Source organism: Amycolatopsis sp. NPDC004169, from assembly GCF_040610315.1.
GTDB lineage: Bacteria > Actinomycetota > Actinomycetes > Mycobacteriales > Pseudonocardiaceae > Amycolatopsis.
This window is the reverse complement of the sequence record NZ_JBEXMD010000037.1, coordinates 1-55477: the sequence shown is the minus strand read 5'-3', so window position 1 is coordinate 55477 and position 55477 is coordinate 1. Positions and strand designations below refer to the sequence as shown.

Genomic DNA, 55477 nt, shown 5'->3' with positions numbered 1-55477 from the left:
CGGCGGACCCCCTGCGGTCCTACGAGCTCGGCCGGCTGCTGCACTGGGAGAAGAGCCGCCTGTCCCAGCACTTGACGCGCATGGAGAAACGCGGCCTGGTGCGCCGGGAGCGCTGCGACACCGACCAGCGCGGCTCGGTGATCGCCATCACCGCCGCGGGCACGAAGCTGATCGAAGCGGCGGCCCCCCAGCACGTCTCGGACATCCGCGAGATCGTCATCGACCACCTCACCCCGGAGGAACTCGACGCGCTCACCACGATCAGCGCCAAGGTCAACGCCCGGCTGGCGGCGCAGGACGAGGACTGAGCGCGGCTACGCCAGCTCTTCGACGTGCCCGCCCGGCGAGTACTCCGCCCAACCGGGCTTACCCGACCCGGCGAACGCGACCCACGAGCGGTGCATCCGGGTGGCGAGCGCGGCGGGTGGTTCACCGGTGCCCAGCAGCTTCCGCGGCCCGCGCAACGAGGGCAGCGCGAGGTTGTCGAACACGAACGGCAGCTCCATCACGTGACTGGCCCCCAGCTGCCCGTCGACCGCGTCCGACCGCCAGCCGAACTCGTAGCGGTAGGTCGGGCCGGCGGTGTGGGCCGTGGCCAGCGCGTGCGTGCCGGTGCGGAACAGGCCGTCACTGAGCACCCTGGTGCGCAACTCGGCCCGGCCGGCGTGCGGGTACCGGCTCCGGTAGCCGCGCACGGCGTCGGCGGGGTCGCGGTGGAAGAGCGCGGCCGTCTCGCGGACGTCGAGGTCGGTGCTGCCCGCCAGCTTGCCCACGGGCGCGAGGTAAAGGCTGCCCTCGTCGAGGTTGTCGCCGATCAGCAGGTCGACGGCACTGCCACCGGCGGCCGCGACCGGCTGGCGTTCGCTCACCAGGCTGAACGACGTGATGCCGCCCAGCGGGTGGTGGTGCGTGAGCGTGCGCAGGGCCAGCCCCGCCAAGTCGGCCAGGACCGCGACGAGCCGGTCCTCCGGGACGCCGGCCAGCGCCGCGGCGGAGGGCTCGACACCGAAGTGCCGGCCCACCCGCTCGGTGACCATGGCGGCCTGCTCGGGTGTGAAGGCCCCGGTGCCGCTGCCGCTCTGGACGATCGCCCGGCGGAAGAGACCGGCCGCGGCCGGCTCGGCGAGCACGCCACCGACGATGATCGCCCCGGCCGACTGCCCGGCGAGCGTGACGTTGCCCGGGTCGCCGCCGAACGACGCGACGTTGTCCCGCACCCACCGCAAAGCGGCGACGACGTCGAGCAGGCCCCGGTTGTCCGGCGCGTCCGGGAGGTGGAGGAACCCGGGGATGCCCAGCCGGTAGTTGACGGTCACCAGCACGACGCCGTCCCGCGCGAAGGCCGTGCCGTCGTACAGCGGTGCTCGGTTGGAGCCCGCGACGAACCCGCCGCCGTGGACGAACACCAGTGTCGGGCGCGGTGAACCGTCCGCCGGCGGGGCCCAGACGTTCACCGTCAGGTAGTCGTCGCCGCGCTGCCAGCCCGGGCCGAAGTACGGGGACATGTCGAGGACGCCGAAGGAGTCGCGGGCCGGCTGCGGCGCGGTGGGGCCCGGCCGCGTCCCGTCGCGCACTCCGGACCACCCCGGGTGGGGATCCGGCGGGGCGAACCGCCGGATCCCCAGGGGTGCCTTGGCGTAGGGCACGTCGAAGTGGACGGTGCCGTGGTCGTGCCGGCGACCGCGGACCGGTCCCCCGCTGGTGGTGACCGTGCTGAATTCGGCCGGAGTCATCCTGCGTCTCCTGTCTGGCTCAGTACCGGGGAAACGGGGCCCAGTTCTTGATCCCGAACCCGCTGCCGCGGTGTTCGACCTCGAGCGCGCTGTGGCCGCTGAAGTGGGCGGGCAGGACCAGCGCGGCGGAGTCCGCGGCCCAGCCCAGCAACCGGCGGCGCGTCGCGCGGGCCTGCGCCGGGTCCTCGCAGAAGCAGCTGTTGTGCTCGGCGTGGGTGACCTGGAGCGGGGTGTGCATGAGGTCGCCCGCGAACAGCGCCCGGTCGCCGCCGGACTCCAGCTTCACCACGCTCGATCCGGGGGTGTGGCCGGGCGCGGCCTCCAGGCGCAGGTTGCCGTCGATGACGTGGCCGGCTTCCCACAACCGCACCTGGCCGGCGGCGTGCACCGGGGCCACGCTGTCCTCGAAGACGTTCTCGTTGACCCCGCCCGCGATCCCGGAGTTGTTCGCCGGGTTCCAGAACTCGAAGTCCGCCTCGGGCATCAGGTAGGTGGCGTTGGGGAAGGTGGGCACCCAGTTTTCGCCGTCCCAGCGGGTGTCCCAGCCGACGTGGTCGACGTGCAGGTGCGTGTTGACCACCAGGTCCACGTCCTCCGGCCGGACGCCGGCGCGGGCGAGGGCACCCAGGTAGTCCAGGTCGAGGTGGTCCCACGCCGCCACCGCGGGCCGGGCCTTGCCGTTGCCGACGCCGGTGTCCACGACGATGGTCCGGCCGCCGCTGCGCAGCACCCACGACTGCATGGCGACGTGCACCATCGTGTCGTCCGCGCCGAGGTGGTCGGGCACCAGCCACTCGCGGTGCTCCTGCCAGGCCTCCTCGGGCACGTCGGGGAAGAACTGATCGGTGGGCATGATGGGGCCGTGCGTCTCCTCGACGCGGGTGACGGTGACCTCGCCCAGTGCGATCTGGTCCATGACGGTTCTCCTTGCGGTGAGGGGGTTCGGTCAGCAGCCGAGGTCGGCGACGACGAGGTTCGGGTCCCGCCCGGTGACGTAGGCGGCGCTGAACACGTAGGCCGTGCGGCCGCGCACGGCCACCGACGTGGGGTTCTGCAGGCCGTCGGCCGGGGTGAGCACGATCGAGTGGCTCCCGTCGGGCCGGACGAGCGCGACCTCGCTGGGGCCGTTGAGCGCGGCGAGCAGCTCGTCCCCGCGGCCGGTGAACGCGAAGTCGTCGATGCCTGCCAGCCCGGTGGCGACCGTGCGCACCGCGCCGGCGCTGCCGTCCCGCCGGATCGGGATGCGCAGCACGGTGCCCCGGTCGAGGTTCGTGGCCCAGACCGCACCCCCGTGCAGCTTCAGGCCGTTGGCGCCGAGGAAGCCGGTGGAAGCCAGTTCGGGAGCGGTCGACCAGGCGACCGGGGTGCCGCCGGCCGCGGGCACCCGCCACAGGGTGCCGAGCACGGAGTCGGTGACGTAGAGGGTGCCGCTGCCCTGGTCGAGGGCCAGGCCGTTGGGCAGGCCCTCGGCCGGGAGCGCGGCGATCCGCTGAGGCCGGCCGCCGGGCCGCAGCCGCCACACGCCGGTGAGGTCGGCCGTGCCGGTGGCGTAGAGGAAATACAGCGTGCCGTCGGCCGCGCGGGTGATCCCGACGGTGAGCGGGAACCCGAGCACCGGCGTGTGGACGCCGCCGTCGGCGGGCGCGGGCAGGGTGGCCAGCACGCGGACGGCGCCGCTCGGCGAGATCTCGGCGATCTGGCGTCCGGCCGCGAACGTGACGTCGGCGGCCCCGCCGGGCGCCAAGGCGACGTTTTCCGGCGTTTGCCCTGCGGCCAGGTCGAAGTGGGCGGCGATCCGCGCATCGCGCAGCGGTGCGGAGACGGCGGACGCGGGCGTGGCGGTCAGCGCGACGCTCGCGGCGGCCAGGACGGACGCGGACGTCATGGACCAGGGCAGCTTCTTGGACAACGTGGTTCCTTCGCTTGTTTTCGGGCGCGCGTCGGCGACACACCGGCGCGCGGGGGTGTGGTGGGGTCAGGTGGGCCGGGTCAGACCGGTGTCGAGGCCGGGGCGGTGTCCCGTTCGACCGCCTGGGCGAGCAGCGTCAGGGCGGCCTGGGCGGGCGAGCCCGGTTCCGCCGTCGCGACGACGACGGCGGGCCCCGGCCCGCTGCTCAGGGTCTGCTGGAGCACGGTGAGGGTGCCGACGAGCGGGTGCCGCATCTCGTACGGGGCGACCGCGCAGGCCTTGACCCGGTGGTCGGCCCACAGGCCGGCGAACTCGGGGCTCTTGGCGCTGAGCTCGCCCACCAGGGCGTGCAGCACCGCGTCGTCCGGGTGCTCCCCCGCCACCAGCCGCAGGTTCCCGACCACGGCGCGGGCTTTGGCCGCCCAGTCGGCGTAGAGCTCCCGGGTGTGGCCGTCGAGGAATACCAACCGGGCCATGTTCGGACGCTCGGCGGGCCGCGCCGGGGCGGCGAAGTCGAGGTGGCCGGCGAACAGCGCGTGCCCCAGCCGGTTCCAGGCCAGCACGTCGGTGCGCCGGCCGAGCACGATCGCGGGCACCCCGGCCAGTGCCTCCAGCAGCTGACCGGCCGCCTCGGTCACCCGTTCCGGTGCGGGACGCCGGTACCGGGGACGGCGCCGGTCGGCGCGGGCCAGGTCGTGCAGGTGCCGCCGCTCCGAGTCGTCCAGCCGCAGCGCCCCGGCGATCGCGTCGAGCACCTCGGCCGAAGCGCTGAGGGACTGTCCCTGCTCCAGCCGGGTGTAGTACGAGGCACTCACCCCGGCCAGCAGGGCCAGCTCTTCCCGGCGCAGCCCCGGCACGCGCCGGCGTTCGCCGTAGGTATGCAGCCCGAGGTCTTCGGGCCGCACCTGAGCTCGCCGGGCCTGGAGGAAGGCTCCGAGCTGCGTCTTTCCGGTCATGGCTCCAGTATCGCCTCGCCTCGCCGCCGTCAGCCTGACCCAGCTGGGGGTGGGTAACGGCGGGGCTGGTTGCCGGGCGCCCGCGCGGGTGGACTCACCTCGTGAACATCACCAGTGACCTCGACGTGACCGGCTTCGCCTTCACCAGGAGCGCGTGGGTCGACGCCGCCCCCATCCGCGTCTACGAGCTGATCAGCGACGTCTCCGCGATCGGCCGGTGGAGCCCCACGGCGAGCGGCGTCGCCTACGACGACGGCGACGGCCCGTGGCCGGGCGCGTGGTTCAGCGGCGCCAACCGCCGGGAAGACCGCGAGTGGACCACCCGGTCCCAAGTGGAGAAAGCCGACCCGGGAACCGCGTTCAGCTTCGTCGTCGGCGGCACCGGCGACGGCATCGTCCGCTGGGCGTGGGACTTCCGGGCCCAGGGCAGCGGGAGCCTGGTCCGGCAGTCCTGGCGGCTGCTGCGCTTCGACCCCGTGCTGGGCCGGACCGTGGCGGAACTGGAGGCGCTGCGCGAGTACATGGCCGCCAGCGTCGAAACCACCCTGGCGGCGCTCGCGCAATGGGTCGCCGAGCAGGGCGGATCGCTACGGTAGCAACGACGGAACGGCCGGCCTCGCCTGTCAGGCGAGGCCGGCCGGACCGGTCAGCGCCAGGCCGGCACCCGTTCGTCGTGCATCAGCTGCGGCGCCTCTTCGAGCACCGCATCGACCCGCAGAGCCAGGCCGCTCGTGCCGGCGACCGGGCCGTAGGTGGTGAAGGAGCGAGCCGATCCTCAGTGGACGGTGGCTGGTCACGGTGCCTACCGGCCGTCCCGCGACCGCGGCGCGACGAGCTGCTCGATGCGGCCGGTCTTCACGTCGTAGCGGTAGCCGGACACCCGGATGCGGCCGGACACGGTCGGTGCGTCGAGGATCGCCTGAACGTCGACCGGGACGGTGTCCGCCGGGTCGACGACCGCGGTCCGCCGGAGCTCCTCGTCGTCGAAACCGAGTTCGGCGAACCCCTTGCGCAGCTGCGGATCGGCCATCAACGCCGACCCGCAGTCCGTGTGGTGGACGACCGCGATTTCGAACCACTCGGCGTCCGGGGTCTTGGTCTCGTGCAGGTAGCTGATCCACGCCAGATCGTCCAGAAAGGACTGGTTCGCCCGGCCGCCGACCGTGCGGGCGACGATGGCGTCCCCCAGCTCGAGGCCCATCGTGGCCGCCGGGTCCACCCGGGGGTCGATGCAGGTGAGGACGTAGACCTGCTTGTTCGGGATGAACGGGATGTCCGGAACCTTGGCCTTGGCGTCGGTTTCGGCGAAACGGGCGTTGTTGTCCAGCAGTTCCTTCAAGGTGCTCATGCCTCCAGGCTGCCGACGCGACGAAGACGGGACCAGGGGCAGGACAGCCACTTCGCGAAAGGCTTCGGCCACTACGACGCGCGCAGCGGCTCCCCCGCCGCGCGAGACTTCCGGTAAGCGGTCGGTGTCGTGCCGAGCTCGCGCGCCATGTGCAAGCGCAGGTTGGCCGCCGTGCCCAGCCCGGTGCGCTCCGCGATGTCCTCGACCGGCAACGGGGTCGACTCGAGCAGCCGCTGCGCTTCCAGCAGCCGCTGGGTGGCCAGCCAGCGCATCGGAGTCATGTCCGTCCGGGCGCGGAACTTGCGCGCGAAGCTGCGCTCCGGCATCCCCGCGTGCCGGGCCATCTGCGCGACGGTCAGTGGCCGGTGCATCTCCCCGACCATCCACCCGAACGTCGCGGACAGTCCGTCGTCTTCGCTGACCTGGCTCGCGAACTGCGCTTGCCCGCCCGGCCGGTGCGCCGCGACCACCAGGTACCGCGCGACCCTGGACGCGGCCGCCGCGCCGTGGTCCTGCCGGATCATGTGCAGGCACAGGTCGATTCCGGCGGAGAGGCCGGCGCTGGTCAGCAGCCGGCCGTTGTCGACGTAGAGAACATCGGGATTCAGCCGGACCGCGGGGAACCGGCGCCGGAACTCCGCCGCCTCCCGCCAGTGCGTGGTCGCGACGTGACCGTCGAGCAAACCCGTGGCGGCCAACGCGAAAGCCCCGATGCACACCGACGCGATCCGCGCGCCGCGGGCGTACGCGGCCCGCAACGCCTCCAGCACCTCCCGCGGCGGGTCCACCAGCGGCCGGAAACCCGGCACGACGATCGTGTCCGCCCGTTCCAGCGCCTCCAGTCCACTTGCGACATCGATGGTGAACGGCGACTGGGTCGCCACGCGTCCCGGGTGCGGGGCGCAGACGTCGAAGCGGTAGAGGTCCGCCTGCTCCTGGTGCCCGAACGCCTGCGCGGCGATGGCGAGGTCGAAGGCGATCACCCCGGGCAGCACCAACGCGACGACGCGGTGCGGGTCGGACGGTGACGAACTCATGGGTCCGAGTATCCCAGTCCCCGTCCGGTCAGGACAGCTCACACGGTGGGTACGCACGACGACTCATGAGGGAAGCCGATCCGCAGGATCGCGGCGGCACCGGCGGCGGCGAGCACAACCGCCGCGCCCAGCAGCAGCGCAGGCTCGTAGCCATGGCGCAGGAGCGGCGCGACGACGAGCGGGCCGAGGATCTGCCCGAGCGAGTAGCCGACGGTCAGCAGCGCGACGGCACGCGGGAACCGCAGGTGGTTCCCGGTGGCGAGCGCGACGTTGCTGACCCCGATGAAGGTCGCTCCGAACAGGACCGCCGCCACCAGCGCCGCCACCATGCCGCCGAACAGGGCGGGAAGCGCGATCCCGGCCGCTTGCACCACCAGCGCGGCCAGGAGGACATCGGGCCGGGCCCAGCGGCGACCGAGCCGGGACCACACGATCGAGGACGGCATCGCGGCGAGCCCGACGACGATCCACGCCACGCCGCCGAGCCAGGGCGGTGTGGTCCGGGCGACGGCCGCCACCAGGAACGTGCCGGCGATGATGTACCCGACGCCCTCGAGGGTGTAGCTGGCGAACAGCGCGGTGAACCACCGATGGGTCCGCGGCCGGGAACCGGGCTGCCGTTCGAGTGCCGGAGGCGGTTCCGGGGCGAGCCGCCAGGCCACCGCGGCGAGCACCGCGCACAGCCCGGCCGTGGCCCACCACGCGGTGCGCCAGCTCCCGGCGAGGTGGATCCCCAACACGAGCGCGCCGGACAGCACGATACCGAACCCGACGCCGCTGAAGCTCCAGCCGGGCAGGTGCGCCGGGTGGTCGCGCAGGTGGCTGAGGACCGAGCTGACCGCGAAGACGAACACGGCGCCGCTCGCGACACCCGCGAGGAAGCGCAGCGCGATCCAGCCGGGTACGCCGGTGGTGAGCGGCATCGCGGCGAGGGTGGCCACGAGCAGGAGCAGGCAGCCGCGGTGGAAGCGGGCGGAGCGGCCGAGCACGGGCAGCATGCCGGCGACCGCGCCGACCAGGTTCCCGACGTAGTTCGCGGTCGCCAGGGAGGCCGCCGCCGTCGCGGTGAGACCGGCGTGCGCGGTCATCAGCGGGAGGATCGGCGTGTAGGCGAACCGGCCGACCCCCATGCCCGCGGCGAGCGCCGCGGCGGCGCGGACCACGTGCGCCCAGGCCGCCCGCCGCTGCGTCGGGTGGTTACGGTGGAAGGAGAGCGTGCTCATCGAGGTTCCCATCGAGCGGTTCAGTGTTAGGTGCGGGAGATCAGGTGACCGGCGCGGTCCGCGGCGTAGCGGCGCGGCGCACATGCCGCCCTAAGCCGCGCCGGTGTGGGACCGGGCCGGGTAGAGCTTGGTGAGGGCCGCGGTGCGGGCGCGCCGGCCGGACTCGATGGCCGCGCGCATGCCGGCGCCCGCGATCACCACGTCGTACTTGTGGAACTGCATTCCCGCTCCTCCGGCACCGACGTCACTGGGTCCAGCGAAGCCGCCGTCGGACCGGAAGTCCACGACAGCCTGCCGAAGAGTGGTAGGCCTGGCTTCGCACCGCTGGTCGCCGCGGTGGCGTGTCACGCGGGTTACACCGCCGTTCACGGCGCGCGGTGCCCGGGAAACCCGGCTTAAGCTCTCGACATGGAACTCCGGCAGCTGAGGTACTTCGTCGCCGTCGCCCAGGAACTGCACTTCGGGCGGGCCGCGGAGCAGCTGCACATCTCGGGACCGGCCTTGTCCCAGCAGATCATCGCGCTGGAGAAGGAACTCGACGTCCAGCTGTTCGTCCGGAACCGGCGGACCGTCCGCTTGACCGAGGCCGGCCGGTCCCTGCTCGGCGACGCCCGCCAGATCCTCGCGCTGGCCGAGGGCGCCGGTCGGCGCGCTCGGAACCAGGCGGCCGAGGCGAGCCCGCTGCGGCTGGGTTACGTCAGCTGGCTACCGGACAATGTGGACGCACTCGTCGGCCCGGTGGTCGCGCTGCGCATCGACGACTGGGTGCTGCCGTCGCACGCGCAAGCCGACCGGGTCGCAGAAGGCAGCCTCGACCTCGCGTTCGCGTGGGTCACGGCCGCGGAGGTCGCCGAGCGAGGCCTGACCGCGCACCTGGTCCGAGCGGAGCCGCTCACCGCCACCCTGCCCGGGATCAGCGGCACCGAGCCGGTGGCCGCCGCCGAGGTCACGGTGCTGGTGGACGCGGACGTTTCGGCTTGGTCGTCGTGGAACCGGTTCGCCGCGGAGTTCGCCGCGCGGACGGGGGCGCGGGTCGAGAGGATTTCCGACGGCGGGATCACCGGTGAAGCGTTCCACGCCCACATCCGCCGCCTGGGCGCTCCCGTGCTCACTTCACCGAAGCGCCACACCGCGGCCGTGCCGCCCAGCCTGGGCCGACGACCGATCGCCGACCCGGTTCCCCTGTGGACGTGGTCGCTGCTGCACCGCGCCGACGACAGCCGCCCCGGGGTGGCGCACGTCGTCGAGTCCTTGACCGCTTTCGCCGAGAGCCGCCACTGGACGTCTTCACCATCGGCCCCGTGGTGGCTGCCCGGCGACGACCCGCACCGCGCTGCCATCCGGGCCGGTGACTAGCGAGACCACGTCGACCTTCGGTGAATCTCGACCACACGGCCAAGGCTTTGCTGAGTGCCGCGTTCGGCGACCGGGGCGGGACCGACATGGGTCCGCTCGTCACGCACGAGCACCGGGAGCGGGTGCTCTCTACGTCGAGTCCGGGCGGCCCGAGGGTGCGGTGACCGTCGTCGACCGACGCGAAATCCTGGATCAGGGCAGCGGGTACTTCCTCGCCGGCACCCTGTCCGACTGCGTTTCGGCGCACATGCGGATCGGCGAAGATGCGAAGCGAACCAGCACGGTAACGGCGCGTACACGGGTGCCTTACGGCGCCGTGCCCCATCGCGATCAATCGAAAAAAATTACGCATGAGGCTTGGCACCTCACCGGTGCACGGCGATTCTCTTCTCATGAACTGTCGTAGAAGGGCGCCGAACCCCGGACCGGACGCCGCACCGAGCGCCCCACCCTTCTGGCGCCTTGCTTTCCGTCTGCTGCCTGGTCCGGCGTGGGGTGTCGCGTATGCCGTCCTGGGCATCGCCGGGGCAGTCGAACTGGCGTGCCGCGCACCGTATGCGGTGACCATCGCAACTTTGGCCGCGTTACCCGTCGGAGCCGCCGCTCGGTACGGCAAGACGTCGCCACGGCGTCGAGGGGAGATATCAGGGAAGGCTTGAGCGCGTCCCGGACGGCCCCGTACGCGTCCGGGTCGGGGACGTCCGCTTCAACATCGAGATTCACGTCGGATACCAACGCACAGCAAGATCCTTGGCTCGCGTACTCCGACAGCCATCGCGAGGACGGTAACCATGAGACGAGAGCGCCGATCGATCAGGGACGTCAGAAAGTCAACGTGGGCAATCTTCGGCACGATTGCCTTTGTCGTTCTCGTGACATACGCCCTCCGCCGGTGGCTGAGTCCCGGCGACTGGGCCGGCGTTGGCCAGTGGTTCGGCGGTCTGGGCGCGTTGATCGCAGCGTGGGTGGCCCTCCGGATCGCCAGCGACGAGCGGCGGCGCGAGAGCCGCCGAGACGCCGAGCGGCTTCGCGTACAGGCCTTCTCCATCGTCGGCGGAGTAGCGGGATCCGAAGGCAGCAACGGCGTGCAGGTGTTCGTCCGAAATACCGGACCCGAGCCTGTCGTGAACATCGACGTCGTTGCACTGCACGTCATCGGCCGCAGCGAGACATTCGTCGTCGAATGCGCGCCCACGAGCGAGCGCCGACAGGTTCTGCTGCCTGGTGAAGAGTGGCGAACGTGGGTGAAGCCGACGAACGAAGATCTTACCTCGGAGCTGCTCTTGAAGGTCATGGACGTCGGTCCTGTGCCGGAGGTGGTCTTCGACGATCTCGCTGCGACACGCTGGTACCGCATCGGCGACGGCGTGCCGAGGTCGTGACGAACCCACGCGTGCCGACAATGGGATGCCGGCTTACAGTCAGCCGGTGACGCATGTTCTCAAAAGGCTTGTTTCTTTTCTCGTCAACTGATGTTCGGTGAAGCGCACTCGGTCTGCGCAACCTCGACCACGGTGGCCGCGGGGCCGCCGGCGTCCCGCTGCCGCGGACCTCGCGCGAGCAGTACACGGCCGGACCGCGCGTGCCTGCTGGTGCTCCGCTGCTGCCGGGCGCCCTGGTCTTCCAAGCCACCGCCGGGCGCATCCACCATGTCGGCCTGTACATCGGCGGCGTCGGCGCGACCAGGTCAGCCGCATCCAGTTGACCGCTGACGTCGACACCGCGCACCTGCATGCCTATCACCCGGGCGAATCGACGTCCTGCCCACGAGGCGACTCAACCGCCGGCGGGCTTCGTGCGTGGAGGGAGCGGCCAGGCCGTCGCGTGTTGACTGTCTGGTGAATTCTGCTCTGTTCCGTTTGTCCGTGTTCCGTGTTACGTTCGGTTGACGGGCCCGCGGTAGTGCTCCGGGCTCGGCGTGCCCGCCCGCCCGGAGTGCTTCGCCGTCCCCGCCAGGCCGGTGCGCGGTTCCGTGCGCGTCCGAAGGGGAGTCCGATGCGCCGTCTCTTCGTCCTGGTTTTCGCACTGCTGTGCACGATCGTTCCCGTGGTGCCCGCGGCCGACGCCGCCGTCGCACCCAAGCCACCGCCGTTGTCCACGCCGTGGACCTCGCAGGTGAGCACCACGAACCCGCTGCCCGAGTACCCGCGGCCCCAGATGACGCGGTCCGACTGGCAGTCGCTCAACGGTGAGTGGGAGTTCCTCAACCCCGCCACCGGCGCGAACGGCAGCGTCGACCGCTACGCCGCGCCGCCGCTCGGGCAGACCCTGCCCGAACGCATCCTGGTGCCCTACCCGGTCGAATCCGCGTTGTCGGGCATCATGCGCAACGACGACCGCGACCTGATGTTCTACCGCCGCACCTTCACCGTGCCGGCGGCCTGGGCCGGGCGGCACGTGCAGCTGCACTTCGGCGCCGTCGACTACGAAGCCACCGTGTGGGTCAACGGCGTCCAGGTCGCTTCGCACAAGGGCGGCTACGACCGGTTCGAAGCCGACATCACCGCGCGGCTGAACGGCGGCGCGAACGAGATCGTCGTGCGCGTCTACGACCCGACCAACGGCCGCGACGAGAAGCAGCCGGTCGGCAAGCAGGCCACCACCCCGTCGGACATCTTCTACACACCGACTTCGGGCATCTGGCAGACCGTCTGGCTCGAACCGACCGCGCCGACGTCGATCTACTCCGTCGACATCCGCCCGAACCTCGCGGACAACACCGCACGCGTGCGGGTGTTCGGCCGCGGAGACGTCAGCGGCTACTCCGTGCTCGCCGAGGCGGTGACCGGCGGCACCGTCGCCGGCAGCGCGACCGGCGGCTTCACCGAGTTCTCGGTGCCGGTGCCGAACGCGCGGCGGTGGTCACCCGACGACCCGTTCCTCTACGACCTGCGCGTGTCGCTGCGCGACGCCACGGGCACCACGGTCGACCAGGTCGTCAGCTACTTCGGCATGCGCGAGGTCGGCACGAAGAACGTCAACGGCGTGCTGCGCCCGACGCTCAACGGCGAGTTCGTGTTCCAGGTCGGCACGCTGGACCAGGGCTTCTGGCCCGACGGCCTGTACACCGCGCCGACCGACGCCGCACTGGCCTCGGACCTGCAGAAGCACAAGGACCTGGGCTTCACCATGGTCCGCAAGCACATCAAGGTCGAGCCGGCCCGCTGGTACTACTGGGCCGACAAGCTGGGGCTGCTGGTGTGGCAGGACATCCCGTCGACCACCAGCGCGAACGCCGACCGCACACCCGCGCAGATCGCCGAGTTCGAGACCGAAGCACGCGAGATCGTCGACGAGCACCGCTTCTCCCCCGCCGTCGTCACCTACGTGCCGTTCAACGAAGGCTGGGGCGAGTGGAACCTCGCCGAGACCAGTCGCGTCACCACGAACATCAAGAACCAGGACCCGACGCGGCTGGTCGACGCGCACAGCGGGTTCAACTGCTGCGCGTCGAAGGGCGATCCGGGCACCGGGGACATCATCGACTGGCACGTGTACACCGGGCCCGACGCGCCCCGGCCGGCCGGGGCGCGGGTGTCGGTGCTGGGCGAGTTCGGCGGGCTCGGCCTGCGCAATCCCGGGCACGAGTACAGCCCCACCGGCAGGTTCTTCGCCTACGAGCAGATGGCGAGCGCGGCGCAGCTGAACGACCGCTACACCGGCATGGTCCGGGACGCGAAACAGCTGATGACCACCAAGGGCCTCTCGGCGTTCGTCTACACCGAGATCACCGACGTCGAAGGCGAGTACAACGGGCTGCTCACCTACGACCGGCGGGTGCAGAAGGTCGACACCGCGCTGGTCCGCGCGGCACACACCGACCTGATCAACGCATCGAAGAACCTGAACGCCGCGGTGCCGCTGACGCTCGGGCACATCCGGTCGTTCCGGGTGACCACGCCCCGGTACACCGACCGGTACCTGCGGCACGCGGACTCGTTCGCCCGCACCGACGTGCTGACCACGGGCAGCGCCGACGGACCGCGGCAGGACGGTTCGTTCCGGACCGTCGCGGGCCTCGCGAACCCGCGGTGCTTCTCGTTCGAATCGGTCAACTTCCCCGGGAAGTTCCTCCGGCACGCCGACAACCGCGTCCGGATCGACAGCGACACCGGCGGCACGTTCGCCGCGGACGCCACCTGGTGCGACCGGCCGGGGCTCGCCGCCGGCGGGACGTCGTTCGAGTCGCTGAACCTGCCGGGCCGGTACCTTCGGCACTACGGCGAAACCGTGTACCTGGCCGTGAGCGGCGGCCCGAACCCGTGGGACACCGCGACGAGCTTCGCCGCCGACGCGACCTGGGACGTCTCGGCGCCGGCGCTGTGGCGCAGTTCGGTGCCCCTGGCGGTGAACGCGCGGCAGTCGCTGCGGGTGACGACGTGGGGCTACACCGACCGCTACCTGCGGCACGCAGGCGGCCTGGCCTACACCGAGGTGGTGAACAGCGGCAGCAGCGCGTTGCTCAAGCAGGACGCGACATACACCGTGCGGCGCGGGCTCGGTGAATCGTCGTGCTACTCGTTCGAGTCGGTGAACTACCCCGGGCAGTTCCTGCGGCACCAGGACGGGCGCGTCCGCAACTCGGTCGACGACGGATCGGCCCTGATGCACGCCGACGCGACGTTCTGCACGCGGCCGGGGCTGGGCGGCACCGGCGTGACGTTCGAGTCGCTCAACATCCCGGGCGCGTTCCTGCGGCACTTCGATTCCGCCGTCTACATCGCTTCCGGTGGCGGAACGGGTTCCGATCGTCCCCAGACGGTGACGGCGGACAGCAGCTGGACCGTCGCGGCCCCCTGGGCCCCGTGAGCGGAGCCGGTCCGGTGTGGACACTCCACACCGGACCGGGCGCAGAGCCGCTATCGCCGTTGTTCTTCGAGCGAGGGATCGCGCACCTCGATCACGATCGGTGCGTCGCCGTCCGCGTCCTGGAGCCGCCATACCCGCGCACGCGCGCCCACCCCCGGCACCTGAGCCTGAAAGAGCATCGGCGATCGCGAGGTCGCCCGCTCCCACATCGCGCACACCCGTCCCTTCGCGGTGTCGACGACGAGCGTGAAGCTTTCGACACCGCCGTCCTCGATGGTGGAGACCGTGCGCGCGCAGATCCTGCCTTCGAGCAACTCGATTCGGTCCGTCGCCTCCGCCCAGCGAGCGCGGGCGCGCGTGCGTTCAGCGCTGCGGGCGACGGCGGCGAAATACGCGATCCACAGCACGACAACGAGGGCCGTGAACACGAGGGTGAAGAGGAGGGAGAACCACCAGCCGGGGGTCGGCTCCGTCCACAGCAGGACGCTCGCCTCGACGCCCCCCACCGCGCAAAGGACGAGGAGCAGCAAGAGCACGGCGCGGCTGGTCGTTCGCAGCGGGCCACGAACCGGTAACTCGACGGGCGGCACCGGATCCGGCCAGCGGTCGACCAGTACCACGACCTGCCCTGCAGACAACGAGGTCGATTCGGCCATGGCGTGAGTCTACGGGGCCCTTCATCGCGATGCCGACGCCGCGCGCGGCGCCGGGGGCCTCCCGCCACAACCGCAGGTCCTCGACCTGGCTTGCCCGCGCAGTCGACGGAGCAAGCGGTATCGCTATTGCCGTCGGGAGCCCGCGTTTTCGCAGTCGTCCACCGAGATGATGCCCGCCTCGACCGGCGCGGTTTTTCCGTACTGTGCTCCCGTGATCACGAAGACCAGGCCACCCTTCCGAGGGCCACGGAGGTCGTCGAGGGGAATGGTGAACCGGCTGTACCCCGCCGGCATGGGCGAGGACATTCGCGTCCACTTCCCGGCGTTGCCGAGGTCACGGTTGACGAAAAAGTCCTGATTGTCGTTGTCCGTGACGATGATCGTTCCGTTCGGCCCACCCGAGTCCGTCCACGACACCACGGGCGCTCCGTTCGGCGCGTCACCATTCCGGTCGAGGAGCGGGGTGTCCCTGGAAAACCGGAACGACTCCGGGTCCTTCGCGATCCGGTAGTGCACGTGGTAGCTGTAATTGTTCTGATCGGGGTTGTCCGGGTCGTCGGGCGCCCCGAATTCGTAGGTCATGATCCACCGGCCCCTGTTCAGCTTGGCCACGGTGGTCATGCCCGGTCGTTCGGGGTACGTCAGCCCGGTCGCATCGTCGACCACGGGACCCCACGTGTGCAGGTCCGTGCTGGTCTGGTGGGCGAGCTTCTGACCGAAGCGCGGGTCCCGCTGGTCGGAGTAGTAGCAGATCAGCCTGTTGTCGTGCAGCAGCAGGAAAGGCTCCCACACCGGCGTCGCGCCGTTCGTCGTGTCGGGCGGTCCACCCCGGGCAACCGTGCTCAGGAACTGCCAGGTGAGTCCGCCATCCTTGCTGGCATAAAGCCGGATATTGGTGCTGGTGAAGCTGTCCAGCCAGTTGCAGGCGAAGAGCAACGCGCCCTTGGGCAAGCCGGCGAACGCCCTGGGCAGTTCGTACAGGAACGGCTGAAGGGAGAATCCGGTGGCCTCGTCGGCGTTGGGCACACTGCCCCGCTGCTCCCAGGTGCGGCCACCGTCGTCGCTCCGGTAGAGCGGGAAACCCGGACCGCCTCCCCCTTGGAACGTCGCGAGCAGCGTCCGCGACATCCCGGCAGGTCGCCCGGCGGTAAGACGCACGGCCCGGGCGTAGGACGCCCACCCTCCCGGGTTCGCCACGACAACAGGCCCGAACGGAGTCTCTCCAGGCACCTTTCCCGTCTCCGCGAACGCCGGCCCGGCCAGTCCCCACGTCGCCCCGACAGCAACGCCTGCGCCGAGGAACATCCGACGGGAGAACTGCGAGCGGCCGGCAGGCGGATCATCTGCGTGTGCTGAGTGGCGATCCTGCACGATTGCCTCCTCGGTGACGCCCCCGCCCACCACGCACGCCCGGGTGCATGGCCTCGATTCTTGCGGAGAAGGTGCGGGGTCGGCAGCGCCTCGGTGGACCACTTCGTCTGGATAGTGAACTAAACTCGCCGTCCTGGCCACTGTCAAGGACGAGGAACCGTATCCACGGCGCGTACGGCCGAATTCAGGATATGTAATTTACTTGAGACGAACTACACGGCCCTGAATGCCCCGGCCGGTCCCGGCCACCGCACTGCTCGCGGCGGCCGGGAAACCCAACCCCGCCCGGACAAGCGGGACCCCCGGGCGTCGAAGCCGCGCTCAGGCGGCGCGGCGCTCCACCTCGTCACCGCGGTAGGGGCCGGGCTTCGGGCGCGGCTTCCCGCCCGGGAAGGCCAGGCGCAGGATCGTGCGGTGCACCGTGCCGAGCTGGCGGGACAGCGGACCGGTGTTGTACGGCAGGCTGTAGCGCCGGCAGATGTCGCGCACCTGCGGGGCGATCTCGGCGTAGCGGCTGCTGGGCATGTCCGGGAACAGGTGGTGCTCGACCTGGTACCCGAGGTTGCCGCTGAGCAGGTGGAACAGCGGGGAGCCGGTGATGTTCGCCGCGCCGACCAGCTGCCGGACGTACCAGCCGCCGCGGGTTTCGTCGCGGACCTCCTCCTGGCTGAACGTGTAGGTCTGGTCGGGGAAGTGGCCGCAGAAGATGATCGAGTGCGCCCACACGTTGCGGATGATGTTCGCCGTGAAGTCGGCCCGGAACGTCGCGGCGAACGTCCCGCCGCCTTCCTTCCGGACGGCGGCGAGCTGCGCCCGGATCGCGCCCCGCACCCCCCGGCCGCGGGCGCGGTCGGCCAGGACCCGGCGCCGCGAACGGGGCTCGGGCTGCCGCAGCCTGCCGACGGCGGTCGCCGCGAGCGCGCTCACCAGCGGCCAGCCGACGTAGTCCTTCAGGATCTGGTCGCGGGCCTTGCCCGAGATGCCCTTGATGTCGTGCCAGACGTCCTTCAGCGGCTTCTTCCCGGCGCGGATGGCCTCGATGTCCAGGTCGTGGACCGCGACCCCCCATTCGAAGAAGGCCATCAGCAGGAGGTTGTACAGCGGCTGCGCCAGGTACGCCGGGTGCCACCGCTGGTGCGGGTCGATCCGCATGATCTCGTAGCCGAGGTCTTTGTCCTTGCCGCGGATGTTGGTGTAGGTGTGGTGGATGTAGTTGTGCGAGTGCTTCCACGCCGCCGCCGTCGAAGCGGTGTCCCAGTCCCAAGTGGACGAATGGATGGCGGGGTCGTTCATCCAGTCCCACTGGCCGTGCAGGACGTTGTGCCCGATCTCCATGTTCTCCAGGATCTTCGCGACCGCCAGGCAGCCGGTGCCCGCCGTCCAGGCCACTTTGGACCGGGAGCCGAGCAGCAGGACCCGGCCCGCGACCGCGATCTGCCGGTGCAGCCGGATGACGCCCTTGATGTACCGGCGGTCGCGCTCGCCGAGGTCGGCGCGGACCCGGTCGTGGATGGCGTCGAACTCGCGGGCGAGCTCGGCGAGCTGGGCCTCGTTCAGGTGGGCGAACGGGTGCGTTGTCGGGGACATGGGTTCCTTTCCGCGCTCAGAGGTCGACCGTGACCCGGCCTTCGGCGCCGTGCACGCAGGTGCGCACGATCTCGTTGTGCATCTCGCTGACGACGTTGGTGCGCAGGTCGCGGATCCGCCCTTCCCGGATCGGCAGCACGCACGTGTGGCAGACACCCACCCGGCAGCCGAACGGCATGTCCACGCCCGCGTCCTCGCCGGCGACGAGGATCGGGGTGCCGGGCGGGCAGTCCGCGTCGACGTTGCGGTGGGTGAAGTGCACCGTCCCCCCTGCCCCTTCGGCGCCCTCCCCGCCGACGATGGGCTGGAACCGCTCGTGGTGCAGCCGGACGGCGGTGCCGTGCTCGGTCCAGTGCGCCTGGAGTGCGTCGAGGAGCTCGCCGGGGCCGCAGGCGTAGGTTTCCCGCTCCCGCCAGTCCGGGCACCGGGTGTCCAGCTCGGCCGGGGTGAACCGGCCGTCCCGGCCGGTGATGCGCAACTGGAGCCGGAAGCCCTCGTGCTGCTTCTCGAGCGCGGCCAGTTCGTCGCCGAAGATGACGCCGTCCTCGTCCCGCGCGGAGTGGATGTGCACGACGTCGTGCAGCCCCGGGCCGTCCGCCAGGTGCCGGAGCATGCTCATCACCGGGGTGATGCCGCTGCCCGCCGTGACGAACAGCAGGCCGCAGCCGAGCCGGTCCGGCAGCGTGAACGACCCTTCGACCTCGCCGAGCCGGACCAGCTCGCCCGGCCGCGCCCGCTCGACCAGGTACGGCGAGACGACCCCGCCGTCGACCTTCTTGGGCGTGACCGAGATGAGCCCGTCCGCGCGGTCCGGGCTCGAGGTCAGGGAGTACGCCCGCCAGTGGTGGACGCCGTCGATGACCACGCCCAGCCGCACGTACTGACCGGGCCGGTGCCCGACCCAGTCGTAGCCGGGGCGGATCAGCACGGTGGCCGCCCCGCCGCGCTCGGGTTCGACCCGCTCGACCCGCCCGCGCAGCTCCCGGGTCGACCACAGGGGGTTGATCAGTTCCAGGTAGTCGTCCGGCCGCAGCGGGGTGAACAGCCAGCGCAGCGCGCGCAACGCCCGGCGCCGCAGCGGCGACGCCGGAGGGCGCATCCCCGTTTCGGCCATCACGCACCACCCCGGACGCGGCGGGCGGCGCTGCCGGGCCAGTCGAAGGCGAACATGCCAATTGAGTGTACAGGCGTGCACTCAATGCGCAGCGCGAGCGACCGCGGACCGGCTTCGGCTCGATCGGCGGCCCGGTCCGAGCACCATTTACTGTGGTGCTCCGGGAACGGGCCATGACCTGGTCCACACGCTGCGCGCACGCCCGGGTGCCGAGCGCCCACCTCGAGGGAGCCCCACATGGAAGACAACCTGCTTCGGGAGCGGGACGCCGTACGAAGAGTCGACGACGTCACCGCCGCGCTGGATCGGCTGGCCGACACCTTCGTGGAGGAAGAGGAGCTGCTGACGGCTCTGCAGCGGGTGTGCCGTCAGGTCATCCACGCGGTGCCGGACGCGGAAATCGCGAGTATCACGCTGATGCGCGACGGGGCGCCGTACACGGCGACCGCCACCGACGACAGCGCGCACCGGGTCGACCGGGCACAGTACGAGGCGGGCCGGGGACCCTGCCTGGAGGCCGCCCGGACCGGCGAACTCCAGCAGGTCCGGGTGACCGAGGTGGCACACCGATGGCCGGAGTTCGCCGCGGCCGCGGCCGAGTCCACCGTCGTCGCCTACCTGTCCGCCCCGCTGGTCGTCGACCACCAGTACCACGGCTCGCTCAACCTGTACGACACCGGCGGCAACAGCTTCGGCGCCCTCGACGCGGCCCTGCTCGACCTGTACACCGCCGCGGCCGAAGGCGCGCTGCGCAGCACCCGGCGGCACCAGGTCGCCCGCGAGACCATGGGCCAGCTGCGGACCGCGCTGACGTCCCGCGCGGTGATCGACCAGGCGAAGGGCATCCTCATGGCCCTGCACTGCATCCCGTCCGAGGAGGCTTTCGAGCTGCTGGTCAAGGCGTCGCAGGAGCAGAACCTGAAACTGCGGGAAGTCGCCCAGAACTTCGTGACCACGGCCACGCGGCCATCGACCTCGTAGCGGTCGAGGTCACGGACTGACGCCGCAGTCGAACAGCACGCCTGCCGTGGCCGCGTCCGGGCCGATCCGCGCCGGCGGCACCGGGCGGCAGTTCCTCGCCTCCCACCTGACCCGCCGGGTCAGCTCCCCCGCGTCGGCCGCCGTCGCGGTGGTCTGCTTCGCCCCGGCGCGGGCGATGTCGACGAACACCTGCGGCAGCAACACGAACCGCAGCTTCCCGGCCGCGACCCACTGCGGAAGCTCCGCAGCCGGCGGCGCCGGGTCGAAGCCGAGGTAGCCGCCGAGCGGCGCCACACGTGCGTCGGTGTTCAGCAGGAACGGGTCCGCTCCGTACGTGCCGCCCTCCACCGCCAGGGTGATCTCGGCCGGCGACGCCTGCGCGAACGCGAGCACCTGGCGCTGACCGGCGCCGAGCCGGTACGCGCTGTCGATGAACCGGACGTACCCGGCCGCGGCACCCGCACCGGTGTTGGCGCCGACGATGGTGTGCAGCGCGGCCGTCGACGGTGGCCCGGCAGCCGGGTCGGCGCTCTCCAGCACGCTCTTCGGCCGCACCGCGGTATCGGCGACGAAGGCCGCCGGCCCGGCCACGACGGCGACCAGGCCGATCACGGCTGCGACGCGGGTAGCCCGCACGAGCGCCGCGACGACGGCGAGCAACGCCAGCGCCGCCACGGTGTACCGCAGCCACGGCAGCCAGTCCGGGGTCCGGTCGAGCAGGACGTACGCGAGCACCGCCGTCCCCGCCACCGCGGCCGGCAGGACGAACCGGGCCCGGCCGCGGGACCAGCTCGCGGCCGTGACCAGGCCCGCGGCGGCGAGTGCCGCGATGGCCGGGGCCAGCTCGGCGGTGTAGTACGCGTGGAAGATGCCGCCGGTGAACGAGAACACCGCTGCCCCGGCGATCAGCCAGCCACCCCACAGCACCCAGCCCGCCTTCGTCCGCGGCGCGGCTCCCCGCGCGCGGCACGCGGCGACGACCAAGGACACCACCGCGAGCGGCAGCAGCCAGGCGATCTGCCCGCCGACCTCCGCGTCGAACAGCCGCAGCGGGCCGGCGACGCCGCCGAGTGCCGCGCCGGCCGTGGCGCTGTAGCCGCCGCCGATTCCGGTCGTGCCGCCGACCAGCCGCGTCAGGCCGTTGTAGCCGAAGGCCAGTTGCCACACCGACCCGTCCGTGGTGCTGCCGACGAACGGCTTGGCGCCCGGCCACACGGTGACGACGACCGGCCACGACAGCGACACGGCGAGCGTCACCGCGCCGGCCAGCCCGAGCCAGGCCAGTCGCCGCCCGCGTGAGCCGGGCGCCGCGACGAAGAACGCCAACGCCAGACCCGGCAGCACGATCCACGCGGCGAGCATTTTCGTGAGGAAGCCCAGTCCGACGAAGACCCCCGCGCCGACGAGCCACCGGGCGTCGTCGATGGCCCGGGTGACGCAGTACGCGGCGAGCAACAGCAGGAGCAGCAAAAGGGTGTCGGGCAGGTTGTCGCGGTTGATCGCCGCGACGATCGGCGTCAGCGCGAAGAGCGCCGCGGCGAGCAACGCGGTCCGCGCGCCGGCCCAGCGGCGCACCACCCGGTGCAGCACGAGCACCGCGGCCACGCCCTCGACGACCTGGACCAGGGCGATCGCCCACGGGTGGAACCCGAAGACGGCCACGCCGAGCGCCTGCATCCAGAAGGCGAGCGGCGGTTTGTCGACCGTGACGACTCCCGCCGGGTCGAAGCCCGCGAAGAAGAACGCCGTGGCGTCGTGCGACATCGAATGCACGGCCGCCGCGTAGTACGGCTGCAGTGCCCGGCTCCCCACTGCCCAGCCCCACACCACAGCGGCGACGGCCGAGATCACCCCCACCGCGATCCGCTCGCCCCGCCCGGTCCGCACCTCGGCCATCGCCACCACGTCTCCCCCTCCGGTCACCGTCGGGAACGCTAGGGGGCCGTGCCGCCGGAATCTTCAAGCTGCGGATTGAAGGGGCCGTCCACCTGGGGGTTGAGCCGGTCGGCGACCGCACGGACGACGGCCGGCTCCTGCCCGATCAGAGGTCGAGGCCGAAGAGAGCAGCGGCGTTGGCCGAGGAGAACTTGCGCCGGTCTTCGTCGGAGGCGAAGTGCCCGAGGAAGGCGGTGATCTCGTCCCGGGTGGGCTGCTGGAAGGGGTAGTCGGTGGAGAAGAGCAACCGATCCGTGGTGGTCACCGAGAGGACGTGGTGCAGCAGGGCGGGGTTGAACATGCCGGAGCTGGTGATGTGGAAGTTCGACCGGATGTAGTCGGTCACCGGCCGTTGCAGGTGGGCGACGCGGGAGAGGCTGTCGGCCCGGTCCAGCCAGAACAGCAGCAGCTCACCCCAGTGCCCGAGCACGATCTGCAGCTGCGGGTGCCGGTCGAAGGTGCCGCGCAGGATGAGGCGCAGCGCCGCGGTGGCGGTGTCCAGGTGCCACCCCCAGCCGAACGTGGCCAGGCCGAGGTCGGTCAGGTCGTCGAAGCCGCGGTAGGAGGCGTCACGCAGCGCGGACGAGGGAATCTGCGGGTGGATGAAGACCGGTTGACCGAGTTCCGCGGCCGCGGCGAAGAAGTCCTCGTAGACCGGATCGTCGAGGAAGCGGTCACCGGATCGGCCGTAGACCATGGTGCCGACGTGGCCCAGGCCGGCGGCCCTGGCGAGTTCGCCGGCCACGTGTTGGGGGGCGGACAGGGGCAAGGTCGACAGCGCGCGGAACCGGCCCGGGTTGCCGTCGACGGCCGCGGCGGCCATGTCGTTGGCCGCGCGGCTGAGCCGCACGGCCTGGTCGGCGGGCAGCGGGTGGGTGCCCGGTGGGGTCAGGGCGAGGATCGACACGTCGATGCCCTGCGCGTCCATGGCGGCGATCCGGCCGTCACCGAGATCTTCCAGACGCTGCCCGTGATCGCCCATCTCGTTGAAGAACAGGCTTTCGTCCGGGTGCGGCACGGCTTTGAGCGCAGTGGTGAGCTCCGGCATGATCCAGTGCTCTTCGATGGCGATGAGAGTCATGGTGAGTCCTTGCGGGGCCGAATACCCAATCAGCTGATAGTTATCATTCGATAGAAACCTATCGACGCCTCCCACCCCACCACAAGTTCGCTGTCAGGTGACAACTATCACTTGACAGCAAAGTTAGCCTGTCCGAGTGGACGAGGGACGCACTGCGCGGCTGTTCGAGCTGGCGGATCTGATCTTGGCGGTGGGCCGCCACATCGAGGCGGCCAAGGAAGCCGAAGGCGAGAGCGGAACCCCCTTGGAAGGCGCCGTGATGCGGTTCGTCGACCGTCACCCGGGCACGACGGCCAGGGCGGCGGCCGAGGCCACGCAGCTGATCTCCAGCAACTTCAGCAGAGCGGTCCGGGGTTTGGAGCAAAAAGGCCTGCTGCGCCGCGAGGTCGATCCCCACGACGCGCGGCGGGTGCGCCTGTACTCCACCGAAAAAGCGCACGAGAACCTGCAGCAGCTACGCCTCATCTGGTCCCGGCTGCTCGACGGGGCCGTGAGCGAAACCGACGACATCGACCCCGTTGTGTCCGCCCTCCGCCACATCGAAACCCACCTGGTCACCCGCTCCGGAGGCAGTGGCACTCGATAGTTCCCGCGGTCGTCCAGGCCGCTCATGAGTCCTTTGTGGATGGATGCCGGCCGACAGCGCTACCGGGATTGATCCGTGGCAGGCACCGGATCATCGTCGCGCGTCGCCCGGTCACGCAGGAGGGCGGCGGCCCGCACCGACCAGTCGTGGTGTTCCTGCTCGAACCGACGGCCGCGCAAGCACGTCAGGTAGGGCCCGATCGGAGATCCGTCGCGCAGGTAGGTCTCCTCGTCGAGATCACCGCGGTACCGCCGCAGGATCTTGTCGAGGATCTCCACCTTGGCCGCGGCCGCCGCGGCTCGGTGCTCCAGTTGCGCGATCACCGGTGCCGCGTCGATGTGGTCGACGGCTTGGACCTTGACCAGCAGGTCGTCGCGGATGAACGAGGGCTTGCTCGCGGTGGCGGCGAAGTGCGCCAGTTCGGCGAGGCCGGCGTCGGTGACCGTGAACAGCCGTTTGTTGGGACGGGCCTGCTGGACCACCTCCCGGCCGCTGATCAACCCGTCGTTCTCGAGCTTGGACAGCTCCAGGTAGAGCTGCTGCGGCCGGGCGTACCAGAAGTTGGCGACACCCACGTCGAACGCCTTGGCCAGCTCGTAGCCGCTGTACTCGCCGGACAGCAACGCCGCGAGCACCGCATGCCGCAGACTCACCGGCGCATCTCCTCGTCGTCGACACCGGGGCAAGCCCATCATAGGCCTGGTTATGATTAGTCAACATTATGACTAGGAGGAGGCTGCGGTGAGGACCGAGGAGCCCGTTCGGAGCGGCAAGTACCTGCGCTACGTCGCCTTGGGTGACAGCCAAACCGAAGGCGTCGGGGACGGTGACGACATCGTGGGCCTCCGGGGCTGGGCCGACCGGCTCGCCGAACACCTCGCCATCGCCAATCCCGACCTCCAGTACGCCAACCTCGCCGTCCGTGGCCGCCGCGCGGGCGAAGTCCGGGCCGAGCAACTCGGGCCGGCTCTCGCCCTGCGTCCCGACCTGGCCACCGTCGTCGCCGGGGTCAACGACCTGCTCCGGCTCCGGGTCGAACCCGCCACGGTGGCCGATCACCTGGAAGCGATGTTCGCCGCGCTCACCGAGTCCGGAGCCCGCGTGGCGACCCTGACCTTTCCCGACCTCACCAGGATCATCCCGCTCGCCCGGCCGGTCCGCTCCCGCATCCTCGACATCAACGACCGGATCCGCGCCGCCGCCGCCCGGCACGGAGTCGCCGTCGCGGAGATCGCCCGGCACCCCTCCGTCGCCGACCGCCGGTTCTGGAGCGAGGACCGGCTGCACTGCAGCCCCCTCGGGCACCAACTGATCGCCGACGCGGTCGCGCACGCCCTGCACCTGCCGGGCAGCAACGATTCCTGGAACGAACCGGCACCACCGTTGCCCGCCCCACCGTCGACGCAGTGGCGCGCCACCGCGGAACTGCGCTGGGCGGCCACCTTCCTCGGCCCCTGGCTCGGCAGGCGCCTGCGCGGCCAGTCCTCGGGAGACCAGCGCACGGCCAAACACCCCCAGCTCCACCGCATCGAGCCGCCGCCGGACCGGACGAGCGCGCCGGCGACCTGAGCGCCCGGCGTATCGTCGGAAAGCGTGGAGAAGCGCGTCGCGGAGGAGTTGATCGAGGGGGCCCGCACCGAGACCGAGCGGCTGGTCACGGCGTTGGCGCGGCAACGCGACGACATCGTGGCGGCGTCCCGGTTCGACAGCGGCGACGACGAACACGACCCCGAAGGCGCGACCATCGCCTTCGAGCGGGCACAGGTCCAGGCCTTGCTGCGGCAGGCGCAGGACGACCTCGCGGCGCTCGGGAAGGCCGCCGACCGGGTGGACGCCGGTGTCTACGAAGTCTGTGAACGCTGTGGCGGCCCGATCGCGGAAGACCGGCTGCTCGCCCTGCCGGCCACGCGGATCTGCATCACCTGCGCGAACCGGAGGTGACGACGCGGGTGTCCGAATCGGACGGCAGCTCGACGTCCCGGGCGATCCGCGCTCACCTCTCCGGCTGCGCCAGGAGCGCCTTCGCGACGTCGTCGGCGTGCGTGATGATCGCCTCGTGCGTTCCCGGCACGAGAACCGGCTCGACGCCGAGCCGGGCGGCCAGCTCCGCGCCGGGCCGGGCGAGCGCCTGGTCGCGCTCGGCGAGGAGGTACGTCATCGGCACGTCGAGGCCGGCCAAGCCGACGTCCGCGAGGGCGTCGAGCATGTAGGCGCCCGGCTGCGGCACCAGCAGTTCGTGGACCAGCCGCTGCACCTGCTCGGGCTCGTCCTGCATGAGCGACTCACGGAACGCGGCGAAGTCCAGCTCGAAGGCGAAGTTCGCCGACGCCTCGATCGTGGCGCGGAGGTAGGCGCCGACCTCGGGCCCCATGGCGTCGGCCATCGACTCGCCCGCCCGCGGCACGAACGCGCTGACCATCGCGACGGCGCCCAGCCGCTCCCCCAGCCTCCGGGCGGCACCGGCGATCGGGATGCCGCCCCAGCTGTGGCCCACCAGCACGACGTCGGTCAGGTCCCGCCGCTCGACCTCGGCGACCAGGTACGCCACGGCGTCCGCCAACCGCACCTCGCGCGGGTCGTCCCCCGCCGACATGCCGGGCATCGTCAGTGCGACGGCCCGGTGGCCCGCGCCGGCGATCCGCCGCGCCACCGGGTGCCAGGCCCACCCGCCGTGCCACGCGCCCGGTACGAAGACGTAGTCCACCGATCCCCCTCTGACTGAAGTAGCCATCCACTCACTGGAGTCACACTCCAGCGAGTCGAGAGCTACGCTACCACGGTGCCCACCAAGAACACCGGCGGCAGGCGAGCCGAATACGCCGCCGCGACCCGGCAGGCCATCCACGACGCCGCCCGGGAACTGTTCGTCGCCAAGGGATACTTCGCGACGACGGTCGACGACATCGCCGCGGCCGCCCGGGTCGCCCCCGCCTCCGTGTACGCCGTCGTCGGGGGGAAGCAGGGCCTGCTCACCGCGATCATCGAAGCCAGGACCACCGCGCTGGACGTCGAAGAGACCTACGCCCGCATCTCGTCCTTCGAGGACGCCGACGAGCTGCTCCGCTTCATCACCCACGCCACCCGCGTCCGGTTCGAGAACGCCCGGGACCTCATGCGCGTGATCACCGACACCGCACCCCACGACCCGGCTGCGGCCCGGGCCCTGCGTGCCGCCCACGCCAGCCTTCGCACCGGCCTGGACCTCACCGCGCGACGCCTGGCCGACCTGGCTGCCCTTCGCGACGACGTCGACGCCGAAGCGGCCACCGATACGCTGTGGTTCCACCTCGGCAACGCGGCGTACTTCGTGCTCACCGACGACAACAACTGGTCCCTCGACAAGGCCGAGGGCTGGCTGCTCGCATCCCTGCGAACGGCGCTCCTCCGGCCGGCAGGCTGACCGCTCACGCCCGCAACGGACCTCGCACAAGCTCTAGAAACCGGACCGGCCGGCCCGATCCAAGCTCACGGGACCGGTGGCCGCGGCCAGCCGCAGCTTGGTCTCGGCGGCACTGCCGGGAGCGGCGGTCATGATCACGATCTTGAGCTCGGTGTCCCCGTCTCCCAGCACGTCGCAGTTCACCTCGATCGGGCCCACCGAAGGGTGGTCGATCGTCTTCTCGTCCTCGCGGTGAGCGGCCACCGCGCCGGTGGCCCACAGCTGCGCGAACCGCCTGTTGCCCGCGGTCAGCTCGAGGATCAGCCCGGCGAGGCGGGCATCGTGCGGGAACCGTCCGGTGGCGCGGCGCAGGTCGGCGACGACGGCGAGGTCCGTGGTCCCGGCGTCGAGTTCGGTCACCGGCCACCGGGCCAGGCGAGCGGGGCCCGCGTCCAGCGGGAAGCGGTCGCGGGCGAAGTTGCGCAGGCGGGGTTCCGACGACGAGGGATCGCCCAGCAGCGCGGCCCAGCTGCGGTTCCACCAGACCAGCTGCCAGTCGGCCGCGAACACCGCGACCGCGACGTCGCCGAGCCGGGAGAGCACCCGGTGGACGCCGGGCGGGATGTGGTCGGAGACCATGCCGTCCGCAGGCGGGGTGAGCCCGGCGAGCCGGTACAGGTGATCCCGTTCGGAGGCCGAGAGTTGCAGGGCCCGCGCGAGGGAGGCGACCACCTGCACCGAGGGCGTGGTGGCCCGGCCCTGCTCCAGGCGCACGACGTAGTCGACCGACAGGCCGGCGAGGTCGGCGAGCTCCTCGCGGCGCAGCCCGGCCGTGCGGCGGTTGCGGCTCACCGGCAACGCCGCGGCCGAGGGCGGCAGGCGATCCCGCCAGGTGCGGATCATCGCGCCCAGCCCGGTCCCGGGTGTCGTGGTCACGACCCCATCTTGCCCCGGCACGGACGCCGGGCCCGGCCACGACGGTGGTACTGCTGTTCCTACCGTCGGGGCATCCCTGGCCGGCCGCGCTCGGCGGGCCGAGGATCGACGGCATGACGATCACCTTCATCACCGGAGCGAACAAGGGTCTCGGCCGCGAGACCGCCCGCCGTCTCGTCGAAGCCGGCCACACCGTGCTGCTCGGAGCCCGCGACCCGGAGGCCGGGGCGAGGGCCGCCGCCGCGGTCGGCGCGCGGTTCGTGTCCATCGACGTGACCGACGACGCGTCCGTCGCCGCCGCGGCGGCCGACGTCGCCGAGCACGAGGGCGCGATCGACGTGCTGATCAACAACGCCGGCGTCCACGGCCCGGCCGGCGACCCCTCCGGCCTGACCGGCGCCGACGCGCTCGGTGTCTTCGACGTCAACGTCGCCGGAGTCGTCCGGACGACCACCGCGTTCCTGCCGCTCCTGCGCCGGTCGGCGGATCCCGTCATCATCAACGTCAGCAGCGGAATGGGGTCGCTCGCCCTGACCCACGACCCGTCGCGGGCCGAGTCCAAGGTCGTCGCGCCGCTCTACACCGCCTCGAAGGCGGCGCTGACGATGCTGACCACGCAGTACGCGAAAGCGTTTCCCGGCATCCGCGTCAACGCCGCCGACCCCGGCTACACGGCGACCGACCTCAACGGCCACAGCGGCCCGCAGACCGTCACCGAGGGCACCGACGCCCTCGTCGGACTGGCCACCGAGCGGCCCGGCGCCGGCTCGGGGCGGTTCGTCGACCGGACGGGCGAGGTCGCCTGGTCCTGAGGGCGGATCGCGGCGGTCGTCCACAGGCGGGGCGCCGGCCCCCAGAGCGTGTCGCCTGACTATTCGATCTCCCGGGCCGAGGATGGGCAAATGGTGCGCGCTGAGGTGTTCTGCGAGGAGGTGCGGGCGTTCATCGAGCCGGTGTGGCCCACTTCCGGTCTGTGGGCGGGTCACTGACGTGGCACGGCCGACAGCTCGGGTGCTGACGTTGCTCGAGCTACTGCAGTCCGGTGGCACCCGGACCTCGGCCGAGCTGGCCGAGCGGTTGAACGTGGACGGACGCACGGTGCGCCGGTACGTGGAGCACCTGCGTGATCTCGGCATCCCGGTGGATTCCGTCCGTGGCCGGCACGGCGGTTACCGGCTGGCGCGCCACTACCGGATGCCTCCGTTGATGCTCACCGACGAGGAAGCCCTGGCGGTCGTCTGGGGGCTGCTCCTGACGAGCCGGTCGAGGTCCGGGCCGGCCTCGATCGGTGACGCGGAGGCCGCCACCTCGAAGGTGCGCCGGGTGCTGCCGCCCGCCCTGGCCCGGCAGATCGACGCGGTGGTCGAAACCGTGAACTTCACCGGCGGCCGGATCGGCGAGGCCGAGCGCACCGAGGGCGGCGAGGAGGCCGGCGCGAGAGTGCTTCTCGGACTGGCGCAGGCGGCGCGGGACCGGCGTCCGATTGCCTTCGACTACCTGCCGCGGCGCGGACGTGCCCGGTCACGCACCGTCCACCCGCACGGCATCGTTGCCGTGCAGGGGCTGCTCTACCTCACCGGCCACGACGTCGGCCGCCAGGCGGAGCGGACGTTCCGCCTCGACCGCATCGCCGGCCTGCGCCTGCTGGACGGCACCTTCGAGGTGCCGGACGACCTGAACCCGGTGCAGCGGGTGCTGGGCCCGCTCGCCGCGGGGCCCGGGCGGCATGAGGTGTCCGTGCTCGTTGACGCCGACGCCACGCAGGTGCGGGGGTTGTTCCCGGAGACGCTGGCGTCGGTCGAACCGGTGGCCGGCGTCTCCGGGAACGGTCAGTGGCTGAGGATTTTCGTCCGTGCGGAACGGCTGGAATGGGTCGCGGGCAGGTTGGCCGCTCTCGATCGGCCGTTCGTCATCGAGCAGCCCGAAGCTCTGCACGGCGTCGTTGCCGCGCTGGGACGGAAGCTGATCGTCGCTGCCGGCGACAACTCAGCGTAGGACCGGTGGCATCTGGGGTGTGCGGTTCTGCTGCAGTTGCCGCGCCTGCGGCGTGACCGGTGTGTAGAGGTTGACGAGTGCGCCTTCGGGGTCGCGGATCAGGACGGACAGGTTGCCCCAGGGCATCAACGTCGGCTCCTGCACGATGTCGAGGTCGTCGCCGAGTTCGGCCTTCATGTGGGCGAACAGGGCTTCGACGTCCTCCACGACGAACTCGACGATGGCGGTGCGGTTGGCGGCCGCCCGCGGTGGGTTGTCCGTGATGAAAGCGACCCGCTCCGGCGTGCTGAGCGCGAAGGTCGCGGACGGTGTCACCAGCTCGACGAAGTCGTCGGTCAGGTACCGCGGGGTGGCGCCGGTGAGGACCGCGTAGAAGCGGACGAGCCGCGGCAGGTCGTCGGTGATCACGCGGACGGAGGCCAGCTGGACGGTGTTCGGTGTCATGATCGCGACGCTATCCCCGATACCGGACACAACCTGTCCGGATTGGGCCACCGCGACCAATGGGCGCTGCCCTCGCTCGACGCTTCGGCCGTACCGCTGTTTTCCGCCGGACCGCCCGGGCCTGTCGAGATTGCCAGCAGGGGGCCGGATTCCTAGGATCTCGGCACCACGAGCCGGAGTGCTCGATCATCTGGGAGTTCGGAGGTTCACCGATGGCGCGTGCCGGCCGGCGAAGAGCCAGCAGCGGGCTCGACCGCCGAGGAGGTGCTGCGGAAGGCCGGGGCTGGGGGCGTCCGATCGGGACAGGCGAATTTTCGCGGCTCCCCGGGGAGCCGCGGAAAGCGGACGCCGCCCAGGAGGAGCGCCGCGCGCGGCTGGAACGGCAGGCCTGGGAAGCGGCGGGCGCGCAGCTGCGTGCGGGCACGCGGATCCGCTGGGCGGTCGTGGTCGCGGGCGCGGCCGTGGTGGTGGCCGGCATCGCCGTGCTGACGACGATGTCCCGCCCGGCGCAGCCGCCGCGCGAGGCGGCGTTGTGGTCGGTGCCGCTCGAGCCGGCCGTCCCGCTGCCGTCGAGCAGCATCCCGGCTCCGTCCGCCGCGCCCGCGACTTCGGCCACGATGGCCGCCACGACCTCGGCCACGCCGACACCGCCGCCGACCCGCCGGAGCGTCACCCCGCCACCACCGCCGGCCGCCCCCGCCCCGCACTGCCCGACCGCCGAAACGGCCAAGCTCAACGACGACGCGAACGGCATCGTCTACAACGGACCGTGGTACGCCGCCGGCCGGCGCGGCCTCGGCGACTTCCACGACGACGTCCACGCCACGAGGGCGGACGGCAGCTGGGTCAGCCACACCTTCACCGGGATCGGCATCGCGCTGGTCAGCGAGACCTACTCCGACGAGGGCCGGATGGACATCTACCTCGACGAAGTCTTCCAGCGCACGGTCGACACCACGAGCCAGGTCCGGCACGCCCAGCAGAGCGTGTTCAGCGTCTGCGGCCTGTCCCCGGGCCGCCACACCATCCGGGCCGTCAAGCGCAGCGGCACCTACATGCTGCTGGACCGCTTCGACGTCACACCGTGAGCCGGTCGCGCAGGGACAAGGACCGCGCGCGCAGAGGCAAGCCGGGAGAGCCCCGAGCTCCCCATACTTCCGGTCCAAGCCGACCGAAGACGGTCCCGTCGACCGAGGAGCAGCCATGAGCGGATCGGGTCCCGGGCAGGACAGCACCTCGCTCGCCAAGAACGTCCTGGGCGTGCCCGGCATCGTGTTCCTGGTGCTGGCCGCGGTGGCGCCGCTGACCGGGATGGTCGTGGTCGCGGCCATCGGCATCGCCGTCGGCAACGGCGGCGGCATGGTCGCCGCGTTCCTCCTCGCCACGGTCGTGCTGCTGCTGTTCGCCGTCGGCTACGCCCAGATGTCGAAGGTCCTGACCAGCGCGGGCGGTTTCTACGCCTTCGTCGTCAAGGGCCTGGGCAGGACCATGGGCCTGGTCGCCGGATTCGTCGCGATGCTCGGCTACAACTGCTTCGTCGCCGGCGCCATCGGCACCAGCGGGTTCTTCACCGGCGCCGTCCTCGAGGACGTCTTCGGGCTGGACCTCGACTGGATCGTCTGGAGCGCGGTCTCGGTCGTGCTGGTCTTCCTGCTCAGCCGGCGCGGCATCGACGTCAGCGCGAAGGTCCTCGGCGTCTCCCTGGTCCTCGAGGTGTCCATCCTGCTGATCATGGACTTCGGCGTGCTGTTCCGGCACGGCTTCTCGTTCGACGTCTTCGATCCGTCCGTCATGCTCCAGGGCGCGAGCGGGCTGGCGTTGCTGTTCGCCGCGAACGCCTTCATCGGCTTCGAAGCGACCGCCCTGTTCGGCGAAGAAGCGAAGAACCCCAAGCGGACGATCCCGCGGGCGACCTACATCGCCATCGGCTTCATCGGGGTCTTCGCCGCCTTCACCACCTGGGCCGTGGTCACCGCGATCGGCGTCGCGCAGGCCCAGGACGTCGCCACCGCGCACCTGTCCACCGGAGACCTCGTGTTCTCGGTGTCGCAGGACTACCTCGGCGACGCGCTGACCAAGGTGATGATGCTGCTGCTCGTGGTCAGCCTGTTCGCGGCCCTGCTGGCCCTGCACAACTCGGCGACCCGCTACCTCTACGCACTGGGCCGCGTCGGCGTCCTGCCCCGGCTGCTGGGCCGCACCCGCGCCCGCAACGGCGCGCCCCAGCACGCCGCCCTCGCCCAGCTGGTCTTCGGCTCGGTGGTGGCGCTGCTGTTCCGGCTCACCGGACTCGACCCGGTCGCCGACCTGACGGCCAGCATGACCGGCTTCGGCACGCTCGGCATCCTCGCCCTGCAGCTGCTCGCGGCGCTGGCGATCCTGGTCCACTTCCGCCGCACCCGCGACCCCCGGCTCACCCGGACGCTGCTCGCGCCCGGCCTGGGTGCGGTGGGCCTCGGGCTGATCGTGACCCTGGCGATCATCAACTTCCCGACCCTGGCCGGCTCCAGCAACGGCCTCGTCCCCCAGCTGCCCTGGCTGCTGCTGATCGTCGCCCTGGCCGGGCTGCTGGCCGCCGCCTGGCTGCGCAAGCGCCGCCCGGCCGTGTACCAGGCCTTGGACACCGACCTCGAACGCGAGCCGGCCGCCACCCTCGGCATGGTAGGGGAAACGTCGTGACCGAGCTTCCGACACCGCGAACCGGCTCATCGGAGGGTCAGGGGTCTCGTCTTCCGACCGGGCGGCAACGACTGCCCGGCGGTCAGGAGCCGGTGGGGCTCTGGTCGTCGCGGCGGGTGCTGCCGGCTTGGCGGGCGGCCCATTCCTGCCCCCAGGCGGCCAGGCGGCGGCGGTTCAGCACGTGCACGGCGCCGCGGTAGGCGAACACGAACAACGACACCGCCGCCGCACCGAGGGTTGCCGCGCCCAGCGGGGCGCCGAGGACCGCTGCCGTCATCGTCAACGGGCGCTCCGCCGGTGCGCCCGTTTCGTCCACCCAGATCTCGACCTCGTGGCCCGCGACCGTGCCCGCCGGCCCTGCCACCTCGCCCACTCGCTGCTGTCCGTCGCGCGTGCGCCACGTCGCCTGCGTCGGAGCGGAGTCGAAGGGCGTTCCGCCGCGTCCCCCGGAGACCGGCTCGGGACCGTCGGCCAGCAGGACCGCCGTCACCGTGTAGCGCGTGGCCGTCTGCGCACGGGATTCGGCCGCCGTGGCCGAGTATTCGCCGATGCCGAGCAGCACCGCTCCCCCCGCTGCCGCGAGCGACAGGAGGATGACCAGCGCCAGGAGCCGGGCCTGCAGCCGGTCCGACGGGCGGACCAGCGGGCCGCGGCCCGGCAGGAGACTGCGCCGGAGCCGGGTCAACCGCATCCTGGTGTCCATCGCTCCTGCCCTCCGGTTTTCTCGGGAAGTCTTCGCTCTGGCACCCGCAGCCGGACGCACCCGCGCTCGGCATCACGGCTACGGGGCCCTAAGGTCCGCGGTGCAGCACCTCGGCCACGGCCCGGCGCGGGCTGGGCGGGTCCGCTTCCGCGGTGTAGCCGATGCGGAGGAGGGCCTGGGGGAAACCGGCGAGCCCGAGGTCTTCGCCCAGCGCCGAGCGCACCTCCGGCAGGTGCAGCGGCTGGGTCAGGACCGCGCCGGCCAGACCGAGGTCAACCGCCGCGAGCCAGGCGCGTTCCATCGCGTAGCCGGCCCGGACGTGGTCGAGCCGCGAGTCGTCGGCGGTCACGAAGAGCAGCAGCGTCTCGCCGGCCAGGCGACGCTCGAGTTCCGGGATTTGCGGGATTTCGGTCGCGCGGCGGACCAGGCCGGCCCAGGGCACCGAACCGGCCGGGATCCGGCTGGCGGGGATGCCGACGCCGTGCCGGTGGGCCGGTTCGTCCCGGATCGTCCACAAGGACAGCTCCCGCTGGTACGCGCCGTCCTGCCGGAAGGTTTCCGCGGCGAAGTGCAGCAGCCGGGCCACGGCGGCGACCTCGTGGACGGGACGGGCCTCCACCCCCGGCGCCCCGCCTGCCGCGGCGATCCGCCGCAGCACGGCCGTGGGCACTGCCACGCCTTCGAACGGCGCGCGGTGACTGGCCCGGCGGGCGATCGCCCCGTGGCAGCGGAGCTCCTCGATCGCCGGCGCGGCCGGTTCGCCGACGTCGATCCGGGCCAGGAGATCCGGCTGTCCGTCCTCGGGCAGGAACGCCACCGTGCAGGAGCGGCCCAGCGTGCGGACCGCCAGCTCGAGATTGGCCACCGCGGCACCGCAGGAAGCGGCGCGGTCCCGGCCGTGCGGGTCGTGGTGCGGGAGTGCCGGTTCGGCGCGTTCGCGCACCGACAGCTGCATCGAAGTCACCTCGAGCAACCAGGGTTGCGTGTTGTGCACCGACGGCGCCCGCATCATCGACCGGACCAGCACGTCGGTCTCGGCGGGCGTCCAGCCCGGTGCTTCCACAGTGGACACAAGATCACCCCATCCGGGACAGGTGCGGGAAAATCCGCCGGTGCCGGCGCAGGCGGTCCAGCAGCTCGCCGCGGTCACCGCGCAGAGCCGGCGGCACGGGTGGCGCGGACGTCCCCCCGGCGGACCGGATCGCCGCGACGAAGCCGCGGACCCGGGCCGGGCTGGGCACGAGCTCGCCGCCGAGGTAGGCCAGCACCAGCAGGTCCTCGCCGGAATGGGTTTCCATGGCGAACGCCCAGCCGTGCCGTTCGTCCCACAGCAGCGCCATGTCCCGGCCGGGGTGGCGGGGCAGGCGCACGTCGAGGGCGATGTACGCCGAGGCGGGGGTGTCGAGGTCCACCGTGCAGGACTCCTCCCCCACGCCGACCGCGGCGCTCACCGCGGCCAGGTAGCCGGTCAGCCCGCTGCGCAGGCCGTGATCACGGTCGATTCCGGTGAGCAGGGAAATCACGCTCCAACGCCGGGTTTCGTGCACCGGCCACAGCGGACCGGCTCGGTTCGGGACCCGACGGTACGTTCGCGCGTGCGCCTGCGGATGGCGTCGTCGGTCCCTCGGGGCAGGGACTTTCGTCACTTGCATTCCGCGGCCCGGCCGGACGCCCGCGACTGGTGGCCGGTGTCCCCGGTCCCGGTGACTTTCGTCCCCGGCGCGTGGGCCGCCCGCAAGCCGATCCTGGCCTCATGCACGGACCATGGGCCGACGTGCGAGAGACCCACATCGGTGCGGTCTTCCTCGTCGGGGACCTCGCGTACAAGCTGAAGAAGCCGGTCGACCTCGGCTTCCTGGACTTCTCGACGCGCGAAGCACGCGAACGGGCGTGCCACCGGGAGGTGGCGCTCAACCGGCGGCTGGCACCGGACGTCTACCACGGCGTTGCCGACGTCACCGGTCCCGGCGGCGAGGTCCGCGACCACTTGGTGGTGATGCGCCGGATGCCCGAGGAGCGGCGGCTCTCGACCCTGGTCCGGCGCGGCACGCCGCTGACCGCGGCGATCCGGGCGCTGGCCCGGCACCTGGCCGCCTTCCACGCCCGGGCGGCACGCGGGCCGGAAATCGACGCCGACGAGACCCGCGACGCCGTCCGGAACCGGTGGCGTGACAGCTTCGCGCAGGTCCGGCCCTTCCACGGCGAGGTGCTCGACCCGGCCACCGCCGGCGAGATCGAAGAACTCACCGAGGAGTTCCTCGCCGGCCGCGAACCGCTGTTCGACCGCCGGATCGCCGAGGGGCACGTCGTCGACGGGCACGGGGACCTGCTGGCCGATGACATCTTCTGGCTCGAAGACGGTCCGCGCGTGCTGGACTGCCTGGAGTTCGACGACCACCTCCGGCACGTCGACGTGCTCGACGACGTCGCCTTCCTCGCGATGGACCTCGAGCGGCTCGGCGCTCCCCGGCTCGGCGAACAACTCCTGCGCGACTACCGCGAGTTCGCCGGAGACCCCGCTCCCCCGGCGCTGGTGCACCACTACCTCGCCTACCGCGCGTTCGTCCGCGCCAAGGTCGCCTGTCTCCGGCACGCACAGGGCGATCCGCAGGCGGCCGGGCTGGCCCGCGAGTACGCCGACCTCACGCTGGAGCACCTGCGGTTCGGCCGGGTGCGCCTGATCCTCGTCGGCGGCGAGCCGGGCACCGGCAAGTCCACCGTCGCCGGCGGGCTCGCCGACCGGCTCGGCGCCACGTTGCTGCAGTCCGACCGGCTGCGCAAGGAACTGGCCGGGCTCACGCCGGTCCGGCGGCCCGCCGAGGGCTACCGCGAAGGCCTCTACGACGCCGACCACACGAACGCGACCTACACCGAGCTCACCCGCCGTGCCGGCGAACTGCTGGCGCTCGGCGAGACCGTGGTGCTGGACGCGTCGTGGAACGCGGCGCGGCACCGCGCACTGGCCGCCGCGGCCGCGGGGCGGACGAGCAGCCCGCTGGCCGCGATCCGGTGCCTGGCACCGGAAGCGATCGCCGCGCACCGCATCATGACGCGGACCAGTGCGTTGTCGGACGCGACCCCGGACATCGCCCGCCGGATGGCCACGGACGCCGACCCGTGGCCCGAAGCGCATCCACTGCAGACCGCCGGCACGCCCGCGGAATCGCTCGCGCGCGCCGTGGCCTGCCTGGTGCCCGAGCACCGAAAGTCCCCTGAGCGAAGGCACTCCGGCCCTCCCGGCAGCGGGCACCGCGGTGCGAAGGTCGAGCCGGAAACCACCCCCGAGGACGAGGAAAGCCGATGACGGACCGAGCATTCCCGGACGACTTCACCGTCAAGACGGCGGTCGCGATGGCGGTCCGCGCACCGTCGGTGCACAACTCCCAGCCGTGGTTCTGGCGGGTCGGCCACAGTTCGCTGCACCTCTACGCCGACCCGGACCGGCGGTTGCCGGAGACCGACCCGGACGGCCGTGACCTCGTTCTCAGCTGCGGTGCCGCGCTGCACCACGCCCGGGTCGGCTTCGCCGCGCTCGGCTGGGCCGCGGAAGTGCACCGGCTGCCCAACCCCGGCGAACCCGACCACCTCGCCGCGATCACGCTGCACCCGCACGACCCGTCCCAGGACGAGATCGCGATGGCTGCCGCCATCCCGCGACGGCGGACCGACCGGCGCCGCCACAGCTCCTGGGTGGTCCCGCGCGGGCACATCGAAGCGATGTCCCGGGCGGCCGCGCTGGAAGGCACCGTGCTGCAGGCCGCCGGGAACTCCGCGCGCTACTACCTGGCGACGGCGATCGAGGAGGCCGCGGACCGGCACGCCGGTGATCCGGCGTACCGCACGGAACTGGCGGCGTGGAGCGGGCGCCACGTGTCCCCCGACGGGGTCCCGGCCCGCAACACCCCGGCACCGGACGACACGCCGGGTGCGCTGCGGACCCGGCCCTTCGCCGACCCGCTCCTGGCCCAGCCGGCCGGGGCCAAGGCCGAGGACGACGAGACGGTCCTGCTCGTGCTGAGCACCGCCTCCGACGACCGCATGTCGCGGCTGCGGGCGGGCGAAGCGACAAGTGCGGTGCTGCTGACGGCGAACGCGTTCGGGCTGTCGTCGTGCCCGCTGACCGAGCCGCTGGAACTGCCGGACGTCCGCGACACCGTGACCGAGCACGTCACCGGCGGGTCGTTCCCCCAGATGGTGCTGCGCATCGGCTGGGCCCCCGCCAACGCCGAGCCGCTGCCCGCCACCCCGCGCCGCGACCTCGATGACGTGCTGCAGCCGCTCGAAGCTCCCCCGAAGCACTTCCAAGCCCACTAGCGAAGGAGCCGGTCATGCCGTACTGGAATCACCCCTGGACCATGGGCTGGGCCGGCGGCATCGGCATGCTGGTGCTGATGGCGCTGGTCTTGGCCGCGCTCGTCGTCCTCGCCGTCGTCCTCGCCCGGCGGGGACCGCAGCCGCCACCGCCTGCCGACACGGCCCGGCGGATCCTCGACGAACGGTTCGCCCGCGGCGAGATCGACCAGGACGAGTACGAACGCCGCCGGGACGCCCTCACGAGGACGCGATGACCCCTGCGCGGCCACGGCCACCACGGCGAAAACCGGTGTGCCGGGAAACCGCCGATCGGCGGAGGTTCCGGATGTTCACCCGGTTCGACCTCCAGGACCAGGTCCGGCGAGTCGTCATCGACATCGCGTACTGAGAGGACGTCATGGACCGGCTCAGCCCGCTCGACGCCGCGTTCCTCGAGATCGAGGACGAGGACCCGGGATCGTCGCTGGCCATCGCCTCGGTCGCGATCGCCGAGGGACCGGTGCCGGACCAGGACGAGTTCGTCGCGGCCGTGCTCGCGCGGCTGGCCGGGATCCCGCGGTACCGGCGGAAGGTGCGCACGGTGCCGTTCGACCTCGGGCCGCCGGTGTGGGTCGACGACCCGGCGTTCGACCCTCCCGCGCACTTCGGGCGGGTCGCGCTTCCGGCGCCGCACGACGAGAACGCGCTCTGCGAACTGGTCGCCCTGCTGATGGGCGAACGGCTCGAACGCGACCGGCCGCTGTGGGAGTTCTGGGTGATCGAGGGCCTGCCGGACGGGCGCTGGGCGATCCTGACCAAGGTGCACCACGCCCTCGCCGACGGACTGGCGGCGACGCGGCTGCAGACCGTCCTGTTCGGCGACGCCCCGGCCGACCCGCAGCCGGCCGCCGAGGCGGCCGACCCGGGCACGGCCATGCTGCTGCTGGACGCGGCCGGCTCGCTGCTGCGGACGCCGTGGACACTGACCCGCCTGCTCGGCCGGGAGCTGCTGCACCCGAACCGGCTGGCCCGCCGCGTCGGCGATGCCGCCCGCGGTCTCGCGGCGATGACGTCCGCGCTGCTCCCGGTGTCGCCCACGCCGTTGACCGGCCCGCTCGGGCGCGACCGGCGCTACGCGACCGTCTCCGTGCCGCTGGCCGACGTCCAGGCCGTCGCGCGGGCGTTCGACGTCACGGTGAATGACGTCCTGCTGGCCGCGGTCGCCGGCGGGTTCCGGGAACTGCTGCTGCAGCGCGGCGAGACGCCCGCCGCCGACAGCGTGCGGTCGCTGGTGCCGGTGTCCGTGCGGACCGGCACCACGCTCGACAACGAGGTCTCGCTCCTGCTGCCGCTGCTGCCGGTCGACCTGGCCGACCCGGCGCAGCGGCTGGTCCGGGTGCACCGGCGGCTGGGCACGCTGAAGGCCGCCAAGGAGGCCGACGCCGGCGCGCTGCTCACCGCCACCGCGGCGCACGAGCCGTTCGCCCCGGTGGCGTGGGCGATCCGGGCGGCGGCGCACCTGCCGCAGCGCAACATCGTCACGGTGGCGACCAACGTGCGCGGTCCCGCCGAGCCGCTGTCCGCACTGGGCCGCCCGATCGTCCGGATCCACCCGTACGTGCCCATCGCGCTGCGGGTGCGGATCGGCGTGGCCATGCTCAGCTACGCCGGTGAGGTGACGTTCGGGATCACGGCGGATGCGGACAAGGTTCCCGACACCGACGTGCTCGCCAAGGCGATCGAGCGGGAGTTCCCGGCGCTGCTGGCGGAGGTCCGCTGATCACCGGCCGGCCGCGGCGGCGAACTCCGCCGCCAGCGCGTCGACCAGTGCCTCCGGGTCGCGGATCAGCTTCCGATCGGTGCCGAAGCCGAACCGCACTTCGCCGGCGTAGCTGAAGATGCAGACGGTGATCGCCTGGCGGCCGCTGCAGGGTGCCCAGCCGACGATCCCGGACACCTCCGCACCCGCCAGCGTCATGCGCGCCCGCGGGCCGGGCACGTTCGTCAGCACCCCGACCGCCTTGCCGGCGAAGAACCGGCTCAGGGGCAAGCCGACCGGCGCCGGGCTCTGCGCGATCACGTACTGCACCCCGAACGTCAGCGCGGGCTCGAAGGAATCGCGGATCCGGGCCACCCGCCGGTGGACCTCGGCGAGGCGCTCGGCGAACGTCCGGCGGCCCAGCGGCAGCCGGGCCAGCACCAGGGAGAAGTGGTTGCCGAGGGTGGCCGGGAGCTCGCCGTCGAAGGACGACAGGCTCACCGGGATCAGCCAGCCCAGGTCCGACGGCCCGGGCCGGGCGGTTCCGTGAGCCGTGAAGTACCGGTCGAGTGCCCCGGCGACGAGCGCGGTGCAGACGTCGTTGATCGTCGTCCCGGTGTCGTGGCCGATCCGGCCGAGGGTGACCAGCGGGACCGGGTCGCTCCAGGCCGCGGTCTTCTCGACGCCCGGTTCACCGTCCCACAGCCCGGTGGCCGTGGACGGGCCGAGCAGCTCGCCGGTCCCGGTCGCGCTGTGCCAGAGCGTCGTCGCCGCGCTCGCGACGGTGTCGACCGCACGCCGGGGGCCGCCGTCGAGAGCCGCCGAAAGGAAGCCGGCGACGGCACCCGTGGCCCCCACCGCCGCCGTCGCGCCGAGCAACGGCACGGCGACCGCGGACTCCAGCACCGGGTGCACGCGGGCCGCCTGCTGCTGCACTCGCGCGCTGGTCTCGTCGAGGGCGCGGAGCACGGTGGCGCCGAGCCGGACCACCGGCTGAGCCACCGGTTCTCGGTGGGGCGCGGCCCCGCCGACCTTCGCGTGCGGCGCTGTCTCGCCCTCGACCGGATCCAGGAGGCTGAACAGGACCTGCGTCAACCGGATGCCGTCGGCCATCGCGTGGTGGGTGCGGCAGACGAGCGCGCTGCCGCCGCGGTAACCCTGCAGCAGGTCGATGCTCCACAGTGGACGCTTCGGGTCGAGCGGCTCACTACGCCGCGCCGCGACGAACGCCTGCAGAGCCGTCTGGTCGGCGGGTGCCGGGAGGTCCTGCACGACGAGGTGCTTGCCGAGGTCGAAGCCGGGATCGGTCTCCCAGGCCAGGGTGCGGCCGTGCCGGACCGCTCGCTGGAAGTACACCGGGTACCGCGCGAGCAGGCGGTCGGACACCAGCGACCGCAGGCGTGCGGGGTCCACCGGGGTCCGCGTCCAGAGCACCGAGGTGACGACCATCAGGTTCTCGGGCCGGTCCAGGTGCAGCCACAGGCTGTCCTGCGCCGGTATCCGGCGGTGCGGCCCGACGGTTTTCCGCGTGTTCGGCACCGTTCCACTGTGCGGCGGCAGCGGATCCGGCGAAAAGGGCCGGAAGTCCTCCGGCCGCGCAGCCGAGGACCCTCCCGCCGCTCCCCGTCCGGGCGCATCGTGAACGCATCGGCCGGCCCACCGGAGCATCGGAGAAGACTCATGTCCCCCACCCACGTAGTCGTCCTGGGCAGCGGGTTCGCCGGGCTGGAGACGGCGTTCGCGCTGCGCGCGCTGGCGAACCCGGACCGCGTCCGGATCACCCTCGTCTCCGACCGGGACGACTTCCTGTTCCGCCCCGACGGCATCTACCTGCCCTTCGGCGCGGCCGAGGCGCCGCTGCACGTGCCGCTCGCAAAACCGTTGCGGCGCCGGGAGATCGAGGCCAGGGTGGCCATCGCCGAAGGCGTCGACACCCAGCGCGGCGTCGTGCACACCTCCCACGAACCGGTGCCGTACGACCACCTGGTCATCGCCACCGGCGCCGCGATGCGCCCCGAGGAGGTGCCCGGCCTGGCGGAGTACGCGCGCACCGTGTGGACGCCGGGGCAGCTGCACGCACTGGGCGAGCAGCTGCAGTGGGTGGCGCAGCACGCCCGGCACGGCCGCCTGCAGCAGGTCCTGTTCCTCGTGCCGCCCGGCAACAAGTGCGCCGGCCCGCTGTACGAGATCACGCTGATGCTGGACACCTGGCTGCGCCGTCGCGAAGTCCGCGACAACGTCCAGATCGCCTTCGCCACCTCCGAAAGGAGCTTCGTGCAGGCGTTCGGGCCCAAGCTCCACGACGTGGTGGCGGCGGAGTTCGCCGCCCGTGGCATCGAGGGCCGCACCGGCGTGGAACCCGACAAGGTGAGCGAGCTCGAAGTGGCGTTCACCGACGGCTCGGCGCAGGAGTTCGACCTGCTGGTGGCGTTCCCGCCGTACGTGGCCGCCCAGCGCTTCGAGGGCCTCCCCGCCGACGACCGCGGCTTCCTCGTCTGCGAGGAACGCAAGCGCGAAGTGCTCGGGCACCCGGGCGTCTACGCGCCCGGCGACGCCGGCGACTTCCCGGTCAAGCAGGCGTTCCTGGCTCTCCTGCAGGCTCAGGCGGTGGCCGGGCAGATCGCCGCCGACGCCGGCGTGCACCTGCCGGGTCCCGGGTTCGAGCCGGTGAGCACGTGTGTGCTGGAGATGTTCGACAAGGCGACGTTCGCGCAGGTCCCGCTGTCGGTGACCGGCGATCCGGTCCGCCCGGTCGTCGTCGACCAGGACGCGCTCGAGCACTACCGCGTCGGCACGTCCGCCCTCTGGCGACTGGGAAAGAAGGCCCTCGGCACGTACGTCCCGGGCCGGTTCCGTGCCGGGCTGCCGGTGCACGCGGGGGCGGGCTGGGACTCGATGGCCTTCGGCCTGCGGGGCGCAACCGTTGGCTGGCCCGGTGAGCCCGAAGCGGTTCACCAATCGTGAAGCCGGTTCGAGGAGCTGAGCCCTCGAACCGGCTATCCGGGTCAAAGCTCAGCGAGCCGCTGGGACCACCGCTTCACCGTTGCCCACCGCCGCGGGGGCGACAGCCGGCGGAGCGGCTGCGGCCGCTTCGCGGGCCAGGAACGTGCCCAGCTCGCCGATCGTGCTCATCAGCGGCGCCGGGAACACCACCGTGCTGTTGTGGTCCACCCCGATCTCCATCAGCGTCTGGAGGTTCCGCAGCTGCAGCGCCAGCGGGTGCGCCATCATCGTGTCCGAGGCGGTGCCGAGCGCCGCCGCGGCCTGGGCCTCGCCCTCGGCGTTGATGATCTTGGCTCGCTTCTCCCGCTCGGCCTCGGCCTGCTTGGCCATGGCCCGCTTCATCGTCTCCGGCAGCTGGATGTCCTTCAGCTCCACCAGTGTCACGTCGACGCCCCACTCGGTGGTGGTCACGTCGAGGATCTGCCGGATGTCGGAGTTGATCTTGTCGGTCTCGGCCAGCGTCTCGTCCAGGGTATGCTGGCCGACGACCTTCCGCAGCGTCGTCTGGGCGATCTGGTCGATCGCCGCGTAGACGTTCTCGATCGCGACCACCGACTTCGTCGCGTCCACCACCCGGAAGTACGCCACCGCCGAGACGTCGACGCTGACGTTGTCGCGGGTGATGATGCCCTGCGACTGGATCGGCATCGTGACGATCCGCAGGGACACCCGGCGCAGCACGTCGATCACCGGGATGATGAACCGCAGCCCGGGCTCGCGGACCCCGATGACCCGGCCCAGCCGGAAGAGCACCCCCTTCTCGTACTGCTTGACGACCCGGATCGACAGCGCCAGCAGGACGACAACGACCGCGCCCGCGATCCACCAGCCGATCATGACGCCACTCCCTTCGTTCGGACCGGGACGCTCCAGCGGTCGGAGCGGCCCGCGGTCATCAGGTCGACGACCGTTTCCTTGGTCAGCTCGCCGGTGGCGAACACGCCCGCCATCCGGCCCAGGTACAGCACGGCGATCCGGTCGGCCACGTCGAAGACGTCGTTCATGTTGTGCGACACCACGACCACGCCGAGCCCACGCTCGGCGAGGCGGCCGACCAGCTCCAGCACGACTTCGGTCTGCGCCACGCCCAGTGCCGCGGTCGGCTCGTCCATGATGACCAGCTTCGAGTGCCACAGAACAGCCTTCGCGATCGCCACCGCCTGGCGCTGGCCGCCGGAGAGCGAGCCGACCGGCTGGCGGACCGACGTCACCGTCGTCACGCCCAGGCTGTGCAGCGTCTCCTTTGCGGCCAGCTCCATGCGGTCTTCGTCGAGCGTCACGTGCCGGACCTTTTCCCGGCCCAGGAACATGTTCTGCACGATGTCGAGGTTGTCGCACAGTGCCAGGTCCTGGTACACGGTCTCGATGCCCAGTGTGGCGGCGTCCCGCGGCGTGCGGATGCGCACTCCGCGGCCCTGCCAGGTGATCTCGCCGGCGTCCGGGACGTGGATGCCCGCGATGCACTTGATCAGCACGGACTTGCCCGCGCCGTTGTCACCGACCAGCGCGGTCACCTGGCCGGCCGGGACGTCGAGGTCGACGCCGGCCAGCGCCTGCACCGGCCCGAACTTCTTGGTCAGGCCCCGGACGCGCAGCAGCGGCGGGCCGGCGATGGTCGTCACGTCAGGCCGTTTCCCGGGCGACCTCGGCCAGCCGCCTGCCGAGGGGGCTGTCCGGCGTGCGCGCCGGCGGCGGGATCACGGCGACCGGGCAGGTCGCGTGCCGCAGGCAGGCGCTGCTCACCGAACCGGCGAGCGCCGCCCGCACCTTGCCCTTGCCGTGGCTGCCCACGACCAGCATGGTCGCGTCCTTCGCCCGTTCAGCCAGCACCGCGGCGGGATCGCCGTCGGGCGCCGAGCAGCGGGCCGTCACGCCCGCGAGGTCCTTCGTCACCGCGGTGACGAGCTTCTCCAGTTCGTGGAGTGCACCCGGCGGGCTTCCTCGAGGGTCCGGTGCACGGACGCGTCGTCGAGCATCGCGTCGTGCAGCCACACCGTCACGACGTCCAGCTCGGCGCCGCCGATCGCCGCCTGCCCGGCCGCCCACACGAGCGCGGCCGTGCCGGCGTCGGATCCGTCGACACCGACCACGATCCGGCCTCTCGCCGTTGCTTCGGTCATCACCGCTCCTTCCGCAGTCCCCTGCACCTTCAGCGAACTCCTCACCCGCGCCGGGCGAAGCAGTCGTTCTGCCCGAGCTGCGAGGACCTTGGGCCCTACGGGTCGTGCGCGCCGCCGGAGAACCATCGGCGGGAGGTGACGACGACAGGGAGAGACCCATGACGGTACGGCTCGGCATCAACGGATTCGGCCGGATCGGCCGCGACATCCTCCGGTGCGTGCTGGAGACCCCGGACAGCCCGATCGAAGTGGTCGCGGTCAACGACATCACGTCCCCGGAGATGCTGGCGCACCTGCTCGCGCACGACTCCACCTACGGGCGGCTGCGCATCCCGGTCGAGGTCGTCGACGGCGAGGCGCTGCGTGTCGGCGACCACCTGATCCAGGTCTCGTCCACCGCGGACCCGGCGCAGCTGCCGTGGGGTGAGTACGGCGTGGACGTCGTCGTCGAGTCGACCGGCAAGTTCCGCACCCGCGAAGCCGCCGGCGTGCACCTGGCGGCCGGTGCGAAGAAGGTCGTGATCTCCGCGCCCGGCAAGGGTGTCGACGCGACGATCGTGCTCGGGGTGAACGAGGGCGACTACGACCCGGTCCACCACCACATCGTCTCGAACGCCTCCTGCACGACCAACTGCGTCGCACCGATGGTGAAGGTGCTGAACTCCGCGTTCGGCATCCGCCGCGGCCTGCTCACCACGATCCACAGCTACACCGGCGACCAGGCATTGCTGGACCGGCCGCACAAGGACCCCCGCCGCGCCCGGTCCGCGGCGGTCAACGTGGTGCCGACCAGCACCGGCGCGGCGAAGGCCATCGGGTTGGTGCTGCCGGAGCTGGCCGGCAAGCTCGACGGCGTGGCGGTCCGCGTCCCGGTCGAGGACGGCTCGCTGACGGACCTGACGGTGGAGCTCGAGCGCCCGGTGACGGCCGAGCAGGTCAACCACGCGTTCGCCGAAGCCGCCGACGGCGACCTCAAGGGCATCCTCCGCTACACCGAGGCGCCGATCGTGTCCCGCGACATCATCGGCGACCCGGCTTCGTGCGTGTTCGACGCCCAGCTGACCAAGGCCGACGCACACCTGGCGAAGGTGTTCGGCTGGTACGACAACGAGTGGGGGTACGCGACCCGCACGGTCGAGCTGGTGGAGCTGATCGGGCGATCGCTGGGCTGAAAGCCCCGGGCGCCCGCCGGTGATGCGGCCCGGCGGGTACCCGTCGCCGGCCGGACGAGGCGGAGACGATGAGACCGATGTCCGCCGCTGCCCACCGGCCACACCGAAACCGCCGCTCTCGAGATCAACAACCGCGGAGTGGTCGTCGGCGCGGTGACCGATTCCCTGCCCGCACGCTGCGTAGTGAGGCCGGGCGATTGACCGGATCGGCGTTCCCGCGGATCCGGCATGAGCGTCAGGCCAAGGCCCCCGGCCACCGGCACGCTTGACGTGACCGGTGGCCGGGGACCTTGCTGTGCCGGACCGATCCGTCAACTCGATCGGCGGCGGCTGACGAGTACCAAGGACGCGCCGGCGACGAAGGTCACCATTCCGCCCAGGGCGAGCCACCCGACGTCCACGCCGGTCGAGGCGAGACGGCCGGTCTCACGGCCCGCGACAACCTGTCGGGCAGGTGCGGGCCGAGCGGGTGCACCGGCCGATGGCTTCGCCGCCGGCGGAACGGCGTCCGGATCGGGCTGGTCCGGTCCGGGCACGAGCACCACCCAATTCGGCGGGTAGAACCCGTCATCGCCGCCGCGAACGAGCCACATCTGCGTCCGGCCCCACTGCCCTTGCCACGGGCCGACGACGCCGACGTCATAGCGGTCGGCGGGCAGGTCGAAGAAGGCGACGTACCCACCCGGCCCGGTCACCGCACGCGCCACGATCGCCCCGGTCACCTGGTTGCGCAGGTAAACCTTCAGGCCGGACGGCCCCTCGTACTGCGGGTGACACCCACAGCTGTAGACCGGGGTGACGACGTACCCGACGGACTTGGTCGCCCTCGCGCCGGGGATCCGGGTGGCCGCCGTCACCTCGACGTACCCCAGGGACTCGGGAAAGAAGACGGTGCAGCGGGCCTCCAGGTACCCGGCGGTGACGGACTCCTGCCGCACCGGGATGGTGATCTCGAAGTCCCGTGCGGAGGCCGCCGGCACCGTGCCTCCTGAACCGGCCGGGCTCAGCTCACCCAAGCCGACCGGTGCCCTGTAGTCGCTCGTCCAGCAGTTCGCGGTCAGGCCCGGAACCGGGCCCCGTCCGCTGTTGGCCACCGTGACGATCAACCGGGCGGTGTCGCCCTCGGCGTAGGTGGGCGCCGAGAACCGTGCGGAGCCGGTGAGCCAGCCGGTGATGTCGTACTCGCCCCGGACCACCACTTCCGGCTCACTGTCCCCGGTCACCTCCACCGTGACGCCGGCGAACTTCCAGTCCGCGGAGACACCGTAGAGCGTCCAGGAACCGGCGAGCATGTCGTGGAACGCGAACCGGCCCTGGCTGTCGGTCATCGCATCGAAGTACTTGCCGGGGGCCGACGGCCCCGAGGCGCGGACGACCAGACCGGCCAGGGTCTCACCCGGGTCGATCACGTGGTTGCGGTTGTGGTCACCATAGGCGATCCCGGTGAACCCGCCGCGCACCACCGTGAGCGGGGCCGTGACGGTGACCGAGTTGTCGGCCAGGTCGGCGTCGGGCTCGGTGGAGGTGACTTCGACCGTCAACCGCACCACGTTCTCGCTGACATCTTCGATGTACGCGAAGGCGTAGGCTTCGGCCGTCTCCCCCGGCGCCAGAACGGCGTTCCCGCCGTTGATGGTGCTCCAGGTGTGGGACGTCAGCGTCCCCGAATCGGTCAACCGCACGCCGGTGGCGGTGCCGCCGCCCGTGTTGGTCACCGTCGCGTGAACGACGACCGTGTCGCCCGGCCGGTAGGAAGGTTGGCCGAACGCCACGGTCAGCCGCAGGTCGGGCTGCTCCTCCGCGGCAGCGGGTGGCGCGGAGGCCGAAGTCGTCGACACCGGCGTCGTGCTCGGCGCCGGTGCGGACGACGGCGGGTCCTTCACCGCCGTCTCCGACGGCTTCACCGATGTGGGCGACGCTTTGGCCGTCGAAGTCGGGGCCGGCGACGGCTTGGTGGTCGGCGTCGGCTTCGTCGTCGGCGCCGGTCTCGAGGTCGGCGATGGTTTCGTGGTCGGCGTTTCCGCGGTGGACGGTGGCGGGGAACCCACCGCCGGTACCGTGGAAGCCGGCGTCTCGGTCTCCGCCGCGAACACCGGCCCGGCCGAGACGCCGAGGGACATCGCCACCGCCACCGTGGCCGCCGCGGCGACCCGGGACATCCGTTTCATCCTCACTCCTCCCGTTGCGCGGCCTCCGCCGGCCGCAGTGCGCGTGGTCCGGAGAGCTCGAGCGGGAAGGAACCGGGTGCTCAGCGTCCGGCCGGTTCCGGGAACTGCTTGCCCGCGCGTGGCATCGCGCTCGACAGACCGGGAAGGTCGCGGCCGGGCAGCAGGTGGTGCCAGTAGAACCACGGGGAAATCAGCTTCCCGAGGTGGTTGAGCCGGGACTCCTTGAGCAGCGGCAGTCCCGTCTCCGCCGGGAACCGGCCGGGGAGCGGCCCGGTTTCGTAGTTGAAGTCCAGCAGCAGCGCCTTGCCGAACCCGCTTTCCACGAAACAGGTGGCGTGCCCGTCGAAGCTCGCGTCGAGCGGCCTGCCGTCCAGGAGCTGCCCGACGTTGCGGGCCAGTACTTCGCCCTCGAAGTACGTGACCGAGGCCGCCTTGACCGCCGGGAGCGCCGCGGCGTCCCCGATCACGAAGACGTTGTCCTTCACCTCGGCCTGCAGGGTGTGCTCGTCGGCGCGGACGAATCCGCGCTCGTCCCCCAGGCCGGGTGAACGGTCCACGTAGGACGCGCCGCCGTGCAGCGGGACGACCACCGCCTGGTCGAAGGCGACCTTCCGGCCGTCGGCGGACACCAGCCGCCCGGCGGCGCCGTCGACCTCGCGGGTGGCGAAGCCGGTCACCAGCTCGATGTTCTTCGCCGCCAGCAGTTCGGCGAACACCCCGGCGGCCGCTGGCTCGGCGAACGCAGCGCCCAGCGGCGTCACGAAGGTCAGCTCGACCCGGTCCCGGACGCCGCGCCCGGTGAAGAACCAGTCCGCGAGGAGGCAGAACTCGAGCGGGGCGACCGGGCACTTGACGGGCAACCCGAGGACGTCGACCACCAGTCGGCCGCCGTCGAACCCCGCGAGCGCCGAAGCCAGGCCCACCGCGCCGTCGAGGTCGTAGAACGTGTCGACGTGAGAACGCCAGCCCGGCCCGGTGAGTCCGGGGGTCCTCTCCGGCATGAGTCGCGCCCCGGTGGCGATCACGAGCGCGTCGTAGCGCAGCACGGTCCCGTCGGCCAGGTGCACGCGCGCGGCGTCGAGGTTGACACATTCGATCGCGCTGCGGTGATAGCCGGTCCCGTCGGCCAGCTGCCGGGGGCGCGACCGGACGAGGTCGTCCGCGTCGGCCGTCCCGAACGGCACGAACAGCAGGCCCGGCTGGTAGACATGGTGATCGTCCCGGTCGACGACGGTGATCCGCGCGCCGTCGCCGAAGTCGCGGCACAGGCGGTTCGCCGCCAGCGTTCCCCCTGTTCCCCCGCCGAGGACGACGATGCGTTTCATCGCCGCCTCCTCAGCGCAGGCCGGCGGCCGCGCCGTCGTCCTGCGTGTACTTCAAGCGGTTGCGGACCGCCACCACGCCGGGCACGGACTCGGTCAGCCACTCCGCGCGCTCCACCTCGCTGCGCCGGTCGATCACCCCGCTCAGCGTCACGACACCGTCATCGACCCGGACCGTGACCATCGGCGGCTCCACCCAGATCTGCCGCCGCAGGACGTCCCGCTCGATGATCTCCTTCAGCTCCTCGTCCGGGCGCAGGAACGCGCGCAGGACGTCCCGGCGGGCGAGGACACCGATCAGCCGACCGGAGCCGTCGACGACGTACAGGCGGCGCAGCTTCGCCTCCACCAGCCGCCGGGCGGCGCCGGCCACGGGCTCGTCCTTGGCGACGGTCGGCACGCGCCGGGTCATCAGCTCACGCGCAGTCAGCCCCTGCGCCTTCGTCCACACCCGGCGCTTCCAGAAGACCGGTTCCGGCTTGCTGTCGCCGCGGTGGCGGGCCAGCAGGTCCGCTTCGTCGACCACGCCGATCGGACGCCGGTGCTCGTCGAGCACCGGAATCGCGGCGATGCCGCGCTCCGCCAGCAGCGAGACGAGTTCCTTGAACGTCGTCCCGGGACCGGCGGTCACGACCGGCCAGGTCATCAGATCCGAAACCTGCGGACCGCGCATCGCACACCTCCGTCAGACGGTTCTCTTCACGTTAGGAAGTCCCACTGCCGCCGGGCTGCGGGCGAGGGTCCCCGGGCGAGGGGTCTTTCGCCCCTTTGCCCGTGCCCGCCGATGCCCTTGCCTGGAACACCCGGCGAAAGGAGACCCCCATGACCGGCCACAAGCGGTGGCGCGACCTGAGTCCCCGGCAGCGCGGCCGGATCCGCCTCGCCGCGAGCGTCCAGCTGCTGCTCGCCGCCGCCGCGTGGTGGGACCTCGCACACCGGCCCGCCACGCAGGTTCGTGGCCCGAAATGGTTGTGGGCCCTGGTGATCGCGGTGAACTTCGCCGGCCCGGTGGCCTACTTCGCGCGCGGCCGCGCCACCACCACCGGGCAGAGCGCGTAGGACATCAAAGCCTGGCTCGTCGACCCGAGCGCCAGCCCGCCGAGCCCGCCCCGGCCCCGGCTGCCGGCGACCAGCAGCTGGGCCCGGTCGGCGAAGTCGAGCAGCCGCTCGGCCGGGCGACCGGCCACGACCTCGCGGTCCACCACCACGTCCGGGTACTTCTCGCCCCAGCCGGCCAGCCGCTGGGCGAGCAGTTCCCGGGCGTACTCCTCGGCGGCCGTCCCCGTGTCCCACCAGCCGTCACGGTGCCGGCAGTGCACCGCGATCAGGCGAGCGCCCCGCCAGGACGCCTCCTCGTACGCGACCGCGATGGCTTCCTCGCTCGCCGGGCTGCCGTCGACGCCGACCACGACCGGCCCTTCGGCGGGTGGCTCGTCCTCGCCGGCGTGTGGGCGGATCAATGCGACCGGGCACCGCGCGTGCGCGGCGAGCGCCACCGTGACCGATCCGACCAGGACCCGGCCCAGCGGCCGCAGTCCCGGTGTGCCGAGCACGAGCAGCGCGGCGCCGTCGGATTCGGCGACCAGGGCGTCGGCGGGCCGTTCGGGCCGCAACACCGTTTCGGCTTCGACGCCCGAAGCCGCGTCACGAGCTTCGGCCAGTATGGCCCGTCCTTGTGTCCCGGCCGCCTCCAGCAGCTGCACGTACGTCGGATCCGCTCTCGGGTAGGGCACGGGCAGTTCCGGGAGCGCGTGCACCAGGCGCAGGCCGAGCCGCCGAGCCCGGGCAACGCGCGCGGCCCACCGCACCGCCGCGAGTGCGCCCGCCGAGCCGTCGACGCCGACCACCAGTTTCGTGCCGCTCATCCGATTCCCCTTTCACCTCCCGGAAGCCAACCGGCCTCCGCCCTCGCGCGCGTGAGGCTTCCGCCCCGTTCCGGGAGGACTTCGGTCCTTCGCGCGCGGTCCTCGCCAACCGGCACCCAAGGGCCTCCCGGCCGGGGACTTTCGACTCCGGAAACCCTGGTGCCACCGGAAGAAACTGACCGCATCACCGAAGGAACGGAGGTTTGCCATGTCCATCAAGCCGGACGCTCAGAAGACGGCTCCCACCCCGCCCCCGGCTCACCGGGTCACCGAACCGGCGCCGGTCCCCGATTTCGTCGCCGGTCCCGCCGTCGCCGGGAAATCCCTGGCCGTCCTGCGCATCGCCACCGGGTTCGTCTTCCTGTGGGCGTTCCTCGACAAGCTGTTCGGCTGGGGTTACGCGACCCCGTCGAAGGGCGCCTGGATCAACGGCGGCTCGCCGACCAAGGGCTTCCTGTCCGGCGTCGACGCCGGGCCGTTCCAGTCGATGTTCCACTCCTGGGCCGGCACCTGGTGGGCCGACTGGCTGTTCATGCTCGGCCTGGCCGGCATCGGCATCGCCGTGATCGCCGGTGTCGGGCTCCGGCTGAGCGCCGCCGCGGGCTCGCTGATGATGCTCATGATGTGGGCCGCCGAGTGGCCGCTCGCGCAGAGCACGAGCACCGGCGAGGCCACCCACTCGACCAACCCGATCGTCGACTACCACATCGTCTACGCGCTCGTCCTGATCGCGCTGGCCGCCGCGGCGGCCGGGAACACGTGGGGCCTCGGCCGTCGCTGGGCCGACCTCGCCGGCGACCGCAAGTGGCTGCGCTGAACACCTCATCCCTGGGCGCCCGCCAACCGGCGGGCGCCCTTTCCCCTGCCCGGAAGGAACAACGATGAAAGCACTCGTGTACGACGGACCGGGCCGGCGCAGCTGGACCGACCACGCCGACCCCGGGCTCGCCGCGCCGACGGACGCGATCGTCCGGGTCGACGCGGTCACCATCTGCGGCACCGACCTGCACATCCTCAAGGGCGACGTGCCCGAGGTCGAGCGCGGCCGGATCCTCGGCCACGAGGCGGTCGGCACGATCGTCGAGACCGGGTCCGCCGTCACCGGCGTCAAGGCCGGCGACAAGGTCCTGGTTTCGTGCATCTCCGCCTGCGGCCGGTGTGAATACTGCCGGAAGGCGGCCTACGGCCAGTGCCTCGGCGGCGGCGGGTGGATCCTCGGGCACACGACCGACGGCGTCCAGGCCGAGTACGCCCGCGTCCCGTTCGCCGACACCTCCACCTACGTGCTGCCGCCCGGGGTGAGCGACGAGTCGGCGCTGATGCTCGCCGACATCGTCCCGACGTCCTACGAAGTCGGCGTCGCGGGCGGCGGGGTGAAGCCGGGCGACACGGTGGTGATCGTCGGGTCCGGGCCGATCGGGCTGGCCGCGATCACCAACGCCCAGCTGTTCGCCCCGAGCACGATCATCGTGGTCGACAAGGAACCGGCCCGCCTCGACGCGGCGAAGTCGTTCGGCGCGGACGTACTGGTGCAGCCGGGCGACGCGGCGGCCGCGGTGGCCGAGGCGAGTGGCGGGCTCGGCGCCGATGTGGCGATCGAGGCGGTGGGTGTCCCGGAGACGTTCGAGCTGTGCACCCGGCTGGTCCGCCCGGGCGGGCACGTGGCGAACGTCGGCGTGCACGGCGCGCCGGTGACGCTGCACCTCGAAGAACTGTGGATCAAGAACGTGACGATCACGACCGGCCTGGTCGACACGGCCAGCACGCCGATGCTGCTGCGGATGCTCGCAGCGGGCCGGCTGGACACGAGCCGGTTCGTCACGCACCGGTTCGGGCTCGACGAGATGGACGAGGCCTACGACGTCTTCGCCCACCCGCAGGACAGCAACGCGTTGAAGGTCGCGCTGTTCCGCAGCTGAACCGCGACGCCACGGGCGGCCGCCGATGTGCGCACCGGCGGCCGCATCGAGGTGCGTGCGCGAACGAGAAGGAGGAGCTGATGTCACGACGGCCAAGGTGTGCCGCAGCCGTGTTCGCGGCGATCGCGCTCTGCATCGCCGCCTCGACTGGGCCCGCGTTCGGGGAGAGCAGCGGGCCGCCCGGACCGGTGGCCGCCGAAAGCCTGGAAGCGCCGCATTTCGAAGCGCCCGCTGCCGATCACGATCGGGCAAGTGCCACGACGACGGCAGCGCCCGGGCCGTCAAGACCGGAGCCGACCAAGCCGACGACATCCGTATCGGCTGCGGCTTCCCGGCCGTCCACGACCGCACTGGCGGCCACCGAGTCCTCCCCACCCGGCTCGGGTCCGAGCACACCGGCCTCCACGGCGCCCGGACCGGCTGCCCCCACGTCGGTGCCGGTGGACCTTCGGCTGTCGGTGTGGTTCGACAAGACCGCCTACTTCGCCCACGAGCTGATCACCGCGCACGCCGGAATCACCAACGCGGGCACCGCTCTCGCGACCGACGTTCGGATCAGCTCCACGGGGAACCTGTCGAGCGTGTACTGGGCACCGGTGCCACCGATCGCGCCGGGACAGACGGTCGAAAACAGCGTGACCGGGTACGTCACCACCGAATCCGGCCCGCTGGTCCTCACCGTCACGGTCGGGTCGCCGGGCGGGCCGCCCGACGCGAACCCGGCGGACAACACCGTCACCGCGTCGGTGCCGGTCACCTACCTCCGTGGCAGCTACCGCGGAACCGTCTACGGCGACCGCAACGGCAACCACGCGATGGATCCCGACGAAGCCCTCGCCGGTATCCGGGTCGACATCTTCGGGGGAAACCCCCTCGTCCAGCGGGCCGCGGTGACCGACGCCGGCGGCCACTTCGCGTTCCCGGACGTGCCGGCGGGCGGCTACGCGACCTCGTTCGCCGACACCGATTGGTACCTGCCACTATCGAGCGTCCAAGTGACCGGGGTGGACGACCCGGACGTGCTGATTCGCGGCACGCCGTCGGTCGCCCTCTGGTTGTCCACGTCCGCGGCGTTCACCCGCGAGTCGTACCGGGTGAACGACATCGCGCGCTTGACCCTGACCCTCACCGACAAAGGGCCGATGCCGTTGACAGACCTGACCGCCGAGTGCCGGGCGACCGCATCAGGTCAAGTGGACACCGGGAAGCTGGCCGTGGGCGGGCCTGGCGTGACCGTGCCCGCAGGCTCGAGCCGAATGTTCGAGCTCACCGTCCGGATCACCGAGCAAGCCGCTGAAGAAGGGAACATGCGCGTCTGGTGCGCGGTCGGGGCGCCGCCGTCCGTCAACGGGCCGGTGACCTCCGTCGGGGCGACCGCGCGGGTTCCCGGCGGCGTCGCTCCGGAAGTCGTCGGCTACCTCGGACTCTTCCGCTACCAGCCACAGCTCGGGTTGCCCGCGAGCGACCCGCTGCCCGGGGTGAAGGTCTACCTCCGCGAGCAGGTCACCGGAAGAGTCGTCACGCGGGCGGTGACCGACGCCGCGGGCAACTTCGCCTTCCACCAGGTGCCGGCCGGCATCTACGACGTCGGCGTCGTCGGACCGTGGCAGCTGGTGTACACCGATCCGGAGTTCCTGGTGCGCGACGGCGAAAACGGGCTCGACCCCTACCCTTACCGGCAGCATCGCCTGTTCGTCATCCCCGGCCCTGACCAGCCGGATCCCGATGCCGCACCACCGCCCGGCAGCCGGCCCGCCCGCGCCGGGACAGTCGTGGCGAAGCCACGGCCCGGCACCGCACCCGCACCGCCGGCCGGCCTGGCCACCACCGGCGTCGAGGTGACGTGGCTCGCGCTCGGCGGCCTGCTGACCGTCGTGATCGGCACCGGGCTGGTGCTCCTCACCCGGCGGCGGTGGCCGTAGCCGGTCACGCGGAGAAGCGGGGGGCCGGCCGGGGGGGGGGGGGGGGCGGCGGCCGGGGGGTGCTATGTAGTGGGGCGGGCGGGGGCGGACCCCCCCCCCCCCCCCCGCGGGGCGGG

The 55477-nt window shown here is 71.9% G+C and carries 55 protein-coding genes and 1 pseudogene (1 of these 56 cut by a window edge); 26 read left to right on the top strand and 30 right to left on the bottom strand.

What is annotated here, in order from left to right:
* A protein-coding gene (locus ABZX11_RS36430; protein WP_354921953.1) for a MarR family transcriptional regulator crosses the window boundary here: on the top strand, nt 1–308 show its 3' portion. It extends 157 nt beyond the left edge of the window; the window shows 308 of its 465 coding nt (coding positions 158–465); the start codon falls outside the window, past its left edge; it ends in the stop codon at nt 306–308.
* Nucleotides 309–314: 6 nt separating this feature from the next.
* On the opposite strand, the gene ABZX11_RS36425 is transcribed toward ABZX11_RS36430, so the two are convergent.
* From ABZX11_RS36425 to ABZX11_RS36410, 4 genes are all read right to left on the bottom strand, one after another.
* The gene (locus tag ABZX11_RS36425) at nt 315–1733 is read right to left on the bottom strand and encodes a carboxylesterase family protein (protein WP_354921950.1); all 1419 of its coding nucleotides are present in this window, start codon (nt 1731–1733) and stop codon (nt 315–317) included.
* Between the two features lie 19 nt (nt 1734–1752).
* Nucleotides 1753–2649, bottom strand: a complete 897-nt coding sequence (locus ABZX11_RS36420; protein WP_354921947.1) for an MBL fold metallo-hydrolase — start codon at nt 2647–2649, stop codon at nt 1753–1755.
* A gap of 30 nt (nt 2650–2679) precedes the next feature.
* On the bottom strand, nt 2680–3642 hold the full coding sequence (locus tag ABZX11_RS36415) for a hypothetical protein (RefSeq protein WP_354921944.1): 963 nt from the start codon (nt 3640–3642) through the stop codon (nt 2680–2682).
* A gap of 80 nt (nt 3643–3722) precedes the next feature.
* Complete coding sequence (locus ABZX11_RS36410; protein ID WP_354921942.1) at nt 3723–4598, bottom strand: helix-turn-helix transcriptional regulator; 876 nt, start codon at nt 4596–4598, stop codon at nt 3723–3725.
* 101 nt (nt 4599–4699) lie between these two features.
* On the opposite strand from ABZX11_RS36410, the gene ABZX11_RS36405 reads away from it, so the two are divergent.
* Entirely contained in the window at nt 4700–5194 is a 495-nt protein-coding gene (locus ABZX11_RS36405; RefSeq protein ID WP_354921939.1) for an SRPBCC family protein, read from the top strand.
* Nucleotides 5195–5400: 206 nt separating this feature from the next.
* On the opposite strand, the gene ABZX11_RS36400 is transcribed toward ABZX11_RS36405, so the two are convergent.
* The 4 genes from ABZX11_RS36400 to ABZX11_RS36385 form a co-directional block, all read right to left on the bottom strand.
* On the bottom strand, nt 5401–5946 hold the full coding sequence (locus ABZX11_RS36400; protein ID WP_176177211.1) for a carbonic anhydrase: 546 nt from the start codon (nt 5944–5946) through the stop codon (nt 5401–5403).
* 71 nt (nt 5947–6017) lie between these two features.
* Nucleotides 6018–6983, bottom strand: a complete 966-nt coding sequence (locus ABZX11_RS36395; protein WP_354921936.1) for a helix-turn-helix domain-containing protein — start codon at nt 6981–6983, stop codon at nt 6018–6020.
* Between the two features lie 38 nt (nt 6984–7021).
* On the bottom strand, nt 7022–8206 hold the full coding sequence (locus ABZX11_RS36390) for a YbfB/YjiJ family MFS transporter (protein WP_354921933.1): 1185 nt from the start codon (nt 8204–8206) through the stop codon (nt 7022–7024).
* A gap of 90 nt (nt 8207–8296) precedes the next feature.
* Nucleotides 8297–8428 carry a hypothetical protein gene (locus ABZX11_RS36385; RefSeq protein ID WP_354922065.1) on the bottom strand — a complete coding sequence of 44 codons (132 nt, stop codon included), beginning with the start codon at nt 8426–8428 and terminating at the stop codon, nt 8297–8299.
* Nucleotides 8429–8614: 186 nt separating this feature from the next.
* On the opposite strand from ABZX11_RS36385, the gene ABZX11_RS36380 reads away from it, so the two are divergent.
* From ABZX11_RS36380 to ABZX11_RS36360, 5 genes and pseudogenes are all read left to right on the top strand, one after another.
* Complete coding sequence (locus tag ABZX11_RS36380; protein ID WP_354921930.1) at nt 8615–9562, top strand: LysR family transcriptional regulator; 948 nt, start codon at nt 8615–8617, stop codon at nt 9560–9562.
* 160 nt (nt 9563–9722) lie between these two features.
* A complete protein-coding gene (locus ABZX11_RS36375) occupies nt 9723–9968 on the top strand; it encodes a hypothetical protein (RefSeq protein WP_354921924.1) in 246 nt (81 codons plus the stop codon).
* Between the two features lie 385 nt (nt 9969–10353).
* Nucleotides 10354–10944 (top strand): hypothetical protein, encoded by a 591-nt coding sequence (locus ABZX11_RS36370; protein WP_354921921.1) that lies wholly within the window; start codon nt 10354–10356, stop codon nt 10942–10944.
* Nucleotides 10945–11087: 143 nt separating this feature from the next.
* Nucleotides 11088–11234: pseudogene (locus ABZX11_RS36365) on the top strand (NlpC/P60 family protein); the annotation flags it as partial.
* A 323-nt stretch (nt 11235–11557) separates the two neighbouring features.
* Nucleotides 11558–14371, top strand: coding sequence for an AbfB domain-containing protein (locus ABZX11_RS36360; RefSeq protein WP_354921918.1), 2814 nt, complete (start codon nt 11558–11560; stop codon nt 14369–14371).
* A gap of 50 nt (nt 14372–14421) precedes the next feature.
* Here the strand turns inward: ABZX11_RS36360 and ABZX11_RS36355 are convergent, their stop codons facing one another.
* The 4 genes from ABZX11_RS36355 to ABZX11_RS36340 form a co-directional block, all read right to left on the bottom strand.
* Nucleotides 14422–15027 (bottom strand): hypothetical protein, encoded by a 606-nt coding sequence (locus ABZX11_RS36355; protein WP_354921915.1) that lies wholly within the window; start codon nt 15025–15027, stop codon nt 14422–14424.
* A 123-nt stretch (nt 15028–15150) separates the two neighbouring features.
* Nucleotides 15151–16398: a sialidase family protein gene (locus ABZX11_RS36350; RefSeq protein WP_354921912.1), complete on the bottom strand. Its 1248-nt coding sequence runs from the start codon at nt 16396–16398 to the stop codon at nt 15151–15153.
* Between the two features lie 321 nt (nt 16399–16719).
* On the bottom strand, nt 16720–17985 hold the full coding sequence (locus ABZX11_RS36345; RefSeq protein ID WP_354921909.1) for an acyl-CoA desaturase: 1266 nt from the start codon (nt 17983–17985) through the stop codon (nt 16720–16722).
* Nucleotides 17986–18001: 16 nt separating this feature from the next.
* On the bottom strand, nt 18002–19099 hold the full coding sequence (locus ABZX11_RS36340; protein ID WP_354921906.1) for a ferredoxin reductase: 1098 nt from the start codon (nt 19097–19099) through the stop codon (nt 18002–18004).
* Between the two features lie 237 nt (nt 19100–19336).
* Between ABZX11_RS36340 and ABZX11_RS36335 the strand changes: the two genes are divergently transcribed.
* Complete coding sequence (locus tag ABZX11_RS36335; protein WP_354921903.1) at nt 19337–20080, top strand: GAF and ANTAR domain-containing protein; 744 nt, start codon at nt 19337–19339, stop codon at nt 20078–20080.
* A 9-nt stretch (nt 20081–20089) separates the two neighbouring features.
* Here the strand turns inward: ABZX11_RS36335 and ABZX11_RS36330 are convergent, their stop codons facing one another.
* Both ABZX11_RS36330 and ABZX11_RS36325 read right to left on the bottom strand, forming a co-directional pair.
* A complete protein-coding gene (locus tag ABZX11_RS36330; RefSeq protein WP_354921900.1) occupies nt 20090–22003 on the bottom strand; it encodes a glycosyltransferase family 39 protein in 1914 nt (637 codons plus the stop codon).
* Between the two features lie 118 nt (nt 22004–22121).
* The gene (locus ABZX11_RS36325; protein WP_354921897.1) at nt 22122–23096 is read right to left on the bottom strand and encodes an amidohydrolase family protein; all 975 of its coding nucleotides are present in this window, start codon (nt 23094–23096) and stop codon (nt 22122–22124) included.
* Between the two features lie 136 nt (nt 23097–23232).
* Here ABZX11_RS36325 and ABZX11_RS36320 point away from each other — a divergent pair, with 136 nt between their 5' ends.
* A complete protein-coding gene (locus ABZX11_RS36320; RefSeq protein ID WP_176177201.1) occupies nt 23233–23682 on the top strand; it encodes a MarR family winged helix-turn-helix transcriptional regulator in 450 nt (149 codons plus the stop codon).
* A 59-nt stretch (nt 23683–23741) separates the two neighbouring features.
* On the opposite strand, the gene ABZX11_RS36315 is transcribed toward ABZX11_RS36320, so the two are convergent.
* Nucleotides 23742–24335: a PadR family transcriptional regulator gene (locus ABZX11_RS36315; protein WP_354921893.1), complete on the bottom strand. Its 594-nt coding sequence runs from the start codon at nt 24333–24335 to the stop codon at nt 23742–23744.
* Nucleotides 24336–24423: 88 nt separating this feature from the next.
* Here ABZX11_RS36315 and ABZX11_RS36310 point away from each other — a divergent pair, with 88 nt between their 5' ends.
* Both ABZX11_RS36310 and ABZX11_RS36305 read left to right on the top strand, forming a co-directional pair.
* Nucleotides 24424–25251: an SGNH/GDSL hydrolase family protein gene (locus tag ABZX11_RS36310; protein ID WP_354921890.1), complete on the top strand. Its 828-nt coding sequence runs from the start codon at nt 24424–24426 to the stop codon at nt 25249–25251.
* A gap of 24 nt (nt 25252–25275) precedes the next feature.
* Nucleotides 25276–25623: a TraR/DksA C4-type zinc finger protein gene (locus ABZX11_RS36305; RefSeq protein ID WP_354921887.1), complete on the top strand. Its 348-nt coding sequence runs from the start codon at nt 25276–25278 to the stop codon at nt 25621–25623.
* 52 nt (nt 25624–25675) lie between these two features.
* Here the strand turns inward: ABZX11_RS36305 and ABZX11_RS36300 are convergent, their stop codons facing one another.
* A complete protein-coding gene (locus ABZX11_RS36300) occupies nt 25676–26386 on the bottom strand; it encodes an alpha/beta fold hydrolase (protein WP_354921884.1) in 711 nt (236 codons plus the stop codon).
* A gap of 75 nt (nt 26387–26461) precedes the next feature.
* Between ABZX11_RS36300 and ABZX11_RS36295 the strand changes: the two genes are divergently transcribed.
* Nucleotides 26462–27082 (top strand): TetR/AcrR family transcriptional regulator, encoded by a 621-nt coding sequence (locus ABZX11_RS36295; RefSeq protein WP_354921882.1) that lies wholly within the window; start codon nt 26462–26464, stop codon nt 27080–27082.
* Nucleotides 27083–27115: 33 nt separating this feature from the next.
* On the opposite strand, the gene ABZX11_RS36290 is transcribed toward ABZX11_RS36295, so the two are convergent.
* A complete protein-coding gene (locus ABZX11_RS36290) occupies nt 27116–27997 on the bottom strand; it encodes a helix-turn-helix transcriptional regulator (protein ID WP_354921880.1) in 882 nt (293 codons plus the stop codon).
* A 113-nt stretch (nt 27998–28110) separates the two neighbouring features.
* Here ABZX11_RS36290 and ABZX11_RS36285 point away from each other — a divergent pair, with 113 nt between their 5' ends.
* Nucleotides 28111–28809 carry an SDR family NAD(P)-dependent oxidoreductase gene (locus ABZX11_RS36285; RefSeq protein ID WP_354921877.1) on the top strand — a complete coding sequence of 233 codons (699 nt, stop codon included), beginning with the start codon at nt 28111–28113 and terminating at the stop codon, nt 28807–28809.
* A gap of 178 nt (nt 28810–28987) precedes the next feature.
* Complete coding sequence (locus tag ABZX11_RS36280; RefSeq protein WP_354921874.1) at nt 28988–29992, top strand: YafY family protein; 1005 nt, start codon at nt 28988–28990, stop codon at nt 29990–29992.
* On the opposite strand, the gene ABZX11_RS36275 is transcribed toward ABZX11_RS36280, so the two are convergent.
* A complete protein-coding gene (locus ABZX11_RS36275; RefSeq protein ID WP_354921871.1) occupies nt 29984–30436 on the bottom strand; it encodes a VOC family protein in 453 nt (150 codons plus the stop codon). The genes ABZX11_RS36280 and ABZX11_RS36275 overlap by 9 nt on opposite strands.
* Nucleotides 30437–30648: 212 nt before the next feature.
* Here ABZX11_RS36275 and ABZX11_RS36270 point away from each other — a divergent pair, with 212 nt between their 5' ends.
* Nucleotides 30649–31524, top strand: coding sequence for a hypothetical protein (locus ABZX11_RS36270; RefSeq protein ID WP_354921868.1), 876 nt, complete (start codon nt 30649–30651; stop codon nt 31522–31524).
* A gap of 115 nt (nt 31525–31639) precedes the next feature.
* The gene (locus tag ABZX11_RS36265) at nt 31640–33115 is read left to right on the top strand and encodes an APC family permease (RefSeq protein WP_354921865.1); all 1476 of its coding nucleotides are present in this window, start codon (nt 31640–31642) and stop codon (nt 33113–33115) included.
* Nucleotides 33116–33197: 82 nt separating this feature from the next.
* On the opposite strand, the gene ABZX11_RS36260 is transcribed toward ABZX11_RS36265, so the two are convergent.
* From ABZX11_RS36260 to ABZX11_RS36250, 3 genes are all read right to left on the bottom strand, one after another.
* Nucleotides 33198–33818, bottom strand: a complete 621-nt coding sequence (locus ABZX11_RS36260; protein WP_354921862.1) for a hypothetical protein — start codon at nt 33816–33818, stop codon at nt 33198–33200.
* 88 nt (nt 33819–33906) lie between these two features.
* Nucleotides 33907–34890: a nitroreductase gene (locus ABZX11_RS36255; RefSeq protein WP_354921859.1), complete on the bottom strand. Its 984-nt coding sequence runs from the start codon at nt 34888–34890 to the stop codon at nt 33907–33909.
* Nucleotides 34891–34894: 4 nt separating this feature from the next.
* The gene (locus tag ABZX11_RS36250; protein WP_176178387.1) at nt 34895–35341 is read right to left on the bottom strand and encodes a DUF6292 family protein; all 447 of its coding nucleotides are present in this window, start codon (nt 35339–35341) and stop codon (nt 34895–34897) included.
* Between the two features lie 251 nt (nt 35342–35592).
* Between ABZX11_RS36250 and ABZX11_RS36245 the strand changes: the two genes are divergently transcribed.
* From ABZX11_RS36245 to ABZX11_RS36230, 4 genes are all read left to right on the top strand, one after another.
* Nucleotides 35593–37122 (top strand): AAA family ATPase, encoded by a 1530-nt coding sequence (locus ABZX11_RS36245; protein ID WP_354921856.1) that lies wholly within the window; start codon nt 35593–35595, stop codon nt 37120–37122.
* Nucleotides 37119–38132: an NAD(P)H nitroreductase gene (locus ABZX11_RS36240; protein ID WP_176177187.1), complete on the top strand. Its 1014-nt coding sequence runs from the start codon at nt 37119–37121 to the stop codon at nt 38130–38132. Before ABZX11_RS36245 ends, ABZX11_RS36240 begins: the two co-directional genes overlap by 4 nt.
* A gap of 14 nt (nt 38133–38146) precedes the next feature.
* Nucleotides 38147–38386, top strand: coding sequence for an SHOCT domain-containing protein (locus ABZX11_RS36235; RefSeq protein WP_354921852.1), 240 nt, complete (start codon nt 38147–38149; stop codon nt 38384–38386).
* Nucleotides 38387–38529: 143 nt separating this feature from the next.
* Nucleotides 38530–39891 (top strand): wax ester/triacylglycerol synthase family O-acyltransferase, encoded by a 1362-nt coding sequence (locus ABZX11_RS36230; RefSeq protein WP_354921849.1) that lies wholly within the window; start codon nt 38530–38532, stop codon nt 39889–39891.
* On the opposite strand, the gene ABZX11_RS36225 is transcribed toward ABZX11_RS36230, so the two are convergent.
* Nucleotides 39892–41409 (bottom strand): WS/DGAT domain-containing protein, encoded by a 1518-nt coding sequence (locus tag ABZX11_RS36225; protein WP_354921846.1) that lies wholly within the window; start codon nt 41407–41409, stop codon nt 39892–39894.
* A 141-nt stretch (nt 41410–41550) separates the two neighbouring features.
* Between ABZX11_RS36225 and ABZX11_RS36220 the strand changes: the two genes are divergently transcribed.
* Nucleotides 41551–42834: an FAD/NAD(P)-binding oxidoreductase gene (locus ABZX11_RS36220; RefSeq protein WP_354921843.1), complete on the top strand. Its 1284-nt coding sequence runs from the start codon at nt 41551–41553 to the stop codon at nt 42832–42834.
* A gap of 48 nt (nt 42835–42882) precedes the next feature.
* Here ABZX11_RS36220 and ABZX11_RS36215 read toward each other — a convergent pair whose 3' ends face one another.
* The 4 genes from ABZX11_RS36215 to ABZX11_RS36200 are packed head-to-tail and all read right to left on the bottom strand — an operon-like array spanning nt 42883 to nt 44993.
* Complete coding sequence (locus ABZX11_RS36215) at nt 42883–43710, bottom strand: slipin family protein (protein WP_176177182.1); 828 nt, start codon at nt 43708–43710, stop codon at nt 42883–42885.
* A complete protein-coding gene (locus ABZX11_RS36210; protein ID WP_354922055.1) occupies nt 43707–44486 on the bottom strand; it encodes an ATP-binding cassette domain-containing protein in 780 nt (259 codons plus the stop codon). The genes ABZX11_RS36215 and ABZX11_RS36210 overlap by 4 nt, the downstream gene beginning before the upstream one ends.
* A gap of 10 nt (nt 44487–44496) precedes the next feature.
* Nucleotides 44497–44766, bottom strand: coding sequence for a universal stress protein (locus ABZX11_RS36205; protein ID WP_354921839.1), 270 nt, complete (start codon nt 44764–44766; stop codon nt 44497–44499).
* Nucleotides 44763–44993: a universal stress protein gene (locus ABZX11_RS36200; protein ID WP_354921836.1), complete on the bottom strand. Its 231-nt coding sequence runs from the start codon at nt 44991–44993 to the stop codon at nt 44763–44765. The genes ABZX11_RS36205 and ABZX11_RS36200 overlap by 4 nt, the downstream gene beginning before the upstream one ends.
* A gap of 158 nt (nt 44994–45151) precedes the next feature.
* On the opposite strand from ABZX11_RS36200, the gene gap reads away from it, so the two are divergent.
* A complete protein-coding gene (gap, locus tag ABZX11_RS36195) occupies nt 45152–46165 on the top strand; it encodes a type I glyceraldehyde-3-phosphate dehydrogenase (protein ID WP_176177180.1) in 1014 nt (337 codons plus the stop codon).
* A 311-nt stretch (nt 46166–46476) separates the two neighbouring features.
* On the opposite strand, the gene ABZX11_RS36190 is transcribed toward gap, so the two are convergent.
* From ABZX11_RS36190 to ABZX11_RS36180, 3 genes are all read right to left on the bottom strand, one after another.
* The gene (locus ABZX11_RS36190) at nt 46477–48333 is read right to left on the bottom strand and encodes a hypothetical protein (RefSeq protein WP_354921832.1); all 1857 of its coding nucleotides are present in this window, start codon (nt 48331–48333) and stop codon (nt 46477–46479) included.
* A gap of 80 nt (nt 48334–48413) precedes the next feature.
* On the bottom strand, nt 48414–49658 hold the full coding sequence (locus tag ABZX11_RS36185; protein ID WP_354921829.1) for an FAD/NAD(P)-binding oxidoreductase: 1245 nt from the start codon (nt 49656–49658) through the stop codon (nt 48414–48416).
* 10 nt (nt 49659–49668) lie between these two features.
* Complete coding sequence (locus ABZX11_RS36180; RefSeq protein WP_176177177.1) at nt 49669–50328, bottom strand: CBS domain-containing protein; 660 nt, start codon at nt 50326–50328, stop codon at nt 49669–49671.
* 149 nt (nt 50329–50477) lie between these two features.
* Here ABZX11_RS36180 and ABZX11_RS36175 point away from each other — a divergent pair, with 149 nt between their 5' ends.
* Nucleotides 50478–50714 (top strand): PLD nuclease N-terminal domain-containing protein, encoded by a 237-nt coding sequence (locus ABZX11_RS36175; RefSeq protein ID WP_176177176.1) that lies wholly within the window; start codon nt 50478–50480, stop codon nt 50712–50714.
* Here the strand turns inward: ABZX11_RS36175 and ABZX11_RS36170 are convergent.
* Nucleotides 50669–51520, bottom strand: a complete 852-nt coding sequence (locus ABZX11_RS36170) for a universal stress protein (RefSeq protein ID WP_354921825.1) — start codon at nt 51518–51520, stop codon at nt 50669–50671. The genes ABZX11_RS36175 and ABZX11_RS36170 overlap by 46 nt on opposite strands.
* Before the next feature lie 208 nt (nt 51521–51728).
* Here ABZX11_RS36170 and ABZX11_RS36165 point away from each other — a divergent pair, with 208 nt between their 5' ends.
* From ABZX11_RS36165 to ABZX11_RS36155, 3 genes are all read left to right on the top strand, one after another.
* Nucleotides 51729–52337: a DoxX family membrane protein gene (locus tag ABZX11_RS36165; RefSeq protein ID WP_176177174.1), complete on the top strand. Its 609-nt coding sequence runs from the start codon at nt 51729–51731 to the stop codon at nt 52335–52337.
* 64 nt (nt 52338–52401) lie between these two features.
* Nucleotides 52402–53439 (top strand): zinc-dependent alcohol dehydrogenase family protein, encoded by a 1038-nt coding sequence (locus tag ABZX11_RS36160; RefSeq protein ID WP_176177173.1) that lies wholly within the window; start codon nt 52402–52404, stop codon nt 53437–53439.
* 440 nt (nt 53440–53879) lie between these two features.
* Nucleotides 53880–55361, top strand: a complete 1482-nt coding sequence (locus tag ABZX11_RS36155; protein ID WP_354921821.1) for a hypothetical protein — start codon at nt 53880–53882, stop codon at nt 55359–55361.
* Nucleotides 55362–55477: the final 116 nt, after the last annotated feature.

Coding starts and splice junctions, on each gene's coding strand:
- ABZX11_RS36425 (WP_354921950.1), bottom strand. CDS start 1,733: ATGACTCCGGCCGAATTCAGCACGGTCACCACCAGCGGGGGACCGGTC.
- ABZX11_RS36420 (WP_354921947.1), bottom strand. CDS start 2,649: ATGGACCAGATCGCACTGGGCGAGGTCACCGTCACCCGCGTCGAGGAG.
- ABZX11_RS36410 (WP_354921942.1), bottom strand. CDS start 4,598: ATGACCGGAAAGACGCAGCTCGGAGCCTTCCTCCAGGCCCGGCGAGCT.
- ABZX11_RS36400 (WP_176177211.1), bottom strand. CDS start 5,946: ATGAGCACCTTGAAGGAACTGCTGGACAACAACGCCCGTTTCGCCGAA.
- ABZX11_RS36395 (WP_354921936.1), bottom strand. CDS start 6,983: ATGAGTTCGTCACCGTCCGACCCGCACCGCGTCGTCGCGTTGGTGCTG.
- ABZX11_RS36390 (WP_354921933.1), bottom strand. CDS start 8,206: ATGAGCACGCTCTCCTTCCACCGTAACCACCCGACGCAGCGGCGGGCG.
- ABZX11_RS36385 (WP_354922065.1), bottom strand. CDS start 8,428: ATGCAGTTCCACAAGTACGACGTGGTGATCGCGGGCGCCGGCATGCGC.
- ABZX11_RS36380 (WP_354921930.1), top strand. CDS start 8,615: ATGGAACTCCGGCAGCTGAGGTACTTCGTCGCCGTCGCCCAGGAACTG.
- ABZX11_RS36370 (WP_354921921.1), top strand. CDS start 10,354: ATGAGACGAGAGCGCCGATCGATCAGGGACGTCAGAAAGTCAACGTGG.
- ABZX11_RS36360 (WP_354921918.1), top strand. CDS start 11,558: ATGCGCCGTCTCTTCGTCCTGGTTTTCGCACTGCTGTGCACGATCGTT.
- ABZX11_RS36355 (WP_354921915.1), bottom strand. CDS start 15,027: ATGGCCGAATCGACCTCGTTGTCTGCAGGGCAGGTCGTGGTACTGGTC.
- ABZX11_RS36345 (WP_354921909.1), bottom strand. CDS start 17,985: ATGTCCCCGACAACGCACCCGTTCGCCCACCTGAACGAGGCCCAGCTC.
- ABZX11_RS36340 (WP_354921906.1), bottom strand. CDS start 19,099: ATGGCCGAAACGGGGATGCGCCCTCCGGCGTCGCCGCTGCGGCGCCGG.
- ABZX11_RS36335 (WP_354921903.1), top strand. CDS start 19,337: ATGGAAGACAACCTGCTTCGGGAGCGGGACGCCGTACGAAGAGTCGAC.
- ABZX11_RS36325 (WP_354921897.1), bottom strand. CDS start 23,096: ATGACTCTCATCGCCATCGAAGAGCACTGGATCATGCCGGAGCTCACC.
- ABZX11_RS36285 (WP_354921877.1), top strand. CDS start 28,111: ATGACGATCACCTTCATCACCGGAGCGAACAAGGGTCTCGGCCGCGAG.
- ABZX11_RS36275 (WP_354921871.1), bottom strand. CDS start 30,436: ATGACACCGAACACCGTCCAGCTGGCCTCCGTCCGCGTGATCACCGAC.
- ABZX11_RS36270 (WP_354921868.1), top strand. CDS start 30,649: ATGGCGCGTGCCGGCCGGCGAAGAGCCAGCAGCGGGCTCGACCGCCGA.
- ABZX11_RS36265 (WP_354921865.1), top strand. CDS start 31,640: ATGAGCGGATCGGGTCCCGGGCAGGACAGCACCTCGCTCGCCAAGAAC.
- ABZX11_RS36260 (WP_354921862.1), bottom strand. CDS start 33,818: ATGGACACCAGGATGCGGTTGACCCGGCTCCGGCGCAGTCTCCTGCCG.
- ABZX11_RS36240 (WP_176177187.1), top strand. CDS start 37,119: ATGACGGACCGAGCATTCCCGGACGACTTCACCGTCAAGACGGCGGTC.
- ABZX11_RS36235 (WP_354921852.1), top strand. CDS start 38,147: ATGCCGTACTGGAATCACCCCTGGACCATGGGCTGGGCCGGCGGCATC.
- ABZX11_RS36230 (WP_354921849.1), top strand. CDS start 38,530: ATGGACCGGCTCAGCCCGCTCGACGCCGCGTTCCTCGAGATCGAGGAC.
- ABZX11_RS36220 (WP_354921843.1), top strand. CDS start 41,551: ATGTCCCCCACCCACGTAGTCGTCCTGGGCAGCGGGTTCGCCGGGCTG.
- ABZX11_RS36215 (WP_176177182.1), bottom strand. CDS start 43,710: ATGATCGGCTGGTGGATCGCGGGCGCGGTCGTTGTCGTCCTGCTGGCG.
- ABZX11_RS36200 (WP_354921836.1), bottom strand. CDS start 44,993: ATGACCGAAGCAACGGCGAGAGGCCGGATCGTGGTCGGTGTCGACGGA.
- gap (WP_176177180.1), top strand. CDS start 45,152: ATGACGGTACGGCTCGGCATCAACGGATTCGGCCGGATCGGCCGCGAC.
- ABZX11_RS36190 (WP_354921832.1), bottom strand. CDS start 48,333: ATGAAACGGATGTCCCGGGTCGCCGCGGCGGCCACGGTGGCGGTGGCG.
- ABZX11_RS36185 (WP_354921829.1), bottom strand. CDS start 49,658: ATGAAACGCATCGTCGTCCTCGGCGGGGGAACAGGGGGAACGCTGGCG.
- ABZX11_RS36180 (WP_176177177.1), bottom strand. CDS start 50,328: ATGCGCGGTCCGCAGGTTTCGGATCTGATGACCTGGCCGGTCGTGACC.
- ABZX11_RS36175 (WP_176177176.1), top strand. CDS start 50,478: ATGACCGGCCACAAGCGGTGGCGCGACCTGAGTCCCCGGCAGCGCGGC.
- ABZX11_RS36170 (WP_354921825.1), bottom strand. CDS start 51,520: ATGAGCGGCACGAAACTGGTGGTCGGCGTCGACGGCTCGGCGGGCGCA.
- ABZX11_RS36165 (WP_176177174.1), top strand. CDS start 51,729: ATGTCCATCAAGCCGGACGCTCAGAAGACGGCTCCCACCCCGCCCCCG.
- ABZX11_RS36160 (WP_176177173.1), top strand. CDS start 52,402: ATGAAAGCACTCGTGTACGACGGACCGGGCCGGCGCAGCTGGACCGAC.